Genomic DNA, 55,160 nt, shown 5'->3' on the forward strand with positions numbered 1-55,160 from the left:
ACGGCGCCGCCGTCGACCGTGAGGACGCCGCCGTGCACCGTGTACTCCACCCTGCCGGGCAGTGCGCGGCCCAGGTAGGGCGAGTTCACGCTGCGCCCGTGCAGGTCCGCGGCGGTGAACACGCCGTCGACCGCGGGGTCGTACAGCGTGATATGCGCGGGCTGCCCGGCGGCGAGCGGCGTGCCGTGGCCGGAGAGCCGTCCGATGCGGGCGGGCGTCGCGCTCATGACCCGGCCCACGTCGGCCCAGTCGAGCAGGCCGGTCTGCACCATCGACTGGTGCACGACCCGCAGGGCGCTCTCCAGACCGACCATGCCGTTCGCGGCGGCCTGCCACTCGCACGCCTTGTGCTCGCTGGGGTGCGGCGCGTGATCGGTCGCGACGATGTCGATCGTGCCGTCGGCGAGGCCCTCCCGGACCGCGAGGACGTCCTCTTGGCGGCGCAGCGGCGGGTTGACCTTGAACCGCGCGTCGTAGCCGCGGACGAGTTCGTCGGTGAGCAGCAGATGGTGCGGCGTGACCTCGGCCGTCACGTTGACACCGCGCTTCTTGGCCCAGCGGATGATGTCGACGGAGCCTGCCGTCGAGAGGTGGCACACGTGCAGGCGGGAGCCGACGTGCTCGGCGAGAAGCACGTCGCGGGCGATGATCGACTCCTCGGCGACCGCCGGCCACCCGGCCAGCCCGAGCTCGGCCGAGACGGTGCCCTCGTTCATCTGGGCGCCCTCGGTGAGCCGCGGGTCCTGCGCATGCTGGGCGACGACGCCGTCGAAGGACTTCACGTACTCCAGAGCCCGGCGCATGATCAGCGGATCCCACACGCAGAAGCCGTCGTCGCTGAAGACGCGCACCTGGGCACGCGACGTGGCCATGGCGCCCAGCTCGGCGAGGCGCTCGCCCTTCTGCCCCACGGTGACGGCGCCGATCGGCTGCACGGTCGCATAGCCGGCCGCCTCGCCGAGGGCGAGCTCCTGCTCGACCACGCCCGCCGTGTCGGCGACCGGAGAGGTGTTGGGCATCGCGAACACGGCGGTGAACCCGCCGGCGGCGGCCGCTCTGGTGCCGGTGAGGATCGTCTCGGAGGCCTCGAACCCGGGTTCACGCAGATGGGTGTGCAGATCGACGAGACCCGGCAGCGCGACCAGGCCCGCGGCGTCGATCACGCGTGCGCCGGTGCGGGTGAGCCCCGCGCCGACCTCGGCGATGACGCCGTTCTCGATGATGATGTCGGCGCTGTCCGCACCGAGCAGCTGTGCACCGGTGATGACGAGGGTCTCGCTCACAGGTCTCCCCCTCGTTCGTCGTCTCGTTCCCCTGCCAGCAGCAGGTACAGCACCGCCATGCGCACGGAGACCCCGTTCGACACCTGTTCCAGCACCGTCGAACGGGGGGAATCGGCAGCTTCGGAGGAGATCTCCAGTCCCCGGTTCATGGGTCCGGGGTGCAGGACAATGCTACCGCCCGGCAGAGCCGCCACGCGCCGTGCGTCCAGGCCCCACCGGCGCGAATACTCCCGCTCAGTCGGGAAATACGCCGCGTTCATGCGCTCGAGCTGGATGCGCAGCATCATCACGGCGTCCGGCCCCTCCGCGAGGGCTTCGTCCAGGTCGTAGACCACGCGGACCGGCCACAGGGACACGTTCTGCGGAACCAGGGTGGGCGGTGCCACGAGCGTGACCTCGGCGCCGAGCGTCGTGAGCAGCCAGACGTTGGAGCGCGCCACGCGGGAGTGCAGCACGTCGCCGACGATCGTGACGCGGAGACCGGAGAGATCGCGTCCCCGGCTGTCCGCACCGAATCGGCGCTTGCGGATGGTGAAGGCGTCGAGGAGCGCCTGGGTGGGGTGCTCGTGCGTGCCGTCGCCCGCGTTGACGACGCCGGCGGAGATCCAGCCGCTCGTGGCGAGCGTCTGCGGGGCCCCGGAGCCGGGGTGCCGCACGACGACCGCGTCGGCGCCGATCGCCTCGAGCGTCTGTGCGGTGTCCTTCAGGCTCTCGCCCTTGGAGACGCTGGAGCCCTTGGCGGCGAAGTTGATGACGTCGGCGGACAGGCGCTTCGCCGCGGCCTCGAACGAGATGCGAGTTCGCGTGGAGTCCTCGAAGAAGAGGTTCACGACCGTCTTGCCGCGGAGCGTGGGAAGCTTCTTGACCTCGCGGGACTGGGTGTCGGCCATGTCCTCCGCGACATCGAGGATGCGCAGGGCGGTCGCTCTGTCGAGCGTGCGGGTGTCGAGGAGATGCCTCATTCGCCGATCGTCACCTCCTCGGCGCCGTCGTTCTCGAACAGACGCACGTTGACGCGCTCGGTGCGCGCGGACGGGATGTTCTTGCCCACGAAGTCGGGGCGGATGGGAAGCTCCCGGTGTCCGCGGTCGATGAGGATTGCGAGCCGCACGACGGCGGGACGGCCGATCGACTGCAGGGCGTCGAGCGCGGCGCGGATGCTCCGGCCGGAGAACAGGACGTCGTCGACGAGGACGACGGTCTTCCCGTCGATGCCGCCCGGAGGGATCTCCGTCGGCTGCGGGGACCGCGTCGGGTGCTTGGCGAGGTCGTCGCGGAAGAGCGTCACGTCGAGGGACCCGACGGGGACGGAGACCTGGGCGATCTCGCTGATCAGCGCGGCGAGCCGGTGGCCTAGCGTGACGCCGCGGGTCGGGATGCCCAGCAGGACCAGGTCGTCGGCCCCGCGATTGGACTCGAGGATCTCGTGCGCGATCCGGGTCAGCGCTCGTGAGATGTCGGCTTGGTGCAGCACAGTGCGCACACTCATCAGCCGCTCCCTTCTCCGCCTCACAGGACGGTGTTAAAGGTTGCTTGTGATCCCAGTCTAGCGGTGCGATCGGACGCCGACGACCTCGACACCGCGCTCTCTGGCGACCGCCGCGAGACGACGGTCGAAGGTCGCCAGCGTCGCGCCGAACGCCTCCGCTGTGACGAGTACCGCGCAGTCCGGGAGCTTCAGGGAGGTTGCGGCGCGGAGCCGCGCGATATGGACCGGTTCGTCAACCGTCTCCTCCCGACGCAGCAGCCCAAGGGAGTCGATCTTGGCGAGATCGGCGAGCTCTGTGCCCATCCGCGCCGGATGCACGAGCACCTCCGCGAGGGTGATCGGGTGGATCAGAAGGTCTTCCTCGGTATCGAGGATGTCGAACGCCGCATCCTGGTGGACATCGTCGGCGGAAAGGTGCGCGATGAGGACACCGGTGTCCACGACGATCACTCCGGCCAGTCCTTCCGAAGAGCGTCGAGATACCCCGGTGGATACGCGATCGATCCTCGCGTCGCCTCGAGCGCCGCCCGCCGGGTCGCGCGCCGGTGGGATCCTCGCTCTGCGAGCCGCTCCGCCCCCAGCACCGCGAGCCTCGCCACCTGCTCCGACTTCGGTAGTCCCGGCCACTCGCTTTCCGCGAGTTCCAGCGCGTCGCGCAGCGCGGCGGTCTGCGTCACCTGGATACGGGTCAGAGCGGTCGGCATCGCTTCACTGTACCACCGGCTGCGCTCGGTGGTACAGGCGTGCTCAGCTCGCCTCGCGGAGCACCGGATCCGTCACGTCGTCGATCTTCGAGGAGCGGATCGGGTGGCCGCTCGTGGAGAGGCAGCGTCCGGTCTTCAGGTCCCACTTCCAGTCGTGCATGCTGCACGTGAGGATGCCGTCCTCGTCGACCTTCCCCGTCTTGGTGAGGTCGGCGCGCAGGTGCGGGCAGCGGCGCTGGACGACCCAGTCGCCGATCTCCGCGTCCTCGGTCTGGTCGGTCTGCTCCTGGTACCAGTTCTCGACGTACTCGATCCGGTCGACCGAGAGGCACTTGAGGAACGTGGTGAGGAACTCGTTGAACTTGCCGCTGCGCCCGACCGAGAACTGCATCGACAGGAAGATCGAGTTCGACCAGTCGATCTCGTGGTCGCGGATGTTCGTCGACACGAGGTCGGCCGGGATCGTGTACCAGTACACGCACTCCTCCCCTGCGTACTCGCGGACCTTGGCGCGCGGGAAGTCGACCACCATGTCCAGCTCCCCGATGCGGAAGCGGACGTGCCCGCCGACTCCGAGGCGGATGGTGCGCGACTTCTTCAGCAGCGGCTCCCACCACTCCTTGATCGCCGCGAGCATCTCGTCCGGCGGGATGATCGCGGCGCGAGAGGCCTCCTCGTCGCGGATCTCCTGCTGGCGGGTCGCGCGCTGCTCCTCCAGGTACTCCCACTTCTCGTCGAAGATGTGGGCGAGCTCGGCCTCGGTGTAGAGCGTCTGCTCGGTGGTCACCGCACCGCCGTCGATCGTGACGAGAGTGCCGGGGACGAAGAGCTGCCCGTCGTACTTCGGTGCCAGCTCCTTCATGTGCGCGATGAACTGCTTCTGGTCCGTGAAGATGGACTCGCCGTTGCGACCCATCCCGTTGAAGTCGAAGAGGTCGCCGCGGAGGAACATGGGCGGACCCGCCATCGGGAAGACGTGCGGAGCGTCGACCTTCTCGATGTAGTACATCGCCCGCTTGTTCTGCGCCTCGCGCTTGAGGCGGGCGAAGTTCTGCTTCGCGTCCAGCGGCAGGTCGTAGACCATGGGCCACCAGATCGCCCCGGAGACCTGCGTGAAGTAGGCGTCGGGCTTCCCGAAGTGCAGCAGCTTGTCGAGATCGAGCGGGTGCGAGTCGTTCTGGTTCAGCATCGAGCCCGTGCCGTCGTCCACGCTGAGCGACGAGTCGCCGATCGGGCCGTCGCTCGGCGCGCGCAGCGGGGTGATCATCATCTTGAGCGCCCCGCGCTCGATGATCTCGCCGGCGGGCGCGTAGGTGATGTTCGTATAGCCGAGCGCCCGGATGTCCTGCTCCAGGTCGTCGATCGGGTACTCCGGCAGGAGCACCTCGATGTCCTTGCGAATGTACCGCTCCAGCAGCGCCGGATCGAAGTGGTCGCGGTGCCGGTGCGAGATGTAGAGGAAGTCGGCTTCGCGGCCGTAGCGCTCCCAGTCGAGGGCACGGTTGTCCGGGAACGGGAACCAGGACCCGAAGAAGGACGGGCCGAGCACCGGGTCACAGATGATGTTGCCGCCGACCGTCTCGATGAACATGCCGGCGTGGCCGAGTCCCGTGATCCGCATTGCATTCCTCTCGAAGATGAACCGTTCGATTGTACCGACGGCTCCCTGAGCACCCGGCGGGACGAGCCGGGGAAAACGGTCTAGTCGTCGAAGAGACCGCGGATGTCGTCGGCGGTGAGCGTCTGGGCGAAGAGCGCGTCGTCGTCGAGCACGGCGGTGAATAGCCGGGCCTTGCGTCGCTGCAGCGCGAGGACCTTCTCCTCGATCGTGCCGGTGGCAATCATCCGGTAGACGAACACCTGGCTGCGCTGGCCGATGCGGTGCGTGCGGTCGACGGCCTGCGCCTCGGCGGCGGGGTTCCACCACGGGTCGAGGAGGAAGACGTAGTCGGCCTCGGTCAGGGTGAGTCCGAATCCGCCGGCCTTCAGGCTGATGAGGAAGACGGGCTGCTCCCCCTCCGCGAAGTCCGTGACCACCCGCTCGCGATGCCGCGTCGATCCGTCGAGGTGCGCGTACGGGATGCCGGCGGCGTCCAGACGGGCGGCCGCCATGTCGAGGAAGGACGTGAACTGGCTGAACACGAGCGCGCGGTGCCCCTCCGCCTGCAGCTCGACGATCCGTTCCAGGAGCTCGTCGAGCTTGCGGGAGCCGAGGCGCGCGTCGGCCGGGTCGATCAACGCCGGAGCGAGGCTCAGCATGCGCAGGAGCGTCAGGGAGCGGAACACGATGAAGCGGTTCCGGTCCAGGTCCTCCAGCAGGCCGAGCACCTTCTGCCGCTCCCGCTGCAGCACCGTCTCGTAGAGCTCGCGATGCCCCGCGCTCAGCTCGACCTCCAGCACCTGCTCCTGCTTCGGCGGCAGATCGGGGGCAACGAGCTCCTTGGTGCGGCGGAGCACGAGCGGGCGGATCCGTCGTCGGAGCTGCGCGAGGCGGCGCTGCCGATACGGTCCGCCCTCCGCATTCTCCGGGACCTTCCCCTGCTCGATCGGCTGGATGTAGTGCTCGCGGAACTTCCGCGCCGAGGCGAACAGGCCGGGTGCCGTGAGCTTCAGCAGCGCCCAGAGCTCCTCCAGGCTGTTCTCCAGCGGCGTGCCCGTGACCGCGATGGTGACGTCGGCCGGGAAGCGAGCGACGGCGCGGTGCAGCTTCGTCGCCGGATTCTTCACGAACTGAGCTTCGTCGAGGATCAGTCCGGCCCAGGCGACGCGTGCGAACCCCTCATCGTCGAGCCGGGCGACGGCGTAGGTCGTGAGCACCACATCAGCCTCGCGAGCCACGACGGCCACGGCAGGCCCGGCGGTGGAGTCCCGGGTGACCACGCGGAGGCCCGGAGCGAACCGCGCCGCCTCGGTGCGCCAGGTGGCCAGCACGGACGTCGGGACCACGACGAGAAACGGACGTCCCTCCCCCGCCGCACGGGCATGCAGGATGAGGGCGAGCAGCTGGACCGTCTTCCCGAGACCCATGTCGTCGGCGAGGATGCCGCCGAGCCGGTGCGACCAGAGGAACGCGAGCCAGTCAAGGCCGTCCTTCTGGTAGGGCCGCAACTGTGCGGTGAGCCCCGGAGGGATCGGCACCGCCGGCACCGCGGTGGCGCTGCGCAGTCCCTCGGCGGTGGCCCGCCAGCTCACCGCGGGAAGGGCCTCGTCCGCCAGATCCTCGAACTCCTCCCACAGATCCGTCTGATGACGGCTGATCCGCGGGCCCGTCTCCCACTCGTCGAGGTCTCCGGCCTCGTCGAGGAGGTCGCGCAGCCGGTCGAGCGCCGGGTGGTTCAGCGAGAAGTAGCTGCCGTCGACGAGCAGGAGCTTTCGCCGGCCCGCGCTCAGAGCCGTGAACAGCGGCTCGAACGGGATGCTCCGTCCGTCGATGCGGACGATCACGCCGAGGTCGAACCAGTCCGGGTCGGTGCTCTCCACGGTCGACACGGTGATCTCCGGCTCTCCGGCGAGCTCGCGATACGTCTTGCGACGGCCGGACACCTCCACCTCGACGCCGTCCGCCTCCAGCGCCGGGACGACGCGGGTCATGAACTCCGCAGCCGCCACGTTATGGAAAGCCCCCGAGGGAGCGAACGCGACGCCGTGCTCCGCCCAGACGCTCCGGAGCCGCTCCGTCACCCCGGCCTCGGCCTCCGGATCCCGCACGGCCTCCGGACCAGGCCTGAACGGCACCCGCCCGAAGCCGCGATAGTCCCACTCGACGGCGTACTCCACGGTGTCTCCGCGGCGGAACGCCACCCGGAGCACGGCACGAGGCGGCGGAAGCGCGGGCAGCGAGACGCGGCCGACCGCGCGGACGGGGAGGCGGCGCGCCAGGAGCGGATAGGCATCCTGGAGGAACGCCGTCTCCTCCTCCACGGGGACGACGAGCGTCCGGGCGCGGATCAGCGACTGCGCGGGGCCCGCGAGCGGAAGCTCCGCGAGCGTCACCTGGAGGCGCGATCCGCTCTGCGCGATCTCGTACACGCCGGAGCGCCCGAGGGACCTGATGCTGCCCGGCGGTGTCTCGCGCCCGTCCACCGTCACGACCGGCCGGACCACGAGGCTGCCGTCGTCGTCGCGGGACACGGCCGCCGTGAGCTCCGCGGTGTCCGCGAGGACGAGCGTCGTCGACCGCTGCGCCGCCACGAGCGGGATGCCGAGGTCGGTCGCCGACCGCAGATGCCCCCAGAGGAGCCGCGACTCGATCAGGTCGGCGACGAGCCAGTCCCCCGCCGTGCCGGAGAGCAGCGTGTCCCGCGCGATGCTCAGCAGATCGGCGAACCACCGCGACCGTTCCCGACCGTACTGGTCCGGTGCGCGGCGGACCGCGTCCCAGGTGGCGGTGCCGAGCACCCAGGACCCCGTCGCCGCGCTCCGCTCCAGCGGACGGATGCCGAGGAGGATCTCTCCGGTCCCCTTCGCGACATCGCGTGGGGTCGCCGTGCGCTGCGGGCGTGACGCCCAGGGATTGGCTCCTCGGGCGTCGCGGACACGCACCTCGAACCCGAGGGCGAGAGGGGTCGCCGCCGTCGGAGCGGCGGCCGCGTCGAACAGGGCACGCCAATCCCGCGCGCCGTCTCCCGGGGCGGCGGAGGCGGGCGGGCGGATCATGAGACGATCCTGCCCGCCACCGCCGACACCGCCGCTGCGGCGCTCAGGCCGAGCGGGCGACGCGGGCGAGCACGCCGTGCACGAACGCGCCCGACTCGTCGGTGGAGAACTCCTTCGCGAGCTCCACCGCCTCGTCGATCGCGACCGCGGTCGGCACCTCGTCGTTGTAGAGGATCTCCCACGCGCCGATGCGCAGCAGGGCGCGGTCGACGGCGGGCATCCGCTCGAGCTTCCAGTCACGGCTGTGCGTCGTGATCTGCTCGTCGATCTCGTCGCGCTGGTCGATGATGCCGTCGACGATCTCGCGCGCGTACAGCCACGACGCCTCACGTGCGGGCTCGTTCGCCGCGCGCTTCGCCTCGGCGGCGAGGGCCACCGCGACCTCGTCGCCGCGGACGTCGGCCGAGAACAGGATGTCGAGCGCGCGCTTGCGCGCCTTCGTGCGGGCGCTCACGCCTTACTTCTCGCGGCCGAGGTACTCGCCCGTGCGGGTGTCGACCTTGACCTTCGTGCCGGTCTCCAGGAACAGCGGGACCTGGATCTCGTAGCCGGTCTCGAGCGTCGCGGGCTTGGTGCCGGCGGACGAGCGGTCGCCCTGCAGGCCGGGCTCGGTGTAGGTGACCTCGAGGATGACCGACGCCGGGAGGTCGATGTAGAGGGGGTTGCCGTTGTTGAGGGCGATGGTGACCTGCTGGTTCTCGAGCAGGAAGTTCTTCGCGTCGCCGACCGTTGCCGCCGGCAGCGTGATCTGGTCGAAGTCGGTCTGGTCCATGAACACGAACCCGTCACCGTCGGTGTAGAGGTAGGTGTAGTCGCGGCGGTCGACGTTCTCGATGTCGACCTTCGCCCCGGCGTTGTACGTGCGGTCCACGGTCTTGCCCGAGACGACGTTCTTCAGCTTCGTGCGGACGAAGGCGCCGCCCTTGCCGGGCTTGACGTGCTGGAACTCGATGACGCTCCAGAGCTGCCCGTCGATGCTGAGGACGACGCCGTTCTTGATGTCTGCGGTGGATGCCATGTGCGAGGAGTTCCGTTCCTGAGTCCGTGGGGGCCGGGGTCGGCCGACAGTCGATTCTACGGGATGCCCGGCGCGGGCCGTCGCGGGGGCACGATAGATGCTCCTCCTCGAGAGCGGAAGCCCCGTGACGCTTCCCGTCGCCCCGGGCAGCGTGGACGAGGACAGGAGGAATCGAGATGAGCGAGGACGATCGCGACCGGGACCCGACCAGGATGGCGAATCAGCCGGCGCTGCGGACGTCGTCCGGGGCGGTGTGGCTCATCGTCGCCGCGATCTTCACGGCGGTCAGCCTCGTGCCCCTGATCGGGATCGTCCGCAGCGGCGGCGCGGCGGGAACCGTCGGCCTGGTGACCGCGATCATCCTGGTCCTGGGCCTGGTCGCGATGGTCGTCATCCGCCTCGCGGTGTCGAGCGTGCGGCCGCGGCTCCGTGCGCTGGCCGCCTGTTTCCTCGCCATGGCCCTGCTGACACTCGTGGGCATCACCGTGTGCGTGCTGCTCGTCGGCCTGCCCTGATCCCGCGCGCTCAGAGCTGCGCGACGAGGTCCCGCACCGCGTCGGCGTAGCCCTCCACGCCGCGTCCGATGACGCGGACCGCGGCGACGTCGTGCAGGTACGAGTGGTGACGGAACTCCTCGCGGGCGTACACGTCGGAGATGTGGACCTCGGCGAAGGGCAACGCGACGCCGGTGAGCGCGTCACGCAGGGCGACGGAGGTGTGGGTGAGGCCGCCCGGGTTGATGACGATGCCCGCGCAGTCCGCGCGCGCATCGTGGATCGCGTCGATGAGCACGCCCTCGTGGTTGCTCTGCAACGCTCGCAGCTCGAACCCGAGCGCGGCAGCGGTCTCCGCCGTGATGCGCTCGACGTCGGCGAGGGTCGCCGTGCCGTAGACCTCGGGTTCGCGGGTGCCGAGGAGGTTGAGGTTGGGGCCGTTGACGAGCAGCAGCCGACGCGGTGCGCTCATGCGGGCACGCTCCCGGTGTCGACCAGCTCGCGGCGCATGACCCATTCCCGCCCGAAGCCCGAGGTCTCGATCTCGCCGGTCCGGACGAAGCCGCGGCGGCGGTAGACGGCCTGCGCCCGGGAGTTGTCCACGTGGACCTCGAGCACGAGGGCGCGGAGGTCGCGATCGCGGGCCCAGGCCGCCGCGGCGTCGAGGAGCGCATCGATGACGCCCGCACCGCGGTGCGCGTCCGCCACGTAGACTCCCACGACCAGTCCGGCGTCGTGCTGCTCGCGATGCGGGAGCACGGTCACGGTACCGGTCCAGGTGTCGTCGTCCGCGATCGCGACGAACTGCGCCGCGGCGGCGTCACCCGCGGCATTCGCGGCGCGCTCCTGCCAGAAGCGGTCGGGCTGTGCGGCGGCGTGCTCGACGGTGTCGAGGAAGGCCATCGGCGCGGCCGGGTCGGCGAGGGCCTGCAGCCGCAGCGCCTTGACCTCCTGCCAGTCCTCCGGCGTGATGCGCCGGACGGCGGTGGTCATGCGCCGATCTCCTGGTAGGCGGCGAAGAGCAGCGACTCGTCCGGCGCCTGGAGCACGGTGGGCTTGGCGATGTCGTCGAGGAGGATGAATCGGAGCATGCCGCCGCGGCTCTTCTTGTCGCGCTGCATCGTGGCGAGCAGCTGCGGCCAGGCTCCGGCGCGGTACGACGTGGGCAGGCCCAGCGACTCGAGGATCGTGCGGTGGCGCTCCGCGGCGGCGTCCGACAGCCGCCCCGCGAGCCGGGACAGCTCCGCGGCGTACAGCATGCCGATCGAGATGGCCGCCCCATGCCGCCAGCGGTACCGCTCGGCGTGCTCGATCGCGTGGCCGAGTGTGTGGCCGTAGTTCAGGATCTCCCGCTGCCCGGCCTCGCGGAAGTCGTCCGAGACGACCTGCGCCTTCATGTCGATCGCGAGCTCCACGGCCCGGCGGAACTCGTCCGTCGAGGTGTCGACCGCGCGCGCGGGATCGGCCTCGACGATGTCGAGGATCTCCGGGGCCCAGATGAAACCGGCCTTGACGACCTCCGCGAAGCCGGCGGTGGCCTCGTTGGGGCTCAGACTGCCCAGTTCGTCGAGGTCGCCGACGACGGCGCGCGGGGCCCAGAAGGCGCCCACGAGGTTCTTGCCCTCCGCGGTGTTGACGCCCGTCTTGCCGCCGACCGCGGCGTCCACGAGGCCGAGGACGGTGGTGGGCACCTGGACGATCTGGATGCCGCGCAGCCACGTCGCCGCGACGAAGCCGGCGAGGTCGGTCACCGCTCCCCCGCCGTAGCCGACGACGGCGTCCGTCCGGGTGAAGTCGGCTTGGCCCATGACCTGCCAGCAGAACGCGGCGACCTCGATGCGCTTGCCCTGCTCGGCATCCGGGATCTCGGCGAGCAGCACCTCGCGCGGGCCGTCCACGGTGTCGGCGAGGAGCCGGTCGCGGAGCTCGGCGGCGCGGGCCGCGAGGGTCGGCGGGTGCACGACGAGGATCTTGCGGACGCTCGGGGCCAGAGCCGCCGACACCTGGTCCAGGATCCCCCGTCCGATCGTGATGTCGTAGGCGTCGTTCCCGGTGACGCTGATGTTCGTCGTGCTCATCGCTGTTCTCTCCTCCATGCCACGATCTCGTCCGCGATGCGCTGCATCGGACGCCGCGAGGTGTCGAACGTGGTCGACGCCACCTCGTCGTACCATCCTCGCCGTTCGGCGAAGATGCGCTTCCACTTCTCGACCGGGTCCTCGCCCGCCAGCAGCGGGCGCGTCCCGCCGCGCAGGCGGTCGGCGACCGCGGCCTCGCTCACGGTGAGGAAGACCACGGGATGGGCGCGCAGCAGCGCCCGCGTCTCCGGATCCGTGACGGCGCCACCGCCGAGGGAGATCACGCCACCCTCGGCGAGGGCCTCGCGGACCGCCGCGCGCTCCAGGTCCCGGAAGTGCGCCTCGCCGTGCGTGGCGAAGATCTCGGGGATCGGACCGTGCGCGGCGACGATGCGCTTGTCGGTGTCGATGAATGCGACGCCCAGCCGCCGCGCGACCCGTCGCCCGACGCTGGTCTTGCCGGCCGCCATCGGTCCCACGAGGACCAGCGTCGGCGGCTCAGCCTCGTTCGTCATGCGCGATGAGCGCCGCCTCGGACGCGGGGGCCGTGCGCAGCTCCGCGGGGATGCCGTCGAGGTACCCCTCCAGGTTGCGGCGCGTCTCGCGGATGCTGTCGCCGCCGAACTTCTCCAGCACGGCGCGGGCCAGCTCGATGGCGACCATGGCCTCCGCGACGACGCCCGCCGCTGGCACGGCACAGACGTCGGAACGCTGGTGGTGCGCGGTCGCCTCGTCGCCGGTCGCCACGTCGATCGTGCGCAGCGCGTGCGGCACTGTCGCGATCGGCTTCATGCCGGCGCGGACGCGCAGCACGGTCCCGGTGGACATGCCGCCCTCGGTACCGCCGGCGCGGTCCGTGCCGCGGGCGATGCCGTCGGCGGTGGCGAAGAGCTCGTCGTGGGCGGCGGAGCCGCGGCGGCGCGTGGTCTCGAAGCCGTCGCCGACCTCCACGCCCTTGATGGCCTGGATGCTCATGAGCGCCTGGGCCAGCCGGGCGTCCAGGCGGCGGTCCCAGTGCACGTGGGAACCGAGCCCCGGCGGCAGGCCGTACGCGAGGACCTCGACGATGCCGCCGAGGGTGTCGCCGTCCTTCTTGGCGTCGTCCACCTCGGCGACCATGAGCGCCGAGGTCGCGGGGTCGAAGCACCGCAGCGGGTCGGCGTCCAGGGCGTCCACGTCGTCCGGGGTCGGCAGCGCTGCGCCATCCGGCACGCGCACCGGCCCGATGGAGAGCGTGTGGCTGACGAGTCGGATGCCGAGCTCGCCGAGGAACGAGCGGGCGACGGCACCGAGCGCCACGCGGGCGGCGGTCTCCCGGGCGCTCGCGCGCTCGAGGATCGGACGGGCCTCGTCGAAGTCGTACTTCTGCATGCCCACGAGGTCGGCGTGGCCCGGACGTGGCCGGGTCAGCGGGGCGCCACGACCGCGCGAGCGATCGGTGAGCTCCACCGGCTCCGGGTTCATGACCTCGATCCACTTTGGCCACTCGGTGTTGCCGATGCGCAGCGCGATGGGGCTGCCCAGCGTCTTCCCGTGCCGGACGCCGCCGGAGATCGTGAGCTCGTCCTGTTCGAACTTCATCCGGGAGCCGCGTCCATAGCCGAGCTTGCGGCGGGCGAGGTCGGCCTGGATGGCCTCGGACGACACCGGGACGCCGGAGGGGAGACCCTCCATGACGGCGATGAGTTCTGGGCCGTGCGATTCGCCGGCCGTGAGCACGCGGAGCATGTGCTCTAGTCTCCCATGCGTTTCCCCCCGCGCCGTGCCGCGTTTCGTCCGGCGGCGCTCAGAGGGTGGCGCGCATCGCGGCGAGGACAGCCTCCTCGTCCGGCAGCGGGGAGACCGGGTCGCCGTGCAGGAAGATCCGGATCTGCCGGACCGCCTGATGCAGCAGCATTCCGAGCCCGGAGACCACCGGCTGATCGCCCCACTCCGTCGCGAGCGCGGATGGCCACGGGGCATAGGCCGCATCGAAGAGCGTCCCGCCCATGTCGGACAGGCGGGAGGCGACGTCCGGTGGCAACGCGGTGCCGGAGGGCAACGTCGCCACCGTGAGGTCCGCGTCGCCGTCCACCTCCTCGAACGATCGAGGGGCGACCACGACGCCGCGACGCTCTCCGATGCGGACGAGCCCGGCGGCGCGCTCCGGCCGACGGGCGGCGACCTCGACCCGTGTCGCCCCCAGGTCGGCGAGGGCGATGAGGGCCGAGGCCGCCGTGGCTCCGGCGCCCAGGATCCGCGCCGTCCCGATCTCGCGGATGCCGGCGTCCCCGAGCGCATCGACGATCCCGCCGACGTCGGTGTTGAATCCCGCCGGGGTCTCGGAGAGCAGGAGCGTGTTGACCGCGCCGGTCAGCTCCGCGTGGGCATCCCGGCTGGCGGCGTACCGGTACGCCTCCTCCTTGAGCGGCATCGTCAGCGACAGGCCGCGCCAGGAGTCGTCGAGGGCCTCAACCGCGTCCGCGAAGCTCTCTGCGCCGATCTGACGGCGCCCGTACTCCCAGTCCAGTCCGAGCACGCCGTACGCCGCGGCGTGCAGCTCCGGCGAACGGGAGTGCCCGATCGGGTCGCCCCAGACCGCCAGTCGTCTCCGGTTCACCGAGTCCGTCACACGCGTCACTCCGCGTAGCACCCGGAATCCGGGTTGTCCTTGCACCACGCGTGCAGCTTCTTCTCGGCCTCCTGCTGCTCCGCGTACGTCGCCGAGAACACCGTCTCCCCCGTGTTGAGGTTGACCGTGACGAAGTAGAACCAGGGACCGTCGGCAGGGTGCATCGCCGCGTCGATCGCCGCATCGGTCGCGGTCGCGATCGGACCCTTCGGCAGGCCCGGGTGGATGTATGTGTTCCACGGATTCGGGTCCGTGAGGGCCTTTTCGGACGAGCCCGCGGCTCCCGCATGCAGCTCTCCGACACCGTACTGAGCCGTCGAGTCCATCTGCAGAAGCCCGTTCGTCTCGCTGTTTCCAGGCGCGAGACGGTTCTCGATCACACGAGAGACCTTGGGAAAGTCGTCGGTCCGGCCTTCACGCTGGATGATGGAGGCGATGGTGAGGATGCGCTGCTCATCCCCGGCCGGAACACCGGCCTTTGCCAGCGACTCGCGTGTCCGGTCGACCATCCGCTGGATGACCTGCGTTGCCGTGGTCTCCGGATCGAACGTGTAGACAGCCGGGAACAACCATCCCTCCAAGCTGTCCGCCTCGACTCCGTAGACCGATGGGTCCTTCACAGCCGCTTGAAGCTCCTCGAGTGGCATGCCCATCGTGTCGGCGACCTGCGGAAGGAAGTACTCGATGGTGGCGCCTTCGGGTACGGATGCCGAGTTCTCGATCTTGTTCTCCGCGTTACGGAGCGCGGCCAGGGCGTCCTCCGCCGTCATCTTCTCCTGCAGGCGGTAGACGCCGGGATAGAAGGTCACCGCGATGTTCTCGTCGATGAGGTAGTCATAGAAGACGTCCTCGGTCTTCGTGACGCCCGCCTCGTAGAGCGCCGTCGACACGGGTCCGCCGGTATCGCCCTCCTTGATCGTGACGTACACCTCGCCGGTCGCCTGACCGGGCTCCCAGTCCTTCGGCTCGCCCCACCCCATGGCGTCGGCGATGCGGTCGCCGAAGGTGTTCGCGACCCAGACGCCGCCGGCGGCGATGCCGCCGAGGATCACCAGGACGATGATCAGGGCGATGAGGCAGCCCTTGCGGCGCTTCTTCCTGGTCGGCGCGCCGTGATCGCGGCCGTCGTTCTGAGCGGCGAAGATCTCGTCGAGTCCTCCGCCCAGCGCCGGTGCGGGGTCTTCGGTGCCGGTCGACCGGCGCGGGCCCGGGGCGGGGGTCTCGTCCGCGCTCGCCGCGGCGACGGGCATCGCGCGGGTCACGACCGATTCGACGTCTGCGGCATTCGCCTGCGGCCGGTGGTCGGTCACGGCCGCATCCGCGGTGGTCGCCGCCGACGCCGAGACCGGACGGGCGGGCACATGGGCATCGGGCTCGATCCCCGCGTCGGGAGCGGGCGGCGCCTGCTGCTCGCGCGCGGCGGCCTCCCTGGCCGCACGGCGGGATCCGGGTGCCGGCGTGTCGTCACCGGCCGTCGGGACCTGCGGGGACGGAGCGGGGAGGTTCTCGAACAGATCCCCCAAGCGGGTGCTCTGCTCGTGCTCGGGCGCACGGCTCTCGCGTTCGGACATGTTCAGGCGGGCTCCTCGTCAACGGGGACCGGGGCACCGGCCGGGTTTCCGGTGCTCTTCTCCGTGTCGATCGCCTGCTGCAGCAGCACCACGGCGGCGACCTGATCCACAATGCTACGAGAGTTCTTCTGTGATCGCCCAGAACTCCGCAACGCCGCATGCGCGGAGACGGTGCTCAGACGCTCGTCGACGAGGCGGACCGGCACGCCGCTGCGCGCCTGAAGCGCCGCCGCGAACTCGCGCGCATCCACCGTCGACGGCGTGTCCGCACCCTGCATGTTCACCGGCAGACCGACGACGATCTCCAGCGGCTCGTACTCCGCGGCCAGCTCGGCGATGCGCGTGAGCGAGCGCTCGTCGCGGGGAACGGTCTCGACGGGGACGGCCAGCATGCCGTCCGGATCGGACCGGGCCACGCCCACGCGGGCCCGGCCGACGTCGATGCCGAGCCGGACCCCGCGGCGATAACCGCTCACGCGCCGCGCAGCTCCTGGGAGACGGCCTCGAGCGCGGCGGGCAGTGCCGCTGCGTCGGTACCGCCGCCCTGGGCGACGTCGTCCCGACCGCCGCCGCCTCCGCCGAGCACGCCGGCGGCGCGCTTCGCGAGCGCACCCGCCTTCGCGCCGGCACCGCGCGCGGCCTCGTTCGTGGCCACGACGACGACGGGGCGACCGTTGACGACCGCACCGAGCGCGACGACCGCGGGATCGGAACCCAGCCGGTCGCGCACGCCGTTGACGAGCTCGCGGACATCGTCCGCGGAGGCCACATCGCCCAGCGTCTGTGCCGCCACGCGGAACTCCCCGACGCGCGTCGCGGCCTCGGCGATCGCGGGGATACGCCCCGCCCGCTCCTTCGCCTCGAACTGCGCGATGCGCTTCTCCGCGGCCTTGAGGCTCGCGGCGAGATCGGCGATCCGCTCGGGGAGCTGCTCGCGCGGGGTCTTCAGGGAGGCGGTGAGCTGCGACACGAGAGCCCGCTCTGCCGCGAGCTCACGGAACGCATCCGCGCCGACGAGAGCCTCGATCCGGCGGTTGGAGGCGCCGACCGACGACTCCCCCACCACGCTGACCAGGCCGATCTCCGCACTGGTCGACACGTGCGTGCCGGCGCAGAGCTCTCGCGACCACGGGCCGCCGATGTCGACCATCCGCACGACGTCGCCGTACTTCTCGCCGAAGAGCGCCATGGCGCCCGCTTCCTTGGCCTCGTCGAGCGTCACGATGCGGGTGGTCACCTCGAGGGCGTCCTGCACGGCGCGGTTGGTGATCTCCTCGATCTCCGTGCGGGTGTCCGTCGACAGCGCCTGCGACCAGGCGAAGTCGAATCGCATGTACCCGGCGCGGTTCAGCGACCCGGACTGCGTGGCCGTCGGGCCGAGAGTGTCGCGGAGGGCGGCGTGCACGAGGTGGGTGGCGGAATGCGCCTGACGGGCGGCGCGCCGGTTCGCGGCGTCGACGATCGTCGTCGCGATGTCGTCGACCGCGACCGTGCCGCGGGAGACCTCGACCGTGTGGCTGATCAGCCCGGGGACCGGACGCTGCACGTCGAGCACCTCGAGCTCGTAGCCCGGGCCCACGATGGTGCCCTTGTCGGCGACCTGACCACCCGATTCGGCGTACAGCGTCGTCTCGGCGAGCACGACCTCGGCGATCTGCCCCTCGGCGGCGCTGCGCACCGGCGCGCCGTCGACGAGCAGGCCGAGCACGCGGGACTCCACCTCGAGGGCCGTGTAGCCGTCGAAGCCCGTCTCGCCCAGCGCCCGCAGGTCGCGGTATACCGAGACGTCTGCGAGCTGGCGCTTGCGGTTGCGGGCGTCGTCCTTGGCGCGCTGACGCTGCTCCTGCATGAGGGAGTCGAACGCGGTGCGGTCCACGTCCAACCCAGCCTCTTCGGCGACCTCCAGGGTGAGGTCGATCGGGAAGCCGTAGGTGTCGTGCAGCAGGAACGCCTCGGAACCGCTGAGGGTCTTCCCGCCGCCCTTCTTCGTCTCGTCGAGTGCCAGGTCGAGGATGGTCGATCCCTGGGCCAGGGTGCGCCGGAAGGTCTCCTCCTCGGCGAAGGCCGCCGAGGAGAGCACGGACCAGTCGCGCTCCAGCTCCGGGTACGCCGACTTCATCGCATCGCGGGAGGCGGCGAACAGCTCGGGGAACGCCGGGTCGTCGACACCGAGGAGCCGCATGGCGCGCACGGTGCGGCGCATGAGGCGCCGCAGGATGTAGCCGCGGCCCTCGTTCGACGGACGGACGCCGTCGGAGAGGAGCATGAGCGAGGAGCGCACGTGGTCCGCGATCACCCGGAAGCGGACGTCGTCCTCGTGCACGGCGCCGTAACGGCGGCCGGAGAGTTCGACGGCGCGGTCGAGCACCGGACGCACCTGGTCGGTCTCGTACATGTTCTCGACGCCCTGCTTGAGGAAGGCGACGCGCTCCAGCCCCATGCCGGTGTCGATGTTCTTCATCGGCAGCTCGCCGACGATGTCGAACTCGGTCTTGCCGCGGATGTTCTCGATGAAGTCCTGCATGAACACGAGGTTCCAGATCTCCAGGAACCGCGAGTCGTCGACAGCGGGGCCGCCGTCCTTGCCGTAGGCCGGGCCGCGGTCGAAGAAGATCTCGGAGTCGGGGCCGCCGGGACCGGGCTGGCCGGTGTTCCAGTAGTTGTCCGCGCGGCCGAGGCGCTGGATGCGCTCCGGCTTGAGTCCGATGATGTCGCGCCAGATCGCCTCGGCCTCGTCGTCGGTCTCGTAGACGGTGACCCAGAGATCCTTCTCGTCGAAGCCGAGGCCGCCGTCGGCCTCCGAGCTCGTGAGCAGCTCCCAGGCGTAGCGGATCGCGCCTTCTTTGAAGTAGTCGCCGAACGACCAGTTGCCGAGCATCTGGAAGAACGTGCCGTGACGCGCGGTGCGCCCGACCTCCTCGATGTCGTTGGTGCGGATGCACTTCTGCAGGTCGGCGATGCGCGGATGCGGTGCCGGGACCACGCCCGTGAGGTACGGGATCATCGGGACCATGCCGGCGACCGTGAACAGCAGCGAGGGGTCGTCGCTGACCAGGGATGCCGAGGGGACGATGAGGTGGTCGTTCTTCTCGAAGTAGGAGAGGTAGCGCTGCGCGATTTCCGCAGTTTTCATAGGAGTGCCGGATGTCCTTGCGTGAGGGGGCGCGCCGAGGCGCAGATGCGGGGGGTCAGTTCTCGCCCGGCTCGGTCAGCCGAGCCTCCTGCGCGCGATACGCGTCGCTGAGGATCGCGGCGAGGCCGTTGAGGCGGGCGTCGACGTCGGCCAGGATGTCGTGGCCCCGCGGGTCCTTGTTCATGAAGTGAGCCGCGACGAAGCCGCCGATCACGCCGATCAGGAACCACAGCACATTCTTCATGTCGTCATCCTTGCCCTAGAGCCGCGAAGGCGCGGTCTCTCCATCGTAGGCGGAAACGACAGGAGGCGTCGGGAACCCCGACGCCTCCTGCCTGATGCTCTTCCGCTGGATCAGCGGGCCGCGTAGTACTCGACGACGAGCTGCACTTCACAGGTCACGGGGACCTCGGCGCGCTTCGGACGACGGACCAGACGGGCCTGGAGCTTGTCGAGCTCGACCTCGAGGTAACCCGGAACGGCCGGCAGGACCTCGGCGTGACCGCCGGCGGCCGCCACCTGGAAGGGCTCGAGGCCCTCGCTCTTGGGCTTGACGTGGATGAGCTGACCCGGCTTCACGCGGAACGACGGGCGGTCGACGAGCTGGCCGTCGACGAGGATGTGACGGTGCACGACGAGCTGGCGCGCCTGTGCCGTGGTGCGGGCGAAGCCCGAACGCAGGACGAGGGCGTCGAGACGCATCTCGAGGAGCTCGACGAGGTTCTCACCGGTCAGGCCGTCCTGACGACGGGCCTCGTTGAACGCGATGCGCAGCTGCTTCTCGCGGATGCCGTACTGCTCGCGCAGACGCTGCTTCTCACGCAGACGGACGGCGTAGTCGCTGTCGGCCTTGCGCTTGGTGCGGCCGTGCTCACCCGGAGCGTAGGGACGCTTCTCGAGGTAGCGGGCGGCCTTGGGGGTGAGGGCCACGCCGAGGGCGCGGCTGAGACGCACCTTGCGGCGGTCCTGGGACTTCGTGACCACGAAGTTATCCTTCCGATGACGTGGACGTGGATTTCACGTCCGACGGACGTATCACCGCGTTCTGCCTCGGGGCGCACGCCGGGGTGCCGTCGAGGTGGGGTGTGAACGAGGAGATGCCCGAAAACTCGGTTTCGAGCCGCTCAAGTCTAACAGACGGCGGCAGACGCCCGAGGTCGTCGGCTCACCGGTCGCCGAGGATGCGCCGGATGCGCTCCAACCGTGCGCTGATGTCGCGCTCCGCGCCGAGGTTCTTCGGCTCGTAGTAGTGCCGCCCGTCGAGCTCGTCCGGCAGGTACTGCTGCGGCACGATGCCGAACTCGCTGTCGTGCGCGTAGCGGTAGCCGCGCCCGTGCCCGAGGCGCTTCGCCCCGGGGTAGTGCGCGTCGCGGAGGTGAAGGGGCACGCGCCCGAATCCCCCCGCGCGGATGTCGGCGATGGCGGCGTCGATGCCGACGTAGGCCGCGTTCGACTTCGCGGTCGTGGCCAGATACACGGTGGCTTCTGCGAGCGGGATGCGCCCCTCCGGCATTCCGATGAAGGCCACGGCGTCCGCGGCGGCCACGGCGATGCCGAGCGCTTGAGGGTCGGCGAGACCGACGTCCTCGGACGCCGAGATGACGAGCCGTCGGGCGATGAAGCGCGGATCCTCCCCCGCCTCGATCATGCGGGCGAGGTAGTGCAGCGCGGCGTCCGGGTCGGAACCGCGGATCGACTTGATGAAGGCGCTGATGACGTCGTAGTGCTCGTCGCCCTGGCGGTCGTAACGGAGCAGGGCCTTGTCGACGGCCTGTGCCACGTCGTCGGCGGTGACCTCCGGGACGACCATCTCCCGGTCTTCGCCGTCGTCGTCGGCCTCGAAGGCGGCGGCGTGCGAGAGCGCCACGGCAGCGGCGGCCTCCAGTCCGGTGAGGGCACGACGAGCGTCCCCCGACGCGAGGCGGATGAGCGCCGACCGCGCCTCGTCGCTGAGCGCGACCGTACCGGAGAGTCCGCGGGCATCCGACACCGCGCGGTCCACGAGCACGCCGATGTCGTCATCGGTGAGCGGCTGCAGCGTGAGCAGCAGCGACCGGGACAGCAGGGGCGAGATCACCGAGAACGAGGGGTTCTCCGTGGTCGCGGCGATGAGGATGACCCAGCCGTTCTCCACACCGGGCAGGAGCGCGTCCTGCTGGGCCTTGGTGAAGCGGTGGATCTCATCGAGGAAGAGGATCGTCGTCTGCCCGTAGAGATCGCGCTGGGTGATCGCCTCCTGCATGACCTCCCGCACATCCTTGACGCCGGCGGTGATCGCGGAGAGCTCGACGAAGCGGCGCCCGGATGATCGGGCGATGGCCTGGGCAAGTGTGGTCTTGCCGGTGCCGGGCGGGCCCCAGAGGATGATCGACACCGCGCCGGGGGAACTGGCCTCTGGGTCGGCGAGGGCCACGATGGGCGACCCGGCCCGCAACAGGTGGCGCTGCCCCGCGACCTCGTCCAGCGACACCGGGCGCATGCGCACGGCGAGCGGTGTCTGCCCGGAGAGCAGGGCGGAGGGAGAGGACATTCCTCCAGGCTAACGGCGGCCAGGGACACGAGGCGAGGCCGGGGCCCCGGTAGGCTCTCAGGCGACGCCGTAGACCGGCGTCGGACGGGAGAAGCAGGGCATGGCCGCACGCGGTTCCAAGAAGGCGCAGACACGCACCGAGGCGGAGCGCGCCCGGCTGCACACCGCTCGCACCCGCTGGCACCAGGACCAGATCCGTCGACGCACTCGCGACAACATCATCGCGGTCACAGTCGGCTCCCTCATCGTCGTGGGCGCCATCGTCAGCCAGGTCGTGCACGCGCAGGTGACCACGCCGGAGCCGACGCCCGCGCCGTCGCCGACCTCGTCGATCGCTCCCTCCCCGGCACCGAGCGACACCCCGAGCCCGGCACCGACCGCACCCGAGACCCCCTCGGAGTGAGGCCCGCCGGCGTCGTCAGTCCTCGTCGAGGACAGCGAGCCGATACCCGCGCTTGACCACCGTCTGAACGAGGTCGAAGTCGTCGAGGGCCTCCCTCAGCCGCGCCACCGCGACCTCGACCGCACGCGCACTGCGGCGACCGCCGGGGAGCAGCTGGCCGATCTCCGCCCTCGTGAGCACGCGCCCGTCGGCGATGAATAGGGCCTCGAGGATGCTGACCGCGCCGCGGGAGAGCGGCACGAAGCCGCCGTCGATCACCGCGCCGCCACTGCGCACCGCCAGCCGACCCGCCGCAGTCCGCCGCTCGAGGACCCCCTGTGTGAGAGGGGCGAGAGCGCTCCGGGCGAGGTCGTCCGCGGTGGGCCCGCACGACGTCGATGCCGGCAGGCCGCTCTCCACCAATCGCGCGGTCGCGGCGGCGTCGGTCGTGGCGAGCAGCAGGCGGGACGCACGTGACCGTTCGCGGATGGCGTCGAGCATGCCCAGCCGTTCCACGGTGGCGAGCCACCCCGGCAGAGCCTCCGCCACGGGGAACAGCACTGCTTCCACCTGACCGGACGCGATCCGGTACAGCGTCCGCTTCGCGCCTGCGGGGATCGCGTGGTCCGCCCGCGGCGGAGTGATCCGGACGACCTCCGAGCCCGTCGCCGCGAGGATCCGGAGAAGCGTGTCGACGTCGACCGGCTCCGGGCGCACCGGCCGCGGCACCTCGACCACGACGACACGGCAGCCGACGAGGGCCGGAGCGGGGCGCGGGGGCGCACTCACGCGGAGCCCTTCGCCGACCTCGCGCCACCGGCACGCCGATTTGCCCGTGACGGCTGTCGGACGACGCCGACCGGACTTCCGGGCCGCGTGAGGTCAGCCCCGCCAGGTTTCTCCGGAACGACGGCGCCGGCGCTTCGCAAGTCCGCGAGTGCGTCCGGTATGTCCTCCGCCCGGAGCCCGCTGACGGCGAGGAGCCCTCGATCGATCCGTACCGTCGCCTCGCGTCGTGCCGCGAGATGACCCACGACGAGGAGCAGCGTCCCGTCGGACTCGGCTTCGACCCGCACCTCCAAGACCGGAGCGGCCGTCGTCCCGCGAAGTCGCACCTCGGAGCGCGGGGTTCCGTGATCGCCGTGCCGTACGGCGGCGTCCGCCTCGGCGCACTCCTGCAGCGCGAGCGCGAGACGGCGGAGACAGGGGCCGCAGCCGCGGCTCTCCACGGCACCGTCGAGAGCCTCCGCGACGGTGCGGATTCCTCGGTCCGTGAGCTCCGCAGCCAGCACCGCCAGGGGCGAAGACATCAGCCCGTGTCCACAGGCCGGCGCACCGTCCTCGGCCACGGCGGCGGACAGGAGCTCCCGCGCCGCCCGCAGGCCATCGGGCATCCCGGGCGCGAAGCCGGCGAGCGGAGCGTGCGCCGGCGCCCCGATGACCGTCGCGCGGTGCACCACGCGCGCATCCTCCGACAGCACGACCTCACCGAACACGCGGTCTCCCCCGCTCGGAAGAGGGACGGAGACCGTCGGCCCGTCACCATCCGCGAGACGCGAGGTCACGATCTCGATACCGCCGGGGCTCCCGCGCCACCCGTGTCCCGCCGGGCTCGCGATCCGAGCGTCGAGCAGGGCCGCCGCCGCTCGATCCGCGGACGCCAGCGCAGCCTCCGTGCCGCCGGATCCAGGGTCTACGGCGACGTCGCCGATCGCCAGGACGCGCGAGTCGGGCGTCCTCCCGTCCGCGTCCACGAGGAGACCGCCGCCCACCCGCGTGGGGAGCCCCGCGTTCCGTGCCAGCTCATCCCGTGCCCGCGCACCCGTCGTCACGATGAGGTCGGTCCGCGCGAACGTGCCGTCCTGGAACTCCACGGCCGTCACCGCGCCCGTCGCGTCCGGGTCGACGCGGGTCACCCGCGTCCGCGTCCGGACGACGATGCCGCGCGCCTCGACGACCCCGCGGAGTGCGGTCGCCGCGGGAACTGTGAGGTGTGCGGGCAGCAGGCGATCGACGGTGTCGACGATGGTCGTCTGCACCCCGGCGTCGTGCAGCGCGCACGCGACGTCCACTCCACCCTCGTTGCCGCCGACGACGATAGCGCGCAGAGCCCGCGGCACCTCCGTCGCACGGACCGCCAGGAACGCACGCAGCATGTGCGCGTCCTCCATGGTGCGCAGGGCGAAGGAGCCACGGGCACGGATCCCCGGCACGTCGAGCCGCTGGGCGTGGGTCCCCGTCGCGAGCACGAGCGCGTCGTAGTCGTACCACCGCTGCGAACGAGTCCGCACGCGGTGCCCTCCCCTGTCGATCCGCAGGACTCTGTCGTCGTCGATGAGGCGCACGCGGTCGTCGCGGAACGGCGCGCGGTCGAGCTCCCCCGCCGACGCCGGGCCGCCGCCGACGACGCGCGCCAGACCGGAACGGTCGTACGGCAGGCGTCCCTCGTCCCCGAACACCGTGATCCGCACGGCACGGTCCGGGTCCTCCAGCATCCGTGCGACGAAGCGATGCGCTGCGACGCCCGCCCCCACGACGACGATCTCCGCCGTACGCGCTGCGTTGTCGTCCATGGAACTCCTGTCGACCTGGGGACTGTCGTGGTCGCGACGATAGGAGCGCCGTGTTACCCGGAGATGACGCGGAGTGTTTCCTGCGTCGAACGTTCTGCTCACGAAACGGTAACGTCCCACCCCGCGAGACCCCGCCTCATCGCCGAGACCCCGCCTCGTTCGCGCACGAATCGCGGGGTCTCGGCGGGAAGACGGGGTCTCGCGGATCAGAGAGGGCGTACTAGGCTGAGCCTCGTCCTTTCCGCCTCCCGCGGCGTGACCGCGCAAGGAGAATCATCGTGTCTGCCAACGAGCCCGCGAAGCCGACCCCGCCCGTTCCCACCCCGCCCGCCGTGCCGATGCCGCGGAAGGCGCCGACACCGGCCGCCGTCGCGCCGGCCGCGGCGAAGCCGACCCCGGTCTCGTCCGCCGGCGACTGGGGCCGCGTCTCCGAAGACGGCACCGTCGAGGTCCGCGAAGGCGAGTCCTGGCGCGTCGTCGGTCAGTACCCGGACGGGACCCCCGATGAGGCTCTGGCCTACTTCGTCCGCAAGTACGACGACATCGCCTTCAAGGTCGTCGCCCTGGAGCAGCGCCACCAGGCCGGCGGCGCCTCCGCGAGCGACCTGTCCAAGCAGGCCGCACACCTCATCGACGAGGCCACGGATGCCGCGGCCGTCGGCGACCTCGCGGGGCTCCGCGACCGTCTCACCGCGCTGACCGCGTCTCTGTCCGAGGCCACCGCCCAGGAGGCGCAGCAGGCGAAGGAGCTCGTCGAGCAGGCCGTCGCCGAGCGCACCGCCCTCGTCGAGCGCGCCGAGGCCATCGCCGCCCGCGACCTGAGCAAGGTGCAGTGGAAGCAGGTCACCGCCGAGCTCAACGAGCTGTTCGAGTCCTGGCAGGCCCAGCAGCAGAACGGTCCGCGCCTGTCGAAGGGCGTCTCGCAGCAGCTCTGGAAGCGGTTCCGCGATGCCAGGGCCGTCGTCGACAAGCACCGCCGGGCGTTCTACTCCGAGCTCGACGATGCACACAAGGCGGCGCGTGACGCGAAGTCGCGACTGGTCGAGCGCGCCGAAGCCCTGGCCCCGCGCGGCGTCGACGGCATCCCCGCCTACCGCTCGCTCCTCGACGAGTGGAAGACGGCCGGACGCGCCGGACGCAAGGCCGACGACGCCCTCTGGGCGCGTTTCAAGGCCGCCGGAGACGCGCTCTACGCCGCTCGTGCCGAGCAGGCCGCAGCGGAAGAAGCCGACTCCGCTCCGAAGATCGAAGCCCGCCAGGCGCTGCTCGAGCAGGCCAAGGCGGTCGCCGACGAGCCGAACATCAAGCGCGCCCGCGCCCTGCTCACGCGCATCCAGCGCGAGTGGGACGAGGTCGGCCGCATCTTCCCGCGCGACAAGGAACGTGCCCTCGACGACAAGCTCCGCGTCATCGAGCAGGCACTCAAGGCCCGCGAGGACGTCGACTGGAAGAAGAACAACCCGGAGACCAAGGCTCGTGCGAACGACATGAGCTCACAGCTCCACGAGGCGATCGAGAAGCTGGAGTCGGAACTGGCAGCCGCCGAGAAGGCCGGTGACAGCAAGGCCGTCAAGGAGGCCGCGGACGCCCTGGAGGCCCGTCGCGCCTGGCTCAACGCCCTGGGCGGCTGAGCTCTCCACAGATCCACTGATCTCCGCACGAGCGGGGTGCCGGCCGCCACACTGGCGGGATGCACCCCGCTCTGCTGTATCTGCCCGGCGCGCGACTCAGTCTCTGTGAACTCAGCGCCGCCCGCCTCGACGGACATGTCGTCGAGATCGGCGACGCCTACATCCCCGCAGATCTTCCCGAATCCGCCGATGTCCGTGCGAGCAGCATCGCCGCCCTGGTCCAGGAGGGTGCCGCCGCATGCGGGCCGAGCGCCGCCTGGATACACGGCGCGGGCGATGCCCCGCCGTCGATCCATCACGTGCGTCGCTGTGTGGAACGTCGCGTGCGCCCGCGCGTGCACACCCGCGTGTCGTTCCACGACACGATGGTCCCCGCGTCGGACGTGCGCCGCCTCGGCGGGATACTCGTGACATCTCCCGTCCGCACGATGTGCGATCTGGCCACGACGCTGCACCGCGATCCGCGTGTGCTGTCCTGGATGCAGGCGCTTGCCCCTGCCCACCCCGCGGCTCTTGAGGGTGCGATCCGGACCCTCAAGAGAGGGCACCGGGTTCCCGGGAGCGTCAGCGGTCTCGCCGCGCTGGAGCGTCTGGTCAGGAGGAGGTGACGCGGTACACGTCGTAGACCGCATCGATCCGGCGCACCGCGTTCAGGACGCGGTCCAGGTGCACGGCGTCGCCCATCTCGAACACGAAGCGGCTCAGCGCCAGGCGCTCGTCCGTCGTCGACACGGTCGCCGAGAGGATGTTCACGTGGTGCTCGCTGAGCACCCGCGTGACGTCGGAGAGGAGGCCGGAGCGGTCAAGGGCCTCGACTTGGATCTGCACCCGGAACACGCTCTTCGTCGTCGGCGCCCAGGAGACCTCGACGAACCGGTCCTGCTCGCCGCTGAGGGCCTTCACGTTCACGCAGTCCGCCCGGTGCACGGAGACGCCGCTCCCCCGCGTGACGAACCCGACGATCGGATCGCCGGGGACGGGCGTGCAGCACTTCGCCAGCTTCACCAGGATGTCGTTCGCGCCACGCACGAGCACACCGGAATCGCCGCCCCGGGACTCGCGGGTCTGGACGCTTCCCGGCAAGTCGATCGCCCCGGTCGTGGGCTCGTCGGTGGCGACGAGCGCGGTGACCTTCTCGAGCACCGACTGGGTCGAGACGTGCCCCTCGCCGACGGCGGCGTAGAGACCCGAGACATCCTCGTAGTGCATCTGGTGGGCGACCTCGGTGAACGAGTCCTGGCTCATCAGCCGCTGCAGCGGCAGGTTCTGCCGTCGCATCGCGCGCGCGATGGCCTCCTTGCCCTGCTCGATGGCCTCTTCGCGGCGCTCCTTCGTGAACCAGCCGCGGATCTTGTTCCTGGCGCGTGTGCTCTTGACGAAGCCGAGCCAGTCCTGGCTGGGTCCCGCATCCGGGTTCTTCGACGTGAAGACCTCGACGACGTCGCCGCTCTTCAGCTCCGACTCCAGCGGCACCAGGCGTCCGTTGACCTTGGCGCCCATGGTGCGGTGCCCGATCTCGGTGTGCACGGCATAGGCGAAATCGACCGGAGTGGCACCGGCCGGGAGGCCGATCACGCGCCCCTTCGGAGTGAAGACGTAGACCTCCTTGGCGCCGATCTCGAACCGGAGGGAGTCGAGGAACTCCCCGGGGTCTGCGGTCTCGGCCTGCCAGTCGGAGATGTGCGCGAGCCACGCCATGTCGGTGTCGGAGGCGCGGACCTCGGCCTTGCCGCCGCCGTTCATCCGCTCCTTGTACATCCAGTGCGCGGCGACACCGTACTCCGCCTGGTGATGCATCTCGTGCGTGCGGATCTGGATCTCGACCGTGCGTCCGGCCGGGCCGATCACGGTCGTGTGCAGCGACTGATAGAGGTTGAACTTCGGGGTGGCGATGTAGTCCTTGAACCGGCCGGGCAACGGCGTCCAGCGCGCGTGGATGGCGCCGAGCACGGCGTAGCAGTCGCGCACGGACGACACGAGGACACGGATCCCGATCAGGTCGTAGATGTCGTCGAACTCGCGGCCGCGGATGACCATCTTCTGGTACACCGAGTACAGCTGCTTGGGTCGGCCGACGACCTTGCCGCGGATGCGCAGGTCGCGGAGGTCTTCATCGATCTCCTCGATGACCTGGCTCAGGTACTTCTCCCGCTGCGGGGTGCGCTGGGCGATGAGGCTGTGGATCTCGTTGTAGATCTTCGGATGGAGGACGGCGAAGGAGAGGTCTTCGAGCTCCGACTTGATCGCCTGGATACCGAGGCGGTTGGCCAGCGGCGCGTAGATCTCCAGCGTCTCCTTGGCCTTCTTCGCCGCCTTCTCCGGGGGGACGAAGCCCCAGGTGCGGGCGTTGTGCAACCGGTCGGCGAGCTTGATGAGCAGCACGCGGATGTCCTTCGACATCGCGACGATCATCTTGCGCACCGTCTCGGCCTGCGCGCTCTCGCCGTACTTGACCTTGTCGAGCTTGGTCACGCCGTCGACAAGCATCGCGACCTCGTCGCCGAACTCGGCGGTGAGATCGGTGAGCGCGTAGCCCGTGTCCTCGACGGTGTCGTGCAGCAGCGCGGCGGCGATCGCGCGCGGCCCGAGACCGAGCTCCGCGAGGATCTGCGCGACGGCGAGCGGGTGCGTGATGTACGGCTCGCCGCTCTGCCGCTTCTGTCCCTCGTGCTTCTCCTTCGCCACGGCGTAGGCACGGGAGATGACGGCGAAGTCGCCCTTGGGGTGGTTGGCCCTGACGGTGCGGATCAGATTGTCGAGATCGTTGATCCGGGACGCACGCGAGAAGATGCGGGGCACCAGCCGTCGAAGACTCGAACCCTGCGATGCCGTCTGCGGCTCCGCCATCCACTCACCTCCGAATCAGACAATCCTACGCGCGCTGAGCGGGGGTCGGCCCCGCGACGGGGGCGTCAGGCTTCGACAGCCGCTTTGGCTCGCGCCGCGCGGATACGGGCGTCGCGCTCCTTGATCTGCGGCTCGTTCTCACGGAAGAGCGAGTACAGCGGCGCGGCCACGAACAGGGTCGAGTAGGTCGCCACGAGGATGCCCACGAAGATCGACAGCGAGATGTCGGTCAGCGTCTCCGCACCGAGCCAGAAGGCACCGATGAAGAGGATCGCGCCGACCGGCAGCGCGGCCACCACGGAGGTGTTGATCGAGCGGACGAGGGTCTGGTTCACCGCGAGGTTGACCGACTCCCCGAACAGCCGCGAGGTCTTCTCCCCGTCTTCCGTCGTGTTCTCCCTGATCTTGTCGAACACCACGGTGGTGTCGTACAGGGAGTACGCGAGGATCGTCAGGAAGCCGATGACCGCCGCCGGCGAGATCTCGAATCCGGCGAGGGCGTACACGCCGACCGTGATCACGAGCACGTCGAGCAGACCGATGATCGCGGCCGCCGACATCTTCCACGTGCGGAAGTAGATGGCGAGGATGAGGAAGGTCAGCGCGAGGAAGATCGCCAGGCCCCACAGCGACTGCCGGGTCACGCTCTCGCCCCAGGCCGGGCCGATGAACGAGGAGGTGACCGCATCCGGCTCGACGCCGTAGGCGTCGGCGAGGGCGCGTGCCACCTGCTGCGTCTCCGCCGCAGTCATCTGGTCGGTCTGCACCCGGATGTCCTGGTCGTTGACGATGACGACCTTGGTCGCGGCCCCGGGCACGACGGACTGCACCGCCTCGGACGCGGTGTCCTGGTCCGTGGTGTCGGGCGCGGCGACGGTGAACTGCGAGCCGCCGGTGAACTCGATCGAGAACTGGATCGGACGGAACAGCGGCACGAGGGCCGAGCCGACGACAAGAGCGATCGCGATGATGAACCAGAGGCGACGGCGTCCGACGAACGGGAAGGACGTCTTGCCCGTGTAGAGGTTGTTGCCGAACTCATTCATGGAAGGCATCAGTTGTCTCCCTCACTTCCGGCCGTGGTCTGTCTCTCGGCGGCGAGGGCCTCCGCCCGTTTGCGCTCGGCGATGGTCTGCCGGCGATCCGCCTCTCCGCGCGAACGCGCGTTCTTCGCCCCGCGCCCCGCGGACGCCGTCGCGACCTCACGGAACTGCGAGCGGCTCCGGTACACGGCGCCCAAGGCCTCCGGATCCAGACCGGAGAGCTTGTGCCCGCCGCCGAAGAACCGCGTACGAGCGAGCAGCTGCATGACCGGGTGGGTGAAGATCACGAAGATCAGCACGTCGATCACGGTCGTGAGGCCGAGTGTGAACGCGAAGCCCTTCACCGTCGAGTCGGCGAGGATGTACAGCACCACAGCGGCCAGGACGTTGATGGACTTGGAGATGTAGATCGTCCGCTTCGCCCGACCCCAGCCGTCCTCGACGGCACCCGTGATCGACTTGCCGTCGCGCAGCTCATCGCGGATGCGTTCGAAGTAGACGATGAAGGAGTCGGCGGTGAAGCCGATCGACACGATCAGACCGGCGACGCCGGCCAGCGACAGCCGGAAGCCGATCCGCCACGCCAGGATGCAGATGACGATGTACGTGAGCACCGCCATCACCGCGATCGACGCGATGATCACCGTCCCGAGCGCCCGGTACGACAGCAGTGAGTACACCGCCACGAGCGCGAGGCCGATGAGGCCCGCGATCAGACCGATCTGGAGCTGCTGGGTGCCGAGGGTCGCGGAGATCGTGTCCGAGCTCTGCACCTCGAAGCTGAGCGGGAGGGCTCCGAACTTGAGCTGGTCGGCCAGGGTCGTCGCGCTCTCCTGCGTGAAACTGCCCGAGATGCTCGGGCGGCCGTCGAGGATGACGCCGTTCATGCGCGGCGCGCTGATGACCTCGCCGTCGAGCACGAAGGCGAACTGGTCGCGCGGCGACAGCCCGTCGATGCGGTTCTGGTTGAGCCGCGTGCTGACCTGACCGAACGCGTCTGCGCCGTCGCCGTTCATCGTGAGCTGCACGATCCAGGCGCCCGAGCGCGGGTCGCGCCCCGCGGTGGCGTCGGTAATCGCGCGGCCGTCCAGCTCCGCCGGGCCGAGGATGAACTTGGCGGTGTCATCGGGCGAGCAGGCGATGACCGGCTCGTCCTTCGGCGCCTTCGACGGGTCGTTGGACGGGTTGGCGCAGTCGTACGCCTGGAACTCCGCTGCGAGCTTGTCGGTCACCCAGGACAGGTCGCTGGCATCGGTGGGCTCGGCCGTCGGCTGGTCGTTCAGCGACGGATCAGGGCTCGGGTACGGCGTGGAGTTGCCGTCCTCCCCCACGAACTCCGTGCTCGCGGCCGTCGTGTAGAGCACCGGGCGGAATTCGAGCTGCGCGCTGGACTGGATGCGCTCCCGGGTCTGCTCGTCCGCCTCACCGGGGATCTGGACGACGATGTTGCGTCCACCCTCGGTCGTGATGTCGGCCTCGGCCACACCGGAGGCGTCGACGCGCTGACGGATGATCGCCGCGGCCTGGTCGAGCTGCTCCTGCGTCGGTGCGGCGCCGTCCTCCGTCTCGGCGCTCAGGACGATCTGGGTGCCGCCCTGCAGATCGAGCGCCAGCTCGGGTGTCCACGAGCTCTGCTTGAAGACATACACACCCAGCGCGTTGATGCCGAAGAGCACGCCCGTCACCAGGAGCAGGCCGAGGAGGACCCGCCAGGCGTGACGGACAGGAGAGGATGAAGCCACGTGTGTTCAGCTTTCTGGAAGGACGGTGATCCGGGAGGCCGCGACGGCCCTCGTCTTACTTGTCGTCGGCGTCCCGCTCGAGGCGGGCGCGGGTCTCCTCCGGTGTCTCCAGCGCGGGAGCGGCGGTCTCGTCGACGACGTGGTCGTCCGCGGCGTCGGCGGGCGCGTCGACGATGGCGTCCTTGGGCTCCACGACCCGGAGGATCGCCTGGCTGTGCACCTCGATGACGGTGCCGGGAGCGATCTCCACCAGCGCCGGGGAGTCGAGGTCTTCGGCGTCGTACGCGACGATGGTGCCGTAGATGCCGCCCTGCAGCAGGACCTTGGCGCCGGGAACCGTCTTGGTCGCCTTCTCCTCCTGCTCGGCCTTCATCTGCCTCGTGCGCTTGCGCGTGTTGAAGATCATGAAGATCAGCAGGACGGCGAGGAGTCCGAAGAGGACAAATTCCATGGGCATGGGGATGGCGCCTTTCTCAGGTGCACGCACCAGCCTTTGGGCGCACAGCGGTATCGGGGAAGTCTTCAGCGATTATAGGTCATCCAACTTCAGCATCCCGTCCGGGTGCGCCACGCCGAGGTGCGCGTAGGCCTCCGGCGTCGCGACCCGCCCCCGGGGCGTGCGACCGAGGAAGCCGATCCGGACGAGATAGGGCTCGACCACGCTCTCCACGGTCTCCGGTTCCTCCCCCACCGCGACCGCCAGTGTGCTGAGGCCGACGGGCCCGCCGCGGAACCGACGGACCAGGGCGTCCAGCACCGCGCGGTCCAGGCGGTCCAGGCCGATCGCATCCACGTCGTAGAGGTCGAGCGCCGCCCGCACACCCCCGAGGGTCGCCTCGCCTCCGCCGTGCACGAGCGCATAGTCGCGCACCCGTCGCAGCAGGCGGTTGGCGATGCGCGGAGTCCCGCGGGAGCGTCGTGCGATCTCGGAGAGCGAGTCGGTCGGCAGGTCGACGCCGAGCACGGAGGCGGACCGCTCGATGACCTGCTCCAGCTCGCCCTCGTCATAGAACTCGAGGTGACCGGTGAAGCCGAAGCGGTCGCGGAGCGGGTTCGGCAGCAGTCCGGAGCGCGTCGTGGCGCCGACGAGCGTGAACGGGGACAGCTCCAACGGGATGCTGGTGGCCCCCGCACCCTTCCCGACCATGATGTCGATCCGGTAGTCCTCCATGGCGAGGTACAGCATCTCCTCCGCCGACCGGGCCATGCGATGGATCTCGTCGATGAAGAGCACCTCCCCGGGCACGAGGCTCGACAGCAGCGCCGCGAGGTCTCCGGCGTGCTGGATGGCGGGACCGCTGGACATGCGCAGCGGACGATCGCTCTCGTGGGCGACGATCATCGCCAGCGTGGTCTTGCCCAGTCCGGGAGGACCGGCGAGCAGGATGTGGTCTGCAGGGCGGGACTGGAGGCGGGCCGCCTCCAGGAGCAGCTGCAGCTGTCCGCGCACCTTCTGCTGTCCCACGAACTCGCCGAGGCTCGATGGGCGGAGCGCGCCCTCGATGGCGAGCTCGGACTCGTCGGTCGGCTCGGTCGGATCGAGGGCGTCAGCCACGGCCCTGGCCTGCCTGCGCCGGGCCGAGGAGCGCGAGCGTACGCCGCAGGAGAAGCGCCACGGAGGCCCGCTCGGCGTCCGTCGCCTCCGTTGCCGTCTGGGTGGCCGCCTCGGCCGCGACCTTCTCCGACCAGCCGAGGCCCACCAGGGCGACCGAGACCTGGGCGACGACGTCGTTGCCACTCGCAGCGGCAGCGGCCGACGGGGCGGCCACTGCCTGGACCTTGCCGGCGAGCTGCACGACGATGAGCTTCGCCGTCTTGGGGCCGATGCCGGAGACGCGGCGGAACGGCGCGTCGTCCTCTGCCGTCACGGCCTCCGCGATCTGGTCGGCGGTGAGGTGCGACAGCACACCGAGCGCCGACTTCGGGCCGACCCCGGTGACGCTGAGCAGCAGGCCGAAGATCTCCAGCTCTCCGCGATCGGCGAAGCCGAACAGCGACAGCGAGTCCTCCCGCACGATGAGGCTCGTGTGCAGGAGGAGCTTCTCCCCCACCGTCGCGGTGTGGGCGACATCGGCAGGGACGGCGACCGCGAAGCCCACGCCCCCGACGTCGATGATGACCTGGTCCGGCGTCGTGTGCAGCACGGTGCCGTGCAGAGAGGAGATCATCCTCTCAGTCTAGGAGCCGGCTCGTAGATATGTTCGAGCGACACGCTCCGCGTCGGCCCAGGCACGCTGCGCCGGAGTGAGGCCGCCGCCGGACCGGCTCGTCGAGGGAGCGCCGCGACGCCAGGCGTGACACAGGGCGATCGCCAGGGCGTCCGCCGCATCCGCGGGCTGCGGAGGCGCGTCCAGCCGCAGGATCCGCGCGATCATCGCCTGGACCTGACGCTTGTCGGCGGAGCCATACCCGGTCACCGCAGCCTTCACCTCGCTGGGCGTGTGGGTCGCCGCCGGCAGGCCGGCCTCGGCCGCGATCAGGAGGGCGACGCCGCTCGCCTGCGCCGTGCCCATCACGGTGTGCGTGTTCTGCTGCGCGAAGACCCGCTCCACGGCGACCGCGTCGGGCCGGTGCTCGGCGATCGCGGCGCGGATCCCCGCCGCGACGATCGCGAGACGGTCGCCGATCTCCGCATCCGGGGCGGAGCGGATGACCCCCACATGGACCAACGTGCCGCGGCGGGCGCGATCGACGTCGACGATGCCCACACCGCACCGGGTCAGTCCGGGGTCGATGCCGAGCACGCGCAACGAAGTGGTCACCCGATCAGGCTAGGCCGCGTGCCCCGTCGTCGGCGCGCGCCGCGCCTAGGCGTCGTCGTTCTCGAGCTCCGCCTGGACCTCGGCGGACAGGTCGAAGTTGCTGAAGACGTTCTGCACGTCCTCGCTGTCCTCGAGCGCATCGATGAGGCGGAACACCTTGCGGGCGGTCTCGGCGTCGATCTCGACCTTGAGGTTCGGCACGAACTCGACGTCGGCCGACTCGTACTCGATCCCGGCGTCCTGCAGCGCGGAGCGGACGGCCACGAGGTCGCTCGCCTCGGTGATGACCTCGAAGCCCTCGGCGTGCGGCTCGATCTCCTCGGCGCCGGCCTCCAGCGCGGCCATCATGACGTCGTCCTCGGTCGTGCCCTCGGAACCGACGACGATGACGCCCTTGCGGCTGAAGTTGTACGCCACGCTGCCCGGGTCGGCGAGGGTGCCGCCGTTGCGGCTGAGCGCGGTGCGCACCTCGGCCGCTGCACGGTTCTTGTTGTCGGTCAGACACTCGATCATGAGCGCGACGCCGTTGGGGCCGTAGCCCTCGTACATGATCGAGGTGTACTCGACGGCCTCGCCGCCGATGCCGGCGCCGCGCTTGATGGCGCGGTCGATGTTGTCCTTGGGGACCGAGGTCTTCTTCGCCTTGAGCACCGCGTCGAAGAGCGTGGGGTTGCCCTGCAGATCGGCGCCGCCCAGCTTGGCCGCGACCTCGATGTTCTTGATGAGCTTGGCCCAGGACTTCGCACGGCGCGCGTCGATGACGGCCTTCTTGTGCTTGGTCGTGGCCCACTTGGAATGCCCGGACATAAGTCTCCGCTCGTCGTCTGCGCCCCGGAACGCCGCCCAGGGCGTCGTCCAGTCTATCGAACCGTGCCGCGGTGCCGCTGTTGTCCCGCTCGCGCAGGAATTCGCGCGAGTTCAGGCACCTGCGCGCGCACGCGCCTGTTCTCGCGCCAGGGCCTGAACCCACGACACTGTCAGCGGCGAGATACCCGGTCGAGGAAGCGTCGGTGGAACCGCGTCTCGTTCGTGATCTCCGGGTGGAAGCTGAGCCCGAGCAGTCCGTCCTGCTCCACTCCGACCACGCGACCGTCGGGCAGGGTCGCGAGTACCGAGGCCTGCGGCCCGACCGCCTCCACGACGGGTCCGCGGATGAAGGCGGCCGTCACCGGCTCGTCGAACGCGGGCACGGTCAGCTCGGCCTCGAACGATTCGGCCTGACGCCCGAACGCGTTGCGCCGCACGACCGCATCGAGTCCGCCGAAACTCTGCTGTCCGTCGATCGCGTCGACGACCTCATCGGCCAGCAGGATCAGCCCCGCGCAGGTGCCGAGCACCGGCATCCCGTCCGCGATCGCGTCGCGGATCGGCTGCTGCAACCCGAACAGCCGGGCGAGCTTGTCGATCACGGTCGATTCGCCGCCCGGGATCACGAGTCCGTCGACCCGGGCGAGCTCCTCGGGCCGACGGACCAGCGCCACGTCGGCGCCGAGCGCCTCGAGGAGCGCGGCATGCTCTCGCACGTCCCCCTGAAGCGCGAGGACGCCGACGCGCGGGCTACCAGCCACGCTCGGCGAGGCGGTGCGGCGCAGGCAGGTCGCTGACGTTGATGCCGACCATCGCCTCGCCCAGGCCGCGCGAGACCTCGGCGATCACCTTCGGGTCGTCGAAGAACGTGGTGGCCTTGACGATGGCCTTCGCCCGCTCCGCGGGGTTGCCGGACTTGAAGATGCCGGAGCCGACGAAGACGCCGTCGGCGCCGAGCTGCATCATCATCGCCGCGTCGGCCGGGGTCGCGACCCCACCGGCGACGAAGAGCACCACGGGGAGCTTCCCGGTCTCGGCGATCTCCGCGACGAGCTCGTACGGTGCCTGCAGCTCCTTCGCGGCGACGAACAGCTCATCCTTCGGCAGCGCGGTCAGCGCGGCGATCTCTCCCCGGATCTTCCGGATGTGCTTCATCGCCTCGGAGACGTCACCCGTGCCGGCCTCACCCTTGGAGCGGATCATCGCGGCGCCCTCGTTGATACGACGCAGCGCCTCCCCGAGGTTCGTGGCGCCGCAGACGAACGGCACGGTGAAGCCGAACTTGTCGATGTGGTTCACATAGTCGGCGGGCGAGAGCACCTCGGACTCGTCGATGTAGTCGACGCCGAGCTCCTGCAGCACCTGGGCCTCGACGAAGTGCCCGATCCGCGCCTTCGCCATGACGGGGATGGACACTGCGTCGATGATGCTGTCGATCATGTCCGGGTCGCTCATCCGCGAGACCCCGCCCTGCGCACGGATGTCCGCGGGGACACGCTCCAGCGCCATCACGGCGACGGCCCCGGCGTCCTCGGCGATCTTCGCCTGCTCGGCGGTGACGACGTCCATGATGACGCCGCCCTTGAGCATCTCGGCGAGACCGCGCTTCACGCGTGCGGATCCGGTGGTGGGCTGCTCGGTCATGGGGGTCTCCTGTCGGATGATCCGAAATCGGTTTTGATCTAGATCAAAGGTAGCACTGTCCGATCCACCTAGAATCTCGGAGGAGGATCATGAGCGAGCAGATCAGGGGAACCACCGCGGCCGAGATCGCGGACAGCGTGCGCGCCCTCCGGGATCGCGGCACGCTCCGGCCCGGCGAGGTCCTCCCTCCCGTGCGCGAGCTCGCGGCGACCCTCGGGGTCAACCGCAACACCGCGGTCGCCGCCTACCGCCAGCTCGCGCAGGCGGGTCTCGTGCACTCGCGGGGGCGCGCCGGCACCGTCGTCGCCGGCGTCGATGTCGTGCCGCAGGAGGGCTACGCGCCCGACACCGTCCTCCGCGACATCGGCACGGGCAACCCCGACCCGGCCCGGATCCCCGATCCGTCCCCGGCGCTCCGTACGATCGGTCGCCGACCCGTGCTCTACGGGGAGCCGGTGATCGACCGGGGTCTCGAGGCGTGGGCACGGGAGTGGATGGGCGCCGACCTCACCGGTCACGACTTCCGGGTCACCGTGACCAGCGGTGCAGTGGACGCCGTCGAGCGCCTGCTCGCCCAGGCCCTGATGCGTGACGACGCCGTGGCGCTCGAGGACCCCTGCTTCCTCGCGAGCATCCATACCGTACGGCTGGGCGGATACAGGGCCATCACGGTGCCGGTGGACGAGGAGGGGATGACGGTCGACGGTCTCCGCGCCGCTCTGGACGCGGGGGTCCGTGCCGTCATCTGCACCCCGCGCGCACAGAATCCGACGGGGGTGAGCCTCTCCCCCGTCCGCGCGAAGGCGCTGCGGGCCGTGCTCGCCGACCACCCGTATGTGCTCGTCATCGAGGACGACCACTTCTCTCTGCTCTCCCAGCGTCCGTACGAATCGCTGATCGGACCCGAGCATCGGCGATTCGCCCTGGTCCGCTCGGTGTCGAAGTTCCTCGGCCCTGACATGTGCCTGGCGCTCGCGGCGACCGACCCGGAGACGGCGGAGCGCCTGGCGATGCGGCTCAGCCCCGGCACCACCTGGGTCAGCCACCTGCTGCAGCGGCTCACGCTCGCCCAGCTCACCGACCCCGCCGTGCGCGAGGAGATCGCGGAGGCAGGCCGGCACTACGCCGCGCGGAACGCCGCGTTCGCGGGACGCCTGCGCGCGGAGGGGATCGACGCGCCCGACCCGGACGGCCTGAGCCTGTGGGTCGGCTTCGAGAAGCCCGCACGCACCGTCGCCGACCACCTGATGCGGCGCGGCTGGCTCGCGCGCACCGGTGATGACTTCGCGCTCGATGAGCGCGCCGAGCCCTCACACCACCTCCGACTCACCGTGCACGACCTCTCCGAGGGCGACACGGAGACCCTCATCGCCGACCTCGTCGCCGCCGGACGATGACCACCCGACGCGGGCACCGCCCCGCCCAGAATGAAAGGGACCGGGTATGAAGATCCTGTCCATCCAGTCCGCCGTCGCGTACGGTCACGTCGGCAACTCGGCCGCCGTCTTCCCGCTGCAGCGCATCGGCGTCGAGGTGCTGCCGGTCTACACCGTGACGTTCTCGAACCACACCGGCTACGGCGCGTGGCGCGGCCCGCTGATCGACCCGGCTGACGTCGGCGAGGTCATCACCGGCATCGAGGAACGCGGCGTGTTCGGTTCCATCGACGCCGTGCTCAGCGGCTACCAGGGCAGCGAGGGCATCGGCGACGTCATCATCGACGCGGTCTCCCGGGTGAAGGCTGCCAACCCGGAGGCGCTGTACGCGTGCGACCCGGTCATGGGCAACGCCAAGTCGGGCTGCTTCGTGGCTCCGGCCATCCCGATCCTGCTCCGCGAACGCGTGGTTCCGGTGGCCGACATCATCACGCCGAACCAGTTCGAGCTGGGCTTCCTCACCGAGACCGAGCCCGACACGCTCGAGTCGACCCTCGCCTCGGTCGACCTCGCCCGAGCGATGGGACCGCACACGGTGCTCGTCACGAGCGTCGAGCGGCCCGACCGCGAAGAGGGCACCATCGAGATGCTCGCCGTCGACGACGCGGGCGCCTGGCTCGTGCAGACGCCGCACCTGCCGATGAAGGCCAACGGCTCCGGAGATGTAACGGCCGCGCTGTTCACCGCGCACTACGTCGCCACCGGCAGCGCGCAGACCGCTCTGGAGCGCACCGCCTCGAGCGTCTACGACCTGCTTCAGGCCACGCTCGACTCGGGCGAGCGCGAGCTGCAGCTCGTCGAGGCGCAGGAGTTCTACGCGAACCCGCGGATGCAGTTCACCGCCCGCCAGGTGCGCTGACCCCTGCTCGGCCCTGGGTCTGGGACGCCGACGCGACGACTCAGCGTTCGGCGGCGGGCCAGGCCTCCGCGACGGCCTCCCGCACCTCTCCGAGGAGCTGCGGGAGCGCCTTCGTCTTGGCGATGATCGGGAAGAAGTTCGCGTCCGAGCGCCACCGCGGCACGACGTGCTGGTGCAGGTGCGCGTCCACGCCCGCTCCGGCCACCGCACCCTGGTTCATGCCGAGATTGAAGCCGTCGCAGCCGGAGACCTCGCGGAGCACGCGCATCGCCGTCTGCGTGAGGGCGCCGATCTCCGCGACCTCCTCGGGCGTCGCCTGGTCGTAGGTGGCGATGTGCCGGTACGGGCACACGAGCAGGTGCCCCGAGTTGTACGGGAAGAGGTTCAGCAGCACGTACGCGGTCTCCCCGCGCGCCACGATGAGCCGCTCCGCATCCGGGTACTTCGGCGCTTCGCAGAACGGGCATTCCTCGCGCAACGGTTCCGGCCCGGCCTGGATGTACGCCATCCGGTGCGGGGTCCACAGGCGCTGGAACTCGTCGGGCACCCCGACGAAACGGGAGGCGTCCTCGAGGTCCGCCTCACCGCCCGTCATGCGAGATCCCCTGCCTTCAGCACCAGCGCGTGCGACGTGATGGCCGCGCCGATCCGGCGCACCGCGTCGGCGACCGGCACGCCGTTCTCCTGCGTGCCGTCGCGGAAGCGGAACGACACCGTGCCTGCGGCGCGATCCTGCTCCCCCACGATGAGGATGAGCGGGACCTTCGCCGTGGTGTGGGTGCGGATCTTCTTCTGCATGCGGTCATCGGAGTGATCGACGTCGGCCCGCACGCCCGCCGCGCGCAGCTGCGCGATGACGTCATCCAGGTAGTCGCCGTACTGCTCGGCCACGGGCACGCCCACGACCTGGCTCGGCGCGAGCCAGAGCGGGAAGTCGCCGGCATAGTGCTCGAGGAGGATCGCGAAGAAGCGCTCGACGGAGCCGAGGAGCGCCCGGTGGATCATCACGGGCCGGTGCTTCTGCCCGTCGGGACCGGTGTACTCCAGCTCGAAGCGGTCGGGCTGGTTGAAGTCGAGCTGGATGGTCGACATCTGCCAGGTGCGGCCGATGGCGTCGCGGGCCTGCACCGAGATCTTCGGTCCGTAGAAGGCGGCGCCCCCGGGGTCGGCCACGAGCTCGAGACCGGACTCGATCGCGACCTCGCGCAGCGTGTCGATCGCGGTCGACCACTGCTCGGGCTCGCCCAGGAACTTCGGGTTGCCCTCCTCGTTCGTCGAGAGCTCGAGGTAGAAGTCGTTGAGGCCGTAGTCGCGGAGCAGGTCGAGCACGAGGTTCAGGTTGGTGGTGATCTCCTCCTTGACCTGGTCCTGGGCGACGTAGATGTGCGCGTCGTCCTGGGTCAGGCCGCGCACGCGGGTGAGTCCGGACAGCGTTCCGCTCTTCTCGTAGCGGTAGACCGTGCCGAACTCGGCCAGACGCAGCGGCAACTCCCGGTAGGAGCGCCCGCGCGAACGGAAGATGAGGTTGTGGAACGGGCAGTTCATCGGCTTGAGGTAGTAGTCCTGGCCCTGGCGGGTGACGTTGCCCTCATCGTCGACGACCTCGTCGAGGTGCATCGGGGGGAACATGCCGTCCGCGTAGGTCTGCAGGTGCCCGGACGTCATGAAGAGATCCTTCTTCGTGATGTGCGGACTGTTGACGAGGTCGTAGCCGTTGCGCAGCAGGTGCTTGCGCAGGTTCTCCTCGATCTCGTAGCGGATGATGCCGCCCTTGGGGTGGAACACCGCCAGTCCCGAGCCGATCTCGTCCGGGAAGGAGAACAGGTCCATCTCGGCGCCGAGCTTGCGGTGGTCACGGCGCTCGGCCTCGGCGATGCGCTCCTGGTAGGCGCGCAGCTCGTCCTTCGTCGGCCACGCGGTGCCGTAGATGCGCTGGAGCTGCGGGTTCTTCTCGCTTCCCCGCCAGTACGCGGCGGCGATGCGGGTGAGGTCCCAGCCGTTGCCGATCATGCGCGTGTTGGGCAGGTGCGGACCGCGGCAGAGGTCCTTCCAGACGACCTCGCCGTCGCGGGTGGTGTTGTCGTAGATCGTGAGCTCGCCCTCCCCCACCTCGACGGAGGCACCCTCGGCGATCTCGCCCTCGGAGCCCGTCGAAGGGCCCTTGAGCCCGATGAGCTCGAGCTTGAACGGCTCGTCCGCGAGCTCCGCACGAGCCTCCTCGTCGGTCACGACGCGACGGACGAAGCGCTGGCCCTCGCGGACGATGCGCTGCATCTCCTTGGAGATCGCCTTGATGTCCTCCGGCGTGAACGGCGTGTCGACGCCGAAGTCGTAGTAGAAGCCATCCGTGATGGGCGGACCGATGCCGAGGTTCGCCTGCGGGTTGATCCGCTGCACCGCCTGGGCGAGCACGTGCGCGGTCGAGTGACGCAGGATGTTCAGGCCGTCGGGGCTGTCGATCGTGACGGGCTCGACGTCGTCGGTCTCGGTGACCGTCGCAGCGAGGTCCTTCAGGACGCCGCCGACGCGCATGGCGACGACGTTTCGGTCAGAGAACAGGGCGAAGCCGTCGGTCGGCTGGGCGTTTTCAGGCACTGATCACTCCATCTGGGTCTGGATCTAGGCTACTCGTCCGCTCGCAGGTCGCCGACCGTCACGCGGCGGTCTCCGACAGCGGATCCGCGGCCGTCGGCGCGAAGATGATGATCGCCGCCCCGACCAGCGCCACCGCGGAGCCGATCACGTCCCACGAGGTCGGGCGGAATCCGTCGACGATGACGCCCCAGGCGAGGGATCCGGCGATGAAGATCCCGCCGTACGCAGCCAGGACACGGCCGAAGTTCGCATCCGGCTGCAGGGCCGCGATGAACCCGTAGGCCCCGAGCGCCATGACCCCCAGGACCGCGAACAGCCAGCCCCTCTCCTCCTTCACCGCCTGCCAGACGAGCCAGGCGCCGCCGATCTCGGCGACGGCGGCGAGGAGGAAGAGGACGGTGATGCGCAGCACGGTCATCGCCTCAGTGTGACAGCCGCGGCGTCCGACGGGGACGATAGCGTGGGCGCATGACACGGACGATCGCCCGCTGGCTCCTCGCTCTCGCCCTCGGGGCGATGGGCGTGCTGCACTTCACTCAGACACGCGGGTTCCGGGTCGTCGTGCCCGACTGGGCGACCCGCCTGACCCGGATGGACAAGGACACGATCGTCCTGGCGTCGGGTGCGGCCGAGGTCGCGCTCGCGGCGGGGCTGGTGGCCCTGCCCCGCGAGCGCCGACGGATGGGATGGGCCACGGCGGGTTTCTTCGCCGCAGTCTTCCCCGGCAACTGGCATCAGTGGCGCACCGGGCGTTCGACGCCGGGGCTCGACACGGACCAGCGGCGGTTCGGCCGCCTGTTCCTGCAGCCTCTGCTGATCGCCTGGGCGCTGTGGGCGACCCGATGACGTCGCCCTCGATCGTCTGGTTCCGCGACGATCTCCGCCTGGCCGACAACCCCGCGCTGCGTGCCGCCGTCGAGCGCGACGAACCGATCATCGCGCTCTTCCTCCTCGACGAGGAGTCCCCCGGCATCCGTCCGCTGGGCGGCGCGGCGCGCTGGTGGCTGCACCATTCGCTGGCCTCGCTCGCCGGACGACTGCGTGAGAAGGGGGCGACGCTGGTGCTGCGGCGCGGGCCCGCCGACCGGGTCGTGCGAGAACTGGTCGCCGAGTCGGGTGCGGGAGCGGTGTTCTGGAACCGCCGCTACGGGGCGGCCGGACGCGAGATCGATGCCGGGCTGAAGGCGACCCTGCGCGACGACGGTCTCCAGGTGGAATCCTTCGCCGGGTCGCTCCTCCACGAGCCGTGGACCGTCACCACCGGGAGCGGCACGCACTACTCCGTCTTCACGCCGTTCTGGCGGGCCTGTCTGGCCCTTCCGGCCCCGCGCGCTCCGCTCCCCGAGCCCCGCGAGCTTCGCGGCGTCGGCACGCGGCTCTCCTCCGACGCGCTGGACGACTGGGGGCTGCTGCCCACCACCCCGGACTGGGCGGGCGGTCTGCGCGACACCTGGGAGCCCGGCGAGCCCGCCGCGCGCCGCCGGTTGCAGCACTTCCTCGCCGAAGACCTCCGCACGTACGACCACGCTCGCGACGCGCCGGCTGCCGGTGCCACCTCCCGGCTGTCTCCGCGTCTGCGCTGGGGCGAGCTCAGCCCCTTCACCGTGTGGCACGAGGCGATCGAGGTCGACGGCGCCGGCGGATTCCTCTCGGAACTCGGCTGGCGCGAGTTCGCCTGGCACACGCTGTTCCACTTCCCCGATCTCGCGACGAAGAACCTGCGGCGCGAGTTCGACGCGTTCCCGTGGCCTCCGCTGGATCCCGCACGCCTGGAGCTCTGGCAGCACGGCGAGACCGGAGTCCCCCTCGTCGACGCGGGCATGCGGGAGCTCTGGCACACGGGGTACATGCACAACCGGGTGCGGATGGTCACGGCATCGTTCCTCGTCAAGAATCTTCTCATCGACTGGCGGCTCGGCGAGGAGTGGTTCTGGGACACGTTGGTCGACGCCGATGACGCGAGCAACCCGTTCAACTGGCAGTGGGTCGCGGGCTCCGGTGCCGACGCCGCCCCGTACTTCCGCGTGTTCAACCCGGAGCTGCAGGCCAAGAAGTTCGACGGCGAGGGGCAGTACATCGGGCGCTGGGCCGCAGACGCCCCCACTGAGCCGATCGTCGACCTCGGCGAGACCCGCAAGGCAGCGCTCGCGGCCTACGACGTCGTGAAGCGCTCGGGCGCACCGCGGAGCTGACGCCTGGCTCACGCCCGCGGCGACCACCGGCGCATGGCAGACTGGTGCCCGTGAGCCCGTCCCGCAAGCCCGCCGTCGTGCGGGGCTTCGCGACCTCGTCGCTCGCGATCTTCGTGGCCCTGGCGGGTCACGTGAGCGGCGGCGGGGAGATGCCGGGTCCTCTCGGCATCCTGGTGCCCTGGCTGTTCGCCTTCATGGTGTGCGTGCTCCTCGCCGGACGAAGGCTCTCCCTCACCCGGCTCACCCTCTCCGTGGCCGTGAGCCAGTTCCTCTTCCACGTGCTCTTCGTGCTCGGCACGGTCAGCGCGTCCGGCGTGGCTGTCCGTCACGTGCACGGCGCTCCGCTCGTCCTCCCTGCGGTCGAGGGCTCCGCGGTCGTCGCGACCATCGACGCCTCGATGTGGCTCGGGCACGCCCTCGCCTCCCTCCTCACTGTGGCGGCTCTCCACCGCGGGGAGCGGCTGCTCCTCACCCTGCGCGATCTCGCCGTCCGACTGGTCCGCTGGGTGCGTCGACGTGCGGACGTGACGCTCGCCCCGCGCTCCGCCGCTTCTCCGTTCCGCCTCGCCGGGCTCTTCCTCGTGCCGGCGGGCCGTGGTCTTCGCCTTCTCACTCCGCTTCTCGGGCGCGCCCCGCCCGCTCTCCCCGCGCTCTGATCCGCGCCCGCGGCCTCCCGCCGTGCGGTGCGTCCTCGCGCCGTCCCCGGTGACGCGCGTTCGAACGCAGGTACCCGCGTCGCTCGGCGACGTCTGAAGAGAGGCTCTTCCATGTCCCCTGTCCGCAGATTCGCGGCCGGGGCGGTGCTGGCGGCTGTCGCGATCCTCGCGACGGCAGCGCCGGCGACCGCCCATGACCAACTCATCGAGAGCAGCCCTGCCGACGGGGAACGGCTCGACACCGCGCCCGTCAGCGTCACGATGACGTTCTCGGGCGAGCTCCTCGTCCTCGACGAGTCGACCGCCGGGGCCGTCGTCCTCGTCGTCGACGCGGAGGGTGAGGACTGGGCGACCGGCGAAGTGGAGGTCCGCGGACGGAACGTCACCGCTGCCCTCCTGCCCGACATGCCGGACGGCGGGTACCAGGTGCGCTGGCAGGTCGTCTCCGAGGACGGGCACCCGATCGCGGGGATCATCCCCTTCGCGATCGGAGACGCCGTTCCGCTGGAGTCGACCGGGAACCCGGGGCCGACCGCGTCCGCCCCGAGCGGATCGTCGACCGCATCGGATCAGAACGCAGACGAGACGGGCGATCCGATCCGGGTCCTGCTCGTCGGCGGGTCAGGGGCGGCAGTCGCCGTCGCCGTCTTCGCCGTCCTCCTCCTCATCCTCCGCCGCCGTCGCGCGGCCGCCGTGGCGCCGGAATCCGGCGACGACACGGCAGAGAACTCCTGAAAGGCATCATCATGAACACTCGCACCTCCCTCCCCCGCCTCGGCGCGGCGATCGTCCTCTCGCTCCTCGCGCTCACCGGGTGCACCGCGCCCACCGCCGAAACGCCGACCAGCGCCCCCGCCGGTGAGGTCCTCCGGATCGACGACGCCTGGGTCAAGTCGGCCGATGAAGGCATGTCCGCGGCTTTCGGCGTGCTCGTCAACGAGGGCGAGGAGGACGTGACGGTGACATCGGTCGCCTCCGCCGCCTCGCCGATGATCGAGCTGCACGAGACCGTGGAGAACGAGGCCGGGGAGATGGTCATGCGGGAGATCGCCGGAGGTTTCGTCGTCCCCGCCGGCGGCCGCGTCGCCCTCGAGCCCGGGGGGAATCACATCATGATGATGGACCTCTCCGAGCCTCTGGAAGCCGGTGACGAGATCGCTTTCACCGTCACCCTGTCGGACGACTCCACGTTCGAGTTCGCCGCGCCGGTGAAGGACTACTCCGGCGCGAACGAGAACTACGACGGCGCGGACGACCACGAGGGCATGGACCACTGATGTCCGCGCGCGTCTCGGGCGCGCGCACCGGCCGCACCGGCTCGACCCGGCGGCAGTTCCTTCTCGGAGGGGCTGTCGCCGGTGTCGGGGCCGCCGTCGCGGTCGGGGCGGACCTCGCCCTCACGCGAGCGGACACGGAGGCTCCCGCGGCCCGTGCTCCGCTCAACGGCTCCCTCACCGTTCCGTTCCACGGCGTCCATCAGGCCGGGATCGACACCCCCGCCCAGGCGCACGGCTCGTTCGTGGCGCTCGATCTCCGGCCGGAAGTCGACCGCGACGGACTTCGCCGGCTCCTGCGTATCCTCACGGACGATGCGGCGCGGCTGACCCAGGGACGCGGGGCGCTGGCGGACTCCGAGCCGGAGCTCGCCGTCGCCCCCGCCCGGTTGACCGTCACGTTCGGCTTCGGCCCGGCTCTCGTGGCACGGGCCGGCGGCAGCAGTCCGTCCTGGCTCGCTCCCCTGCCCGCCTTCCGGGTGGATCGCCTGCAGCCGGGGTTCAGCGAGGGAGACCTGCTCCTCCAGCTCGCCGCCGACGATCCCCTGACGGTCGCGCACGCGCAGCGCATGCTCCTGAAGGACGCGCGCGGCTTCGCGACCGTCCGGTGGATCCAGCAGGGCTTCCGCCGCGCGCACGGCACCGAGCGACCGGGGACGACCATGCGCAACCTCTTCGGGCAGGTCGACGGGACGAGCAACCCGCAGCCGGGAACCGACGACTTCGACCGGGTGGTCTGGAGCGATGACGGCTGGCTGGCCGGCGGCACGGGCATGGTCCTCCGCCGCATCCGCATGGACCTCGACGCGTGGGACCGCCTGGATCGCGGAGGCCGTGAGGCCTCGGTGGGGCGGACGCTCCGCGACGGTGCGCCGCTCACGGGGACGTCGGAGTTCGACGAGCCGGACTTCGACGCGACGACGGCCATCGGGTTCCCCGTCATCCCGGCGTTCGCGCACATCCGGCGCGCTCGCGGTGACGGCACGGAACGCATCTTCCGCCGGGCGTACAACTACGACGAGCGCCCGGCCGGAGACGGCGTCTCCGAGTCCGGACTGCTCTTCGCCGCGTTCCAGGCCGACGTCGCGCGGCAGTTCGTCCCCATGCAGCAACGGCTCGACGAACTCGACCTGCTCAACGAGTGGACCGTCCCGATCGGATCCGCCGTGTTCGCCGTGCCCCCGGGCTGTGCGGAGGGCGGCTACATCGGGGAGACGCTGCTCGACTGAGGTGCGGGCTCAGAGGGGTCCGCGTCGCCGCGCCGCAGCGACGGCGAGTCTGAGCCTCGCTGCACCACGTCGGGACGCCTCCACTTCGCCTCGCGGAGGGGGCGTCCCGACTGTCGCGGCCCGGTGGCCTACGACACGTCCAGATTCTTGGTGACGGCGCTGCCAGCCGGCTCCGGCACGAGATACAGGCCGTTCGGCGAGTTGGCGGTGTACGCCAGCGCGTCGACCCAGGCCCGATTGACCTCCGGCTGACGGCTCCCCACGTACTTGAACACCATGGAGCTCCCGGCATGGATCCAGACGGTGATCCGTCCGCCCCCGATGCTGGCGTCCTCCTTCCAGGTGTACGGGAAGGGCTCGCCCCGCCGCAGCTTCGCCGTCATCACCAGCTGCAAATGTCGCAGCGCGCGGTCTTCGACCTCGACCTTGGTGCTTCCTTCGTAGATGAACCTGCCCATGTCCGCCCTCCTGAGGTGATCGCCACGAAATCTCGTCCCACGGAAGAGCGATCGTCGATCGCAGGTGGTGATGTCGGTCCACCCTGTCATCGGCACCACCCCGTGGGGCCGAAGACGCCGATGTGCGGACGGGAAACGAACAGATCGTGCGAGTGGTGTCCACTCTCGGAGTCACCCCTCCACCGGCTGGACGGCGTTCCCCCAGACCCAGCAGCGGTACGTGCGCTCGCCGGCACGGAACTCGATGCCAGCCGCGAGCGGAGTGGAGCGGACGATCTTGGCCTCCACGCGGATCGCCTCCGGGCCGAACCGCACCCACGCCCGCACCCGCCGCTGGAGCGCGTGCGGATAGACGGTGACGGCGGACTCACGCAGGGCGAGCTCGCGATCGGACAGGGACTGCAGGGGGCCGCGGCGTGCGGCGGCCTCGATGGCCTGATGCTGCGACCGCATGTCATTGTACGCGGAGAGCGCGTGACCCGAGTTCCCCACACCGGCTCCTTCCTCCGGCCTCGTCCAGGATACCGATATTCGAACACATCTTCGAACTCGATCCCGGCGGCACCGAAACGCAGATTCGCACCGAGGTCGCAGAGCTCTGCCGTGAGGCTGCGACCGCGCGCGGATTTGCGACCCTGCGCGAGGGAGGAGCGGGGGGAACGGCGTGCGGGGAAGAAAAACCCCCGGCAGAACCGGGGGTTTCAGGTGGTGCGCGATACTGGGATCGAACCAGTGACCTCTTCCGTGTCAGGGAAGCGCGCTACCGCTGCGCCAATCGCGCCCGTTGGGGCTATTCAGTTTTCCCGTGAGGTGGCGACGGGATTCGAACCCGTGTAAACGGCTTTGCAGGCCGGTGCCTAGCCGCTCGGCCACGCCACCGTGTGGATTGACCCCACGTGCCGCCGATCTTCGAGAAGATCTACTGCACTCGAGCGGATGACGAGACTCGAACTCGCGACCCCAACCTTGGCAAGGTTGTGCGCTACCAACTGCGCTACATCCGCATTTCGTTCCCGGTTGTCCCGGGCACTTATGAAACATTAGCCGATGATCCGCGCTCCGCCAAACCCGTGGCGAATCTCGCGCGTGTCTCCCGGACTGGTCATCCGAGCGCTTTCCGGTCGGGTAGTATCGGTTGACGTACCCCACGGGTATGGGCGATTGGCGCAGTTGGTAGCGCGCTTCCTTCACACGGAAGAGGTCATCGGTTCGAGTCCGGTATCGCCCACAGAATCCCTTCGAAGGCCCCGGTCATCCGGGGCCTTCGGTGTTTCCGGATCGTCACAGGACCCTGCCGTCCCCCGGGCGCAAGACCCGCAGCCACCGATAGCCGTACGCGGGAAGCTCCAGCTCCACCCCGCCGTCGTCGTCGAGGGGCACGCGCCGCGCGTCGAGGAGGTCGACCAGGGTCGTACCCGCGGGCTCCTCCCCCAGCCGGAACCGCGTCGTCGCCGGCCGTTCGGCGAAGTTGTGGACGGCGATCGTGAGCCCGACATCGGCCTCCAGGGAGTGCACCAGCAGGGCGTCCTGCGGCTGATCGATGACGCGGAACATCCCCCACCCGAGCTCCGGAGACACCCGGTAGCGCGCGGTCAGATCGCGGATGAAGTGCAGCAACGACCCCCGGTCCTCGAGCTGCGCGACGGCGTTCACGTGCGCCGGGGCATAGCCGTCCGTCGGCACCGGCGCGACCAGGCGAGAGGGACGCGCATCGGAGAAGCCGCCATTGCGATCCGCCGACCACTGCATCGGCGTCCGAACGGCCTGCCGTCCCTCGATGGCGATATTCTCGCCCATCCCGATCTCCTCGCCGTAGAACAGCACCGGCGTCCCGGGGAGGGTGAAGAGCAGGCTGTAGGCCATCCGGATCCTCCGGGGATCGCCCTCCAGCATCGGCGGCAGCCGTCGGGTGATCCCGCGCCCGAACACTCGCTGCCTCTCGTCCGGCGCGAAGGCCTCGAAGACCTCCTGGCGCTCGGCCTCGGTCAGCTTGTCGAGGGTGAGCTCGTCGTGGTTTCGGAGGAAGTTCGCCCACTGCACCTCCGGTCCGAGAACCGGGCGGGCCGTGAGCGCTTCGATGAGCGGCGCGGGGTCGCGGCGAGCGAGCGACAGATAGAGCGCCTGCATCGCCACGAAGTCGAACTGCATGGTCAGCTCATCGCCGTCCGCGCCCCCGAAGTACGCCCGCTGCTCCTCGTACGGCAGGTTGACCTCGCCGAGCAGGATCGCCTCGCTGGACCGACGCTGCAGGAAGCGTCGCATATCCCGCAGCAGCTCGTGCGGGTCGGGGATGTCGGCCGTCTTCGGGACCTCGAGGAGGAACGGCACGGCGTCCACCCGGAAACCCGAGACGCCGAGCTGCAGCCAGAATCCGATCACCTTCGCGATCTCGTCCCTGACCACGGGGTTGGCGATGTTGAGGTCGGGCTGGTGCTCGTAGAAGCTGTGCTGGTACCACTGCCCGGACTTGTCGTCCTTCGTCCAGATCCCGTCGGCCTGCCCGGGGAACACCGTGTTCTTCTGGCCCTTGGGCGGCGCATCGTCCCGCCACACGTAGTAGTCGCGATAGGGCGAGTCGACGCTCCGGAGCGCCGCGCGGAACCACGGGTGACGGTCGGAGGTGTGGTTGACGACGAGGTCGACGATCACGCGGATGCCGCGGTCGCGGGCGGTGCGGATCACCTCCACGAGGTCGCCGTGGGTGCCCAGGCGAGGGTCCACGCCGTAGAAGTCGCTGACGTCGTAGCCGTCGTCGAGGTCGGGAGAGGGGTAGAACGGCATGAGCCACAGGCACGTCACGCCCAGCTGTGCCAGATAGTCGATCCGCTGCGCGAGGCCGCGGAGGTCGCCGACGCCGTCGCCGTCCGCATCCAGGAACGTCTCCACGTCGAGGCAGTAGACGACGGCCGTCTTCCACCACAGGTCGCTCGTGTCGGTGATCTTCATGTGCGCTCTCTCAGGGCGGGCAGGATCTCGGACGCGGCCGCCTTCAGGAACCCGGTCTGCTCGCGGCCCACGTGGTGCAGGTAGATCCGGTCGAAGCCGACGCCGACGAGCTCCGCCAGTCGTCCCGCGAGGGAACGGGCGTCATGATCCACGAGGACCGCCGCGCGCAGCCCCGCCTCGTCGACCTCGCCCACCGCCGCGTCGAAGTCCTCCGGCTGCTCGATGTTCCACGCAAGCGGCGGGGTGACGACTCCCTGCCGCCACTGCTCCTTCGCGGTCGCGTACGCCTCGGCGTCGTCGGCGCCCCAGCTCACGTGCGTCTGCAGGATGCACGGCCCCTGTCCCCCGGCCGAGCGGTAGGCCTCGACCACCCTCCGGAGCGCGGACGGCTCCTGGGCGACGGTCGCGAGCCCGTCCGCCCACCCGGCCGCCCACTCCGCGGTCTCGGCGCTGACCGCGGTGGCGAAGAGGGGTGGCGGCTGCGCCGGCCGGGTCCAGATCCGCGCGCGGTGCACGCGCACGAGACCGTCATGGTCGACCTCCTCTCCGGCCAGCAGCCGGCGGATCACGTCCACGCTCTCGCGCAACCGCGCGTTCCGGACGTCCTTGGCGGGCCAGACGTCGCCGGTCACGTGCTCGTTCATGGCTTCCCCGCTGCCGAGCGCGGCCCAGAACCGCCCGGGGAACATCTCCTCCAGCGTCCCGAAGGCCTGCGCGACGATCGCCGGATGATATCGCTGTCCCGGCGCGTTGACCATGCCGATCGGGAAGCGGGTGCGGGCGAGCGCCGCGGCGATCCAGCTGAACGCGAACCCCGACTCCCCCTGCTCCGGCAGCCACGGGGCCAGGTGATCGGAGCACATCGCCCCGTCGAAGCCCGCCCACTCCGCGCTGACGACCGCATCGAGCAAGGCGCTGGGCGGGATCTGCTCGTGGGAGGCGTGGAATCCGATGAAGACCATAGGCCGAGTCTGGCAAGGGACGACGCTCCGCGGCAGTGGTTGACAGGAGCGCCGGCTGCTGCCAGATGGCGGCGATGTCCGAGGGACGACGTACGCTGCTCCGGTGCCGAAACCCCGCCTTCTCCCCGGACCCTGCCCGCTGTGCGGCGGTCTCGCCGGGCTGCGGACGGACGACGCCTGGCACTGCGCGCTCTGCGACTGGCGCTACGGGGACTCCCCCGACCCCGACCTGCCGTTCCCGCGGATCGACGTCGTGTACTACCTCCGTTACGACCGCAGGGTGAAGATCGGCACGAGCAGGCAGCCGCGGCGCCGCCTGGCGAGCATCCGTCACGACGAGCTCCTCGCCTTCGAACAGGGCGACCGGGTGCGCGAACAGCAGCGTCACCGCGAGTTCGCCTCTGCGCGCGAAGGCGGCGAGTGGTTCACGCTGACGCCTGAGATCCGCGCGCACATCGCGGTCCTGCAACAGGGCGGCGACCCCTGGCACCAGTACGCCCGCTGGATCAGCGCCGCTCTCCGGGGCTGATCGCGCCTATCACTGCGCGTCCGATCGCACCAGGGGATCCCGTCCTCCGCCGAGGGCGGGCAGACTCGCCTGCGAACGGGCGCACCCGGCGCCCCGCGTGAGAGGACAGGACATGAACGGACGAGAGAACATCCCCGCCGACGACGTCAGCGCGCAGGATCCGCTCGCCGGCGACGGGAGCGGCGACCCGAACAGCGACCGCCAGTTCCTCCAGGACCTGCCTCCCGCCCAGGTCGACACCGAGCAGCAGCAGGAGCATCAGGCCGAGGCCGACGCCGAGGAGTAGCCCTCATGACGAAGGGGCGGCCGGATCGGATCCGGTCGCCCCTTCGTCTTGTCCCGCGTCAGGCGGTCGCCGCCCGTCCGCGCGTGCTCTGCGGCTGCGGCTGGGAGAACAGCACGACGACGATGACGGCGGCACCGACGACGACGTGCGGGAGCCAGACGTTCAGCGCCTCGTCCGCGAAGCCGAACAGCCACGGCGACAGGGCGAGGAAGAGGCTCGCGACGATGTCGAAGACGAGGTGCACGGGCATGGGGATCAGACCGAACGGACCCCACTCGTACTTCGTGAAGAGGCTGTAGACGATGAGGCCGATGCCGAGCACGATCGGGATGACGACGGGGGCTCCACCCATGCCGGCGAAGCCGAAGAGCCAGGGCGCGGCGATCAGAGCGATCCCGACGACGTAGTCGAGAACTCCATGGACCTTGGTCGGGATGAAACGCATGATTCCTCCTTGGGTGCCGCCGGCGGCGACTCACAGGAAGGTTCGGAGCCCCGCGTCGATCGGATGGGAACCGGCGCCGGTCTCAGCTCTGCGCCCACCCGTATCGCCGCTGGAGCGCCGCCGCTACTCGTGCGTACCGGGTACGATCCAGGGCCGCCGCCTCCCGGCGGAGACCACGCTCGTGGACGCTGTAGAGCTGTTCGATGTCGACCCACGACTCGCGGCCCTGCCCGTCCCACTCCCCGCTCCCGATCGAGAGGTAGTCTCGGTCGCCGTCATGCGGCCTGCTGGTCATCCGCACCGCGTACACCCGCTCGGACGACTGCCGTCCGATCACCAGCACCGGTCGGTCCTTGCCCCGGCCGTCGTTCTCCTCGTACGGCACCCAGGTCCAGACGACCTCGCCCGCATCCGGGGCGCCGTCCCGCTGCGGAGCGTAGGCCACGCGGACGGCCGGCATGCGCCCGGCATCGAGCCGCACGGTCTCGGTGCCGCGCGTTCTCCCCGGCTCCGCCCCGGAGTCCACCACGGTACCGGACCGCCGCTCGCGTTCCTCGGCCGTCCGCAGACGCGCGTCCGGGCGCCGCGGACCGGGAGAGGTCCGCGACGCCCGGGAGGAGCCCACTGCTCGGCGCAGGAGGTCCGTCAGTGTCTTCAGGATGCCGTTGCTGGTCGTGCCCCACACGGTCACCCTAACCGTCGTCACGCGTTCGCGAGAGCGTAGCCCTCCTCGCCGTGGACGACCTGGTCGACACCGGCGATCTCGTCCTCGTTCGTGATGCGGAATCCGATCGTCTTCTGGATCACGAAGCCGATCACCCAGGCGACCACGAAGGAGTAGATCAGCACGCCGGCCGCGGCGATCACCTGGACGGCGAGCTGGCGGGCGTCGCCGCCGACGAACAGGCCGGTGCCGGTGGCGAAGAAGCCGAGGTACACGGTGCCGATGAGGCCGCCGACGAGGTGGATGCCGACAACGTCGAGCGAGTCGTCGAACCCGAGGCGGAACTTCAGCTCCACGGCGAGGGCGCAGACGATGCCGGCGACCGCTCCGAGCAGGAGGGACCATCCCGGGGTGAGGTTGGCGCACGCCGGGGTGATCGCCACGAGACCCGCCACCGCGCCGGACGCGGCGCCGACCGAGGTGGGCTTGCCGTCCTTGATGCGCTCGATGAGGATCCAGCCGAGGATCGCGGCCGCGGTCGCGCCCAGGGTGTTCAGGCCGATGAGTCCGACGCCGCCCATGTCCTCGGCGAGCCACTCCGCACCGGCGTTGAAGCCGAACCAGCCGAACCACAGCAGGGCGGCGCCCAGCAGCGTCAGCGGTACGTTATGCGGCTTGAGGATGCCCTTCTGGAACCCGATGCGCTTGCCCAGCACCAGGGCGAGGGCCAGCGCCGCGGCGCCCGCGTTGATGTGCACCGCGGTACCGCCGGCGTAGTCGATCACGCCGATGCCGCTGTCCTCGCCGAACAGGGTCGTCCCGAGGTTCATGATCCAGCCACCACCCCAGACCCAGGCGGCGACCGGGAAGTAGCCGACCGTGGCGAACACGCCCGCGAAGATCAGCCAGCTGCCGAACTTCGCCCGATCGGCGATCGCCCCGGAGATGAGGGCGACGGTGATGATCGCGAAGGTGGCGCCGTACGCGACGCTGAGGAGGGCGACGTTCGACCCCTCACCCGAGGCGAGGCTGGACAGGCCGATGTCCGCGAAGGGGTTGCCCGCGAAAGCCGTCGGGCTGTCGACGGCGCTCATCGAGAAGCCGAAGAGAATCCACAGCACGGCGACGAGTCCGATCGAGCCGAAGCTCATCATCATCATGCTGACGACGCTCTTCGCCTTGACGAGACCGCCGTAGAAGAACGCGACGCCGGGCGTCATGAGCAGCACCAGTGCCGTCGCGGTGATCGCCCACGAGATGTTGCCGGGAGCATCCATAGGAAAACCTCACATCCGAAGTAGTTGAGAGCTTCAGTGTGACCACGGGCGATTTCGCCCATGCGTGAGGTTTGTTTCCCCGCGGTTACAGCCCGGCTCCGCGTGTGAACATCGCGTTACGCGGGCCTGCGGGCTTACGCAGAATGCGTGAGCGCGTTGAGCCGGGAGATGGCGCGCAGGTACTTCTTGCGGTAGCCGCCGGCGAGCATCTCGTCGGAGAACACGGCGTCGAGCCCGAGGCCCGTCGCGAGGATCGGGATCTGGGCATCGTAGACGCGGTCGACGAAGGCGACGAACCGCAGGGCCTCGGACTGGTCGGTGAGCTGACGCACGCCCCGCAGCCCCACCCGGTGC

Annotated in this window: 58 protein-coding genes and 4 tRNA genes (2 of these 62 running past the window's edge); 15 read left to right on the forward strand and 47 right to left on the reverse strand. The window is 70.2% G+C overall.

Annotation, left to right across the window (positions count from 1 at the left end):
* The 9 genes from BK819_RS07950 to efp all read right to left on the reverse strand — a co-directional run.
* A protein-coding gene (locus BK819_RS07950) for a dihydroorotase (protein ID WP_071328633.1) crosses the window boundary here: on the reverse strand, positions 1-1,283 show its 5' portion. 22 nt of this gene lie to the left of the window's left edge; only the first 1,283 of its 1,305 coding nucleotides appear in the window; its start codon is at positions 1,281-1,283; the stop codon falls past the left edge of the window.
* The gene (locus tag BK819_RS07955; protein WP_071328634.1) at positions 1,280-2,245 is read right to left on the reverse strand and encodes an aspartate carbamoyltransferase catalytic subunit; all 966 of its coding nucleotides are present in this window, start codon (positions 2,243-2,245) and stop codon (positions 1,280-1,282) included. Before BK819_RS07955 ends, BK819_RS07950 begins: the two co-directional genes overlap by 4 nt.
* Positions 2,242-2,772, reverse strand: a complete 531-nt coding sequence (pyrR, locus tag BK819_RS07960) for a bifunctional pyr operon transcriptional regulator/uracil phosphoribosyltransferase PyrR (RefSeq protein ID WP_071328635.1) — start codon at positions 2,770-2,772, stop codon at positions 2,242-2,244. The genes BK819_RS07955 and pyrR overlap by 4 nt, the downstream gene beginning before the upstream one ends.
* Positions 2,773-2,829: 57 nt before the next feature.
* Positions 2,830-3,222, reverse strand: a complete 393-nt coding sequence (locus tag BK819_RS07965; RefSeq protein ID WP_071328636.1) for a PIN domain-containing protein — start codon at positions 3,220-3,222, stop codon at positions 2,830-2,832.
* Positions 3,219-3,476, reverse strand: coding sequence for a hypothetical protein (locus BK819_RS07970; RefSeq protein ID WP_071328637.1), 258 nt, complete (start codon positions 3,474-3,476; stop codon positions 3,219-3,221). The genes BK819_RS07965 and BK819_RS07970 overlap by 4 nt, the downstream gene beginning before the upstream one ends.
* Positions 3,477-3,519: 43 nt before the next feature.
* Positions 3,520-5,097, reverse strand: a complete 1,578-nt coding sequence (locus tag BK819_RS07975) for a Rieske 2Fe-2S domain-containing protein (RefSeq protein ID WP_071328638.1) — start codon at positions 5,095-5,097, stop codon at positions 3,520-3,522.
* Between the two features lie 80 nt (positions 5,098-5,177).
* On the reverse strand, positions 5,178-8,132 hold the full coding sequence (locus BK819_RS07980) for a DEAD/DEAH box helicase (RefSeq protein WP_071328639.1): 2,955 nt from the start codon (positions 8,130-8,132) through the stop codon (positions 5,178-5,180).
* Positions 8,133-8,175: 43 nt separating this feature from the next.
* Positions 8,176-8,586 (reverse strand): transcription antitermination factor NusB, encoded by a 411-nt coding sequence (gene nusB, locus BK819_RS07985; protein WP_060922157.1) that lies wholly within the window; start codon positions 8,584-8,586, stop codon positions 8,176-8,178.
* A 3-nt stretch (positions 8,587-8,589) separates the two neighbouring features.
* Complete coding sequence (gene efp, locus BK819_RS07990) at positions 8,590-9,150, reverse strand: elongation factor P (RefSeq protein WP_071328640.1); 561 nt, start codon at positions 9,148-9,150, stop codon at positions 8,590-8,592.
* Between the two features lie 176 nt (positions 9,151-9,326).
* On the opposite strand from efp, the gene BK819_RS07995 reads away from it, so the two are divergent.
* Positions 9,327-9,665 carry a hypothetical protein gene (locus BK819_RS07995; protein ID WP_071328641.1) on the forward strand — a complete coding sequence of 113 codons (339 nt, stop codon included), beginning with the start codon at positions 9,327-9,329 and terminating at the stop codon, positions 9,663-9,665.
* Positions 9,666-9,675: 10 nt separating this feature from the next.
* Here the strand turns inward: BK819_RS07995 and aroQ are convergent, their stop codons facing one another.
* The 12 genes from aroQ to BK819_RS08055 form a co-directional block, all read right to left on the reverse strand.
* Entirely contained in the window at positions 9,676-10,116 is a 441-nt protein-coding gene (gene aroQ / locus BK819_RS08000) for a type II 3-dehydroquinate dehydratase (RefSeq protein WP_071328642.1), read from the reverse strand.
* Entirely contained in the window at positions 10,113-10,637 is a 525-nt protein-coding gene (locus BK819_RS08005) for an N-acetyltransferase (protein WP_071328643.1), read from the reverse strand. Before BK819_RS08005 ends, aroQ begins: the two co-directional genes overlap by 4 nt.
* Positions 10,634-11,722, reverse strand: a complete 1,089-nt coding sequence (aroB, locus tag BK819_RS08010) for a 3-dehydroquinate synthase (RefSeq protein WP_071328644.1) — start codon at positions 11,720-11,722, stop codon at positions 10,634-10,636. The genes BK819_RS08005 and aroB overlap by 4 nt, the downstream gene beginning before the upstream one ends.
* Entirely contained in the window at positions 11,719-12,237 is a 519-nt protein-coding gene (locus BK819_RS08015; protein WP_071328645.1) for a shikimate kinase, read from the reverse strand. Before BK819_RS08015 ends, aroB begins: the two co-directional genes overlap by 4 nt.
* On the reverse strand, positions 12,221-13,450 hold the full coding sequence (aroC, locus tag BK819_RS08020) for a chorismate synthase (protein WP_025103508.1): 1,230 nt from the start codon (positions 13,448-13,450) through the stop codon (positions 12,221-12,223). The genes BK819_RS08015 and aroC overlap by 17 nt, the downstream gene beginning before the upstream one ends.
* A gap of 58 nt (positions 13,451-13,508) precedes the next feature.
* The gene (locus tag BK819_RS08025) at positions 13,509-14,333 is read right to left on the reverse strand and encodes a shikimate dehydrogenase (protein WP_071328772.1); all 825 of its coding nucleotides are present in this window, start codon (positions 14,331-14,333) and stop codon (positions 13,509-13,511) included.
* Between the two features lie 5 nt (positions 14,334-14,338).
* On the reverse strand, positions 14,339-15,904 hold the full coding sequence (gene mltG, locus BK819_RS08030) for an endolytic transglycosylase MltG (RefSeq protein ID WP_083391702.1): 1,566 nt from the start codon (positions 15,902-15,904) through the stop codon (positions 14,339-14,341).
* Between the two features lie 2 nt (positions 15,905-15,906).
* Complete coding sequence (gene ruvX / locus BK819_RS08035; protein ID WP_060923676.1) at positions 15,907-16,380, reverse strand: Holliday junction resolvase RuvX; 474 nt, start codon at positions 16,378-16,380, stop codon at positions 15,907-15,909.
* Positions 16,377-19,037 carry an alanine--tRNA ligase gene (gene alaS / locus BK819_RS08040; RefSeq protein ID WP_071328646.1) on the reverse strand — a complete coding sequence of 887 codons (2,661 nt, stop codon included), beginning with the start codon at positions 19,035-19,037 and terminating at the stop codon, positions 16,377-16,379. The genes ruvX and alaS overlap by 4 nt, the downstream gene beginning before the upstream one ends.
* A gap of 55 nt (positions 19,038-19,092) precedes the next feature.
* A complete protein-coding gene (locus BK819_RS08045) occupies positions 19,093-19,281 on the reverse strand; it encodes a hypothetical protein (protein ID WP_025103513.1) in 189 nt (62 codons plus the stop codon).
* A 110-nt stretch (positions 19,282-19,391) separates the two neighbouring features.
* Positions 19,392-20,021 (reverse strand): 30S ribosomal protein S4, encoded by a 630-nt coding sequence (rpsD, locus tag BK819_RS08050; RefSeq protein WP_025103514.1) that lies wholly within the window; start codon positions 20,019-20,021, stop codon positions 19,392-19,394.
* 181 nt (positions 20,022-20,202) lie between these two features.
* Positions 20,203-21,567, reverse strand: a complete 1,365-nt coding sequence (locus BK819_RS08055) for a replication-associated recombination protein A (RefSeq protein WP_083391703.1) — start codon at positions 21,565-21,567, stop codon at positions 20,203-20,205.
* Positions 21,568-21,667: 100 nt separating this feature from the next.
* Here BK819_RS08055 and BK819_RS08060 point away from each other — a divergent pair, with 100 nt between their 5' ends.
* Complete coding sequence (locus BK819_RS08060) at positions 21,668-21,970, forward strand: hypothetical protein (RefSeq protein WP_071328647.1); 303 nt, start codon at positions 21,668-21,670, stop codon at positions 21,968-21,970.
* A gap of 15 nt (positions 21,971-21,985) precedes the next feature.
* Here the strand turns inward: BK819_RS08060 and BK819_RS08065 are convergent, their stop codons facing one another.
* Both BK819_RS08065 and BK819_RS08070 read right to left on the reverse strand, forming a co-directional pair.
* Complete coding sequence (locus tag BK819_RS08065) at positions 21,986-22,738, reverse strand: winged helix-turn-helix domain-containing protein (protein ID WP_071328648.1); 753 nt, start codon at positions 22,736-22,738, stop codon at positions 21,986-21,988.
* A complete protein-coding gene (locus BK819_RS08070; RefSeq protein WP_071328649.1) occupies positions 22,735-24,522 on the reverse strand; it encodes an FAD-dependent oxidoreductase in 1,788 nt (595 codons plus the stop codon). Before BK819_RS08070 ends, BK819_RS08065 begins: the two co-directional genes overlap by 4 nt.
* A gap of 278 nt (positions 24,523-24,800) precedes the next feature.
* On the opposite strand from BK819_RS08070, the gene BK819_RS08075 reads away from it, so the two are divergent.
* A complete protein-coding gene (locus tag BK819_RS08075) occupies positions 24,801-26,153 on the forward strand; it encodes a DUF349 domain-containing protein (protein ID WP_071328650.1) in 1,353 nt (450 codons plus the stop codon).
* A 59-nt stretch (positions 26,154-26,212) separates the two neighbouring features.
* Positions 26,213-26,761: a type IV toxin-antitoxin system AbiEi family antitoxin gene (locus tag BK819_RS08080; protein WP_071328651.1), complete on the forward strand. Its 549-nt coding sequence runs from the start codon at positions 26,213-26,215 to the stop codon at positions 26,759-26,761.
* Here the strand turns inward: BK819_RS08080 and BK819_RS08085 are convergent.
* The 10 genes from BK819_RS08085 to pdxS form a co-directional block, all read right to left on the reverse strand.
* Positions 26,748-29,000: a bifunctional (p)ppGpp synthetase/guanosine-3',5'-bis(diphosphate) 3'-pyrophosphohydrolase gene (locus BK819_RS08085; protein ID WP_071328652.1), complete on the reverse strand. Its 2,253-nt coding sequence runs from the start codon at positions 28,998-29,000 to the stop codon at positions 26,748-26,750. The genes BK819_RS08080 and BK819_RS08085 overlap by 14 nt on opposite strands.
* Before the next feature lie 65 nt (positions 29,001-29,065).
* Entirely contained in the window at positions 29,066-30,055 is a 990-nt protein-coding gene (secF, locus tag BK819_RS08090) for a protein translocase subunit SecF (protein ID WP_071328653.1), read from the reverse strand.
* On the reverse strand, positions 30,055-31,785 hold the full coding sequence (secD, locus tag BK819_RS08095; RefSeq protein WP_071328654.1) for a protein translocase subunit SecD: 1,731 nt from the start codon (positions 31,783-31,785) through the stop codon (positions 30,055-30,057). Before secD ends, secF begins: the two co-directional genes overlap by 1 nt.
* A 55-nt stretch (positions 31,786-31,840) precedes the next feature.
* The gene (gene yajC / locus BK819_RS08100; protein ID WP_071328655.1) at positions 31,841-32,236 is read right to left on the reverse strand and encodes a preprotein translocase subunit YajC; all 396 of its coding nucleotides are present in this window, start codon (positions 32,234-32,236) and stop codon (positions 31,841-31,843) included.
* A 78-nt stretch (positions 32,237-32,314) separates the two neighbouring features.
* Complete coding sequence (gene ruvB, locus BK819_RS08105) at positions 32,315-33,340, reverse strand: Holliday junction branch migration DNA helicase RuvB (RefSeq protein ID WP_071328656.1); 1,026 nt, start codon at positions 33,338-33,340, stop codon at positions 32,315-32,317.
* Complete coding sequence (gene ruvA, locus BK819_RS08110) at positions 33,333-33,953, reverse strand: Holliday junction branch migration protein RuvA (protein ID WP_071328657.1); 621 nt, start codon at positions 33,951-33,953, stop codon at positions 33,333-33,335. The genes ruvB and ruvA overlap by 8 nt, the downstream gene beginning before the upstream one ends.
* 9 nt (positions 33,954-33,962) lie before the next feature.
* Positions 33,963-34,547 carry a crossover junction endodeoxyribonuclease RuvC gene (ruvC, locus tag BK819_RS08115; RefSeq protein WP_071328658.1) on the reverse strand — a complete coding sequence of 195 codons (585 nt, stop codon included), beginning with the start codon at positions 34,545-34,547 and terminating at the stop codon, positions 33,963-33,965.
* A 45-nt stretch (positions 34,548-34,592) separates the two neighbouring features.
* Positions 34,593-35,354: a YebC/PmpR family DNA-binding transcriptional regulator gene (locus tag BK819_RS08120; RefSeq protein ID WP_060922277.1), complete on the reverse strand. Its 762-nt coding sequence runs from the start codon at positions 35,352-35,354 to the stop codon at positions 34,593-34,595.
* A gap of 170 nt (positions 35,355-35,524) precedes the next feature.
* Positions 35,525-36,115, reverse strand: a complete 591-nt coding sequence (pdxT, locus tag BK819_RS08125) for a pyridoxal 5'-phosphate synthase glutaminase subunit PdxT (RefSeq protein ID WP_071328659.1) — start codon at positions 36,113-36,115, stop codon at positions 35,525-35,527.
* Complete coding sequence (pdxS, locus tag BK819_RS08130; protein WP_025103530.1) at positions 36,105-36,998, reverse strand: pyridoxal 5'-phosphate synthase lyase subunit PdxS; 894 nt, start codon at positions 36,996-36,998, stop codon at positions 36,105-36,107. The genes pdxT and pdxS overlap by 11 nt, the downstream gene beginning before the upstream one ends.
* Positions 36,999-37,087: 89 nt before the next feature.
* On the opposite strand from pdxS, the gene BK819_RS08135 reads away from it, so the two are divergent.
* Together BK819_RS08135 and pdxY are read left to right on the forward strand one after the other, a co-directional pair.
* On the forward strand, positions 37,088-38,395 hold the full coding sequence (locus tag BK819_RS08135) for an aminotransferase class I/II-fold pyridoxal phosphate-dependent enzyme (protein WP_071328660.1): 1,308 nt from the start codon (positions 37,088-37,090) through the stop codon (positions 38,393-38,395).
* Positions 38,396-38,441: 46 nt separating this feature from the next.
* The gene (pdxY, locus tag BK819_RS08140) at positions 38,442-39,293 is read left to right on the forward strand and encodes a pyridoxal kinase PdxY (RefSeq protein WP_071328661.1); all 852 of its coding nucleotides are present in this window, start codon (positions 38,442-38,444) and stop codon (positions 39,291-39,293) included.
* 40 nt (positions 39,294-39,333) lie between these two features.
* On the opposite strand, the gene BK819_RS08145 is transcribed toward pdxY, so the two are convergent.
* The 3 genes from BK819_RS08145 to BK819_RS08155 all read right to left on the reverse strand — a co-directional run bounded on the left by BK819_RS08145 (position 39,334) and on the right by BK819_RS08155 (position 42,306).
* Entirely contained in the window at positions 39,334-39,888 is a 555-nt protein-coding gene (locus BK819_RS08145) for an HIT domain-containing protein (RefSeq protein ID WP_071328662.1), read from the reverse strand.
* Positions 39,885-41,825: a threonine--tRNA ligase gene (gene thrS / locus BK819_RS08150; RefSeq protein ID WP_256209420.1), complete on the reverse strand. Its 1,941-nt coding sequence runs from the start codon at positions 41,823-41,825 to the stop codon at positions 39,885-39,887. Before thrS ends, BK819_RS08145 begins: the two co-directional genes overlap by 4 nt.
* 121 nt (positions 41,826-41,946) lie before the next feature.
* Complete coding sequence (locus tag BK819_RS08155; RefSeq protein ID WP_071328664.1) at positions 41,947-42,306, reverse strand: YnfA family protein; 360 nt, start codon at positions 42,304-42,306, stop codon at positions 41,947-41,949.
* Between the two features lie 50 nt (positions 42,307-42,356).
* Between BK819_RS08155 and BK819_RS08160 the strand changes: the two genes are divergently transcribed.
* The 6 genes from BK819_RS08160 (at position 42,357) to BK819_RS08185 (ending at position 47,239) form a co-directional block, all read left to right on the forward strand.
* On the forward strand, positions 42,357-42,734 hold the full coding sequence (locus tag BK819_RS08160; RefSeq protein WP_071328665.1) for a hypothetical protein: 378 nt from the start codon (positions 42,357-42,359) through the stop codon (positions 42,732-42,734).
* Complete coding sequence (locus tag BK819_RS08165; protein ID WP_071328775.1) at positions 42,731-44,080, forward strand: deoxyribodipyrimidine photo-lyase; 1,350 nt, start codon at positions 42,731-42,733, stop codon at positions 44,078-44,080. Before BK819_RS08160 ends, BK819_RS08165 begins: the two co-directional genes overlap by 4 nt.
* Before the next feature lie 50 nt (positions 44,081-44,130).
* A complete protein-coding gene (locus BK819_RS08170; RefSeq protein ID WP_143049263.1) occupies positions 44,131-44,736 on the forward strand; it encodes a hypothetical protein in 606 nt (201 codons plus the stop codon).
* 111 nt (positions 44,737-44,847) lie between these two features.
* Positions 44,848-45,471 (forward strand): copper resistance CopC family protein, encoded by a 624-nt coding sequence (locus tag BK819_RS08175; protein ID WP_071328667.1) that lies wholly within the window; start codon positions 44,848-44,850, stop codon positions 45,469-45,471.
* An 11-nt stretch (positions 45,472-45,482) separates the two neighbouring features.
* Positions 45,483-46,013, forward strand: a complete 531-nt coding sequence (locus tag BK819_RS08180; RefSeq protein WP_071328668.1) for a copper chaperone PCu(A)C — start codon at positions 45,483-45,485, stop codon at positions 46,011-46,013.
* Positions 46,013-47,239 (forward strand): Dyp-type peroxidase, encoded by a 1,227-nt coding sequence (locus BK819_RS08185; protein ID WP_071328669.1) that lies wholly within the window; start codon positions 46,013-46,015, stop codon positions 47,237-47,239. Before BK819_RS08180 ends, BK819_RS08185 begins: the two co-directional genes overlap by 1 nt.
* 128 nt (positions 47,240-47,367) lie before the next feature.
* On the opposite strand, the gene BK819_RS08190 is transcribed toward BK819_RS08185, so the two are convergent.
* The 5 genes from BK819_RS08190 to BK819_RS08210 form a co-directional block, all read right to left on the reverse strand.
* Positions 47,368-47,697: an ATP-dependent DNA ligase gene (locus BK819_RS08190; RefSeq protein ID WP_071328670.1), complete on the reverse strand. Its 330-nt coding sequence runs from the start codon at positions 47,695-47,697 to the stop codon at positions 47,368-47,370.
* 171 nt (positions 47,698-47,868) lie between these two features.
* Positions 47,869-48,150, reverse strand: a complete 282-nt coding sequence (locus tag BK819_RS08195; RefSeq protein ID WP_071328776.1) for a hypothetical protein — start codon at positions 48,148-48,150, stop codon at positions 47,869-47,871.
* 253 nt (positions 48,151-48,403) lie between these two features.
* Positions 48,404-48,478: transfer RNA gene (locus tag BK819_RS08200), tRNA-Val, on the reverse strand.
* Positions 48,479-48,505: 27 nt separating this feature from the next.
* Positions 48,506-48,576: transfer RNA gene (locus tag BK819_RS08205), tRNA-Cys, on the reverse strand.
* Between the two features lie 52 nt (positions 48,577-48,628).
* Positions 48,629-48,701: transfer RNA gene (locus tag BK819_RS08210), tRNA-Gly, on the reverse strand.
* 151 nt (positions 48,702-48,852) lie between these two features.
* On the opposite strand from BK819_RS08210, the gene BK819_RS08215 reads away from it, so the two are divergent.
* A tRNA-Val gene (locus BK819_RS08215) sits at positions 48,853-48,925 on the forward strand.
* A gap of 53 nt (positions 48,926-48,978) precedes the next feature.
* On the opposite strand, the gene BK819_RS08220 is transcribed toward BK819_RS08215, so the two are convergent.
* Positions 48,979-50,643 carry an alpha-amylase family protein gene (locus tag BK819_RS08220; RefSeq protein ID WP_071328671.1) on the reverse strand — a complete coding sequence of 555 codons (1,665 nt, stop codon included), beginning with the start codon at positions 50,641-50,643 and terminating at the stop codon, positions 48,979-48,981.
* Complete coding sequence (locus tag BK819_RS08225; protein ID WP_071328672.1) at positions 50,640-51,605, reverse strand: TIGR03885 family FMN-dependent LLM class oxidoreductase; 966 nt, start codon at positions 51,603-51,605, stop codon at positions 50,640-50,642. Before BK819_RS08225 ends, BK819_RS08220 begins: the two co-directional genes overlap by 4 nt.
* A 103-nt stretch (positions 51,606-51,708) precedes the next feature.
* On the opposite strand from BK819_RS08225, the gene BK819_RS08230 reads away from it, so the two are divergent.
* The gene (locus tag BK819_RS08230) at positions 51,709-52,134 is read left to right on the forward strand and encodes a GIY-YIG nuclease family protein (protein WP_071328673.1); all 426 of its coding nucleotides are present in this window, start codon (positions 51,709-51,711) and stop codon (positions 52,132-52,134) included.
* A 112-nt stretch (positions 52,135-52,246) separates the two neighbouring features.
* Complete coding sequence (locus tag BK819_RS16785) at positions 52,247-52,420, forward strand: hypothetical protein (protein WP_177173807.1); 174 nt, start codon at positions 52,247-52,249, stop codon at positions 52,418-52,420.
* A gap of 58 nt (positions 52,421-52,478) precedes the next feature.
* Here BK819_RS16785 and BK819_RS08235 read toward each other — a convergent pair whose 3' ends face one another.
* The 4 genes from BK819_RS08235 to zapE form a co-directional block, all read right to left on the reverse strand.
* Positions 52,479-52,865, reverse strand: coding sequence for an SPW repeat protein (locus BK819_RS08235; protein ID WP_060922080.1), 387 nt, complete (start codon positions 52,863-52,865; stop codon positions 52,479-52,481).
* Between the two features lie 82 nt (positions 52,866-52,947).
* Positions 52,948-53,571, reverse strand: a complete 624-nt coding sequence (locus BK819_RS16980) for a type II toxin-antitoxin system PemK/MazF family toxin (protein WP_371259831.1) — start codon at positions 53,569-53,571, stop codon at positions 52,948-52,950.
* Entirely contained in the window at positions 53,568-54,806 is a 1,239-nt protein-coding gene (locus BK819_RS08245; protein WP_025103552.1) for an ammonium transporter, read from the reverse strand. The genes BK819_RS16980 and BK819_RS08245 overlap by 4 nt, the downstream gene beginning before the upstream one ends.
* A 134-nt stretch (positions 54,807-54,940) precedes the next feature.
* Positions 54,941-55,160: the 3' portion of a cell division protein ZapE gene (gene zapE / locus BK819_RS08250; RefSeq protein ID WP_071328674.1), read on the reverse strand. The gene runs 818 nt beyond the window's last position; only the last 220 of its 1,038 coding nucleotides appear in the window; the start codon falls outside the window, past its right edge; its stop codon occupies positions 54,941-54,943.

It is taken from the genome of Microbacterium sp. LCT-H2 (assembly GCF_001866135.1).
Taxonomy (GTDB): Bacteria; Actinomycetota; Actinomycetes; order Actinomycetales; family Microbacteriaceae; genus Microbacterium.

Bases quoted from the DNA above. Each gene is read 5' to 3' on its own strand.
- BK819_RS07955 (WP_071328634.1), bottom strand. From the start codon at position 2,245: ATGAGGCATCTCCTCGACACCCGCACGCTCGACAGAGCGACCGCCCTG.
- pyrR (WP_071328635.1), bottom strand. From the start codon at position 2,772: ATGAGTGTGCGCACTGTGCTGCACCAAGCCGACATCTCACGAGCGCTG.
- BK819_RS07970 (WP_071328637.1), bottom strand. From the start codon at position 3,476: ATGCCGACCGCTCTGACCCGTATCCAGGTGACGCAGACCGCCGCGCTG.
- BK819_RS07975 (WP_071328638.1), bottom strand. From the start codon at position 5,097: ATGCGGATCACGGGACTCGGCCACGCCGGCATGTTCATCGAGACGGTC.
- BK819_RS07980 (WP_071328639.1), bottom strand. From the start codon at position 8,132: ATGATCCGCCCGCCCGCCTCCGCCGCCCCGGGAGACGGCGCGCGGGAT.
- efp (WP_071328640.1), bottom strand. From the start codon at position 9,150: ATGGCATCCACCGCAGACATCAAGAACGGCGTCGTCCTCAGCATCGAC.
- BK819_RS07995 (WP_071328641.1), top strand. From the start codon at position 9,327: ATGAGCGAGGACGATCGCGACCGGGACCCGACCAGGATGGCGAATCAG.
- aroQ (WP_071328642.1), bottom strand. From the start codon at position 10,116: ATGAGCGCACCGCGTCGGCTGCTGCTCGTCAACGGCCCCAACCTCAAC.
- BK819_RS08005 (WP_071328643.1), bottom strand. From the start codon at position 10,637: ATGACCACCGCCGTCCGGCGCATCACGCCGGAGGACTGGCAGGAGGTC.
- aroB (WP_071328644.1), bottom strand. From the start codon at position 11,722: ATGAGCACGACGAACATCAGCGTCACCGGGAACGACGCCTACGACATC.
- BK819_RS08015 (WP_071328645.1), bottom strand. From the start codon at position 12,237: ATGACGAACGAGGCTGAGCCGCCGACGCTGGTCCTCGTGGGACCGATG.
- aroC (WP_025103508.1), bottom strand. From the start codon at position 13,450: ATGCTCCGCGTGCTCACGGCCGGCGAATCGCACGGCCCAGAACTCATC.
- mltG (WP_083391702.1), bottom strand. From the start codon at position 15,904: ATGTCCGAACGCGAGAGCCGTGCGCCCGAGCACGAGCAGAGCACCCGC.
- alaS (WP_071328646.1), bottom strand. From the start codon at position 19,037: ATGAAAACTGCGGAAATCGCGCAGCGCTACCTCTCCTACTTCGAGAAG.
- BK819_RS08045 (WP_025103513.1), bottom strand. From the start codon at position 19,281: ATGAAGAATGTGCTGTGGTTCCTGATCGGCGTGATCGGCGGCTTCGTC.
- BK819_RS08055 (WP_083391703.1), bottom strand. From the start codon at position 21,567: ATGTCCTCTCCCTCCGCCCTGCTCTCCGGGCAGACACCGCTCGCCGTG.
- BK819_RS08060 (WP_071328647.1), top strand. From the start codon at position 21,668: ATGGCCGCACGCGGTTCCAAGAAGGCGCAGACACGCACCGAGGCGGAG.
- BK819_RS08070 (WP_071328649.1), bottom strand. From the start codon at position 24,522: ATGGACGACAACGCAGCGCGTACGGCGGAGATCGTCGTCGTGGGGGCG.
- BK819_RS08080 (WP_071328651.1), top strand. From the start codon at position 26,213: ATGCACCCCGCTCTGCTGTATCTGCCCGGCGCGCGACTCAGTCTCTGT.
- BK819_RS08085 (WP_071328652.1), bottom strand. From the start codon at position 29,000: ATGGCGGAGCCGCAGACGGCATCGCAGGGTTCGAGTCTTCGACGGCTG.
- secF (WP_071328653.1), bottom strand. From the start codon at position 30,055: ATGCCTTCCATGAATGAGTTCGGCAACAACCTCTACACGGGCAAGACG.
- yajC (WP_071328655.1), bottom strand. From the start codon at position 32,236: ATGGAATTTGTCCTCTTCGGACTCCTCGCCGTCCTGCTGATCTTCATG.
- ruvA (WP_071328657.1), bottom strand. From the start codon at position 33,953: ATGATCTCCTCTCTGCACGGCACCGTGCTGCACACGACGCCGGACCAG.
- BK819_RS08120 (WP_060922277.1), bottom strand. From the start codon at position 35,354: ATGTCCGGGCATTCCAAGTGGGCCACGACCAAGCACAAGAAGGCCGTC.
- pdxS (WP_025103530.1), bottom strand. From the start codon at position 36,998: ATGACCGAGCAGCCCACCACCGGATCCGCACGCGTGAAGCGCGGTCTC.
- BK819_RS08135 (WP_071328660.1), top strand. From the start codon at position 37,088: ATGAGCGAGCAGATCAGGGGAACCACCGCGGCCGAGATCGCGGACAGC.
- pdxY (WP_071328661.1), top strand. From the start codon at position 38,442: ATGAAGATCCTGTCCATCCAGTCCGCCGTCGCGTACGGTCACGTCGGC.
- BK819_RS08145 (WP_071328662.1), bottom strand. From the start codon at position 39,888: ATGACGGGCGGTGAGGCGGACCTCGAGGACGCCTCCCGTTTCGTCGGG.
- thrS (WP_256209420.1), bottom strand. From the start codon at position 41,825: ATGCGCGTCGGCGGCGTCCTGAAGGACCTCGCTGCGACGGTCACCGAG.
- BK819_RS08155 (WP_071328664.1), bottom strand. From the start codon at position 42,306: ATGACCGTGCTGCGCATCACCGTCCTCTTCCTCCTCGCCGCCGTCGCC.
- BK819_RS08160 (WP_071328665.1), top strand. From the start codon at position 42,357: ATGACACGGACGATCGCCCGCTGGCTCCTCGCTCTCGCCCTCGGGGCG.
- BK819_RS08165 (WP_071328775.1), top strand. From the start codon at position 42,731: ATGACGTCGCCCTCGATCGTCTGGTTCCGCGACGATCTCCGCCTGGCC.
- BK819_RS08175 (WP_071328667.1), top strand. From the start codon at position 44,848: ATGTCCCCTGTCCGCAGATTCGCGGCCGGGGCGGTGCTGGCGGCTGTC.
- BK819_RS08180 (WP_071328668.1), top strand. From the start codon at position 45,483: ATGAACACTCGCACCTCCCTCCCCCGCCTCGGCGCGGCGATCGTCCTC.
- BK819_RS08185 (WP_071328669.1), top strand. From the start codon at position 46,013: ATGTCCGCGCGCGTCTCGGGCGCGCGCACCGGCCGCACCGGCTCGACC.
- BK819_RS08190 (WP_071328670.1), bottom strand. From the start codon at position 47,697: ATGGGCAGGTTCATCTACGAAGGAAGCACCAAGGTCGAGGTCGAAGAC.
- BK819_RS08195 (WP_071328776.1), bottom strand. From the start codon at position 48,150: ATGCGGTCGCAGCATCAGGCCATCGAGGCCGCCGCACGCCGCGGCCCC.
- BK819_RS08220 (WP_071328671.1), bottom strand. From the start codon at position 50,643: ATGAAGATCACCGACACGAGCGACCTGTGGTGGAAGACGGCCGTCGTC.
- BK819_RS08225 (WP_071328672.1), bottom strand. From the start codon at position 51,605: ATGGTCTTCATCGGATTCCACGCCTCCCACGAGCAGATCCCGCCCAGC.
- BK819_RS16785 (WP_177173807.1), top strand. From the start codon at position 52,247: ATGAACGGACGAGAGAACATCCCCGCCGACGACGTCAGCGCGCAGGAT.
- BK819_RS08235 (WP_060922080.1), bottom strand. From the start codon at position 52,865: ATGCGTTTCATCCCGACCAAGGTCCATGGAGTTCTCGACTACGTCGTC.
- BK819_RS08245 (WP_025103552.1), bottom strand. From the start codon at position 54,806: ATGGATGCTCCCGGCAACATCTCGTGGGCGATCACCGCGACGGCACTG.